Origin of the sequence: Chromobacterium vaccinii, assembly GCF_000971335.1 — a bacterium.
Taxonomy (GTDB): domain Bacteria; phylum Pseudomonadota; class Gammaproteobacteria; order Burkholderiales; family Chromobacteriaceae; genus Chromobacterium; species Chromobacterium vaccinii.
The window spans coordinates 1-55,718 of the sequence record NZ_JZJL01000010.1 but is presented as its reverse complement, the minus strand read 5'-3'; the positions used below and the strand labels follow the sequence as shown (position 1 = coordinate 55,718).

Below are 55,718 nucleotides of genomic sequence, written 5' to 3'. Positions count from 1 at the left end.
GTCGCGGTGGCGGAAAGGCTGGCCGAGCGGCTGGCCGGCGGCGCGTCGTTGCTCGAGGCAGGCTGCGGCGACGGCCGGCTGGCGCTGCTGCTGGCCTTGCGCCGGCCGGACCTGAACATGCGCGCGCTGGAAAACGCCGTGGGCAGCTGGTTGCTGGCGCGCTGGCGCTGGCGGCGGGCGGGAAGTCCTAACCGGCTGGCGTTCGCCTGCCGCAATTTTTGGAGCGAGGATTGGGGGGGGTATGACGCGATTTACGTGTTCTTGTCGCCGGAGCCCATGCCTAGGGTTTGGAGCAAGTTCGTTGCCGAGGGCCGGGCCGGCAGCCTGCTCATCAGCAACACCTTTTCCGTGCCCGGCATCGAGCCGGACGAATGCATTCCTCTCGACGGCCCTTTGCAAAAAGAACTATTGATCTGGCGCCATCCAAATGGACCTCGATAACTGGACCAAGACCATCGCGGAACGGCGGTGGCCGATTCTGCCCGACACGCTGTTGGAGCTGCGCGACGCCTGCGCCCGCCACAGCGACCTGATCAACTTCACCGACCTGGCCAATCTTTGCCTGTCCGATCCTTTCCTGCTGCTGGATCTGTTCCGGGTGGTGGGCAATTCGCGCGCGCTGCAGCGCAACGAGAGCATCCCCGCGGTGGAGCAGACGCTGCTGCTGATGGGGTTGGAGGCGGTGGTGGTGCGTTTCAACCGCATCGAGCCGCTGGACGCCGCCGAGGGCAAGCTGGACGCCGATGTTTACGAAGCGGTTGGCGACTGGATGGCGCGCAGCCGGGTGGCGGCCTTGATCGTCAAGGAATGGCTGTCCATCATGGGCGACCTGAAAGTGGAGGACTGCTTCGTCTCCGCGCTGCTGTACAACCTGCCGGCCTGCATCTACATGATCCAGCGCAACCGCTTGCCGGACAAGCCGCTGCTGCAGGAGATGTCCGAGGCGTTCAATGCCGATTACGGCAAGATCCTGCAATCCTTCGTGAAGCACATGCCGCTGCCGAGCGGATTCAACACGCTGCTGGGGACCGGCGTGCCCAACAAGCGGCGCCAGTTGCTGAAGCTGGCCATCGCCACGGCGAACTCGCTGGATCATGGCATCGAGCGCAGCACCTGGCTGGTGGGCGTGGACACCGCGGCCAAGATGATCAATTGCATGCCGGAGATGGCCTACAACGCGGTGGTGCACGCCGCGCTCAAGGTGGCGAAGCGCCCGCATGTGGTCGGCTATACCTTCCCGGCGCGCGCGCTGCTGCTGCTGACTGACAACGGCAAGAAGCCGGAAATGAAGAAGGCCCAGGCGCTGTCCGACGCTGACCAGCTTGAGAATGCGATTCGGGAGTCGATACGCTTCCTGGCCAACGATCTCAAGTTCGAACGCGTGCTGTATTACCATTACGAGCATGATCTGCACGCGCTGAAGCTGCGCTACCAGGTAGGCGTGGAGGCGGACAACCCGCTGCGCAAGCTCCAAGTGGAGCTGGAGCCGGGCAGCTTCTTCGGCGTGTTCACCGGCAAGCCGCAAAGCTTCCACGCGCCGTCCGATGTGCGCCAGCAGCTGAGCCGGCGTTATGAGGACGAATTCTTCCAGCATATCGGCGACGGCGAATTCGCGCTGATGACCTTGTTCGGCGGGCACCGGCTCGGCGGCGTGTTCTATGTCGACAACGCGCGCACCGGCCGCGCGATAGACGACGCCACCTACCATCGCTTCAAGGATCTGATCAGCCGCCTGGCCCAGCATTGATGCAAGAAGGCGCGGGGGCGGGTAAACTCTGCCCCTCCGCTTAGCGCCGCATCGGCAGAATCGACATGCATCACATCTCCAAGACCATCACGTCTCCCCACAACGACGAAGTCAAGGCGCTGGCCAGATTGGTCCAGCACAGCCGCGACCGCCGCAAGGAAGGCGTGATGGTATTGGAGGGCATCCACCTGGCCGAATCCTGCCTGCAGGCGGGCGGCATCTTGTCGCGGGTCTATCTGAACGAGGCGATGGCCGGCAAGCCGGAAGTGCAGAGGCTGCTGGCTGGCTTGCCCGCCGGGTGCGCGGTGATCGCGATGCCTGAAGCGGTGATGGCCAAGGTGACCGCGCTATCCAGCGCCGGCGAGCTGCTGGCGCTGAGCCCGCGTCAGCGGCCCGCGCCGCCGCCGGCGGCCGTCGCGCGGGTGCTGCTGGAAGACATCCAGGACCCGGGCAATCTGGGGACCATCCTGCGCACGGCCGCCGCGGCCGGAGTGTACGACGTTTTCCTGTCCAAGGGCTGCGTGGACGTATTCTCTCCCAAGGTGCTGCGCGCCGGCATGGGCGCGCATTTCGCGCTGCGCATACACGAGCACGCCGATCTCGCCGACGAGCTGCGCCGCTTCGGCGGACGCCGGCTGGTCACGCATCTGGAGGGCTCCAGCTCCTTGTACGGTCATGACCTGACCGGACCGGTGGCCTTCGTGTTCGGCAACGAGGGAGCGGGCGTCAGCGACGCGCTGCTGGCGCTGGCGGACGCGCGCATCCGCATCCCGATGCCCGGCCACGCGGAGTCGCTGAACGTGGCGATGGCGGCGACGGTCTGCCTGTTCGAGCGGGTGAGGCAGCAGGAAAAGCCGGCCTGACGCGGCATCGGCCGCGTTCCGCTTGCTCTCATGTCTGGCCCGCAGGCCGGCTCAGTCCAGCGGGATGAACACCTCGCCGCGCATCAGCGGACGCGCGGTGCGGGTCAGCACCACCTCGTCCACTTTCCAGCCCAGCGAATCCAGGCCCAGCACGGCTTCCAATGTCAGCCGGCCGCTGGGGTGGCTGAAGGTCAGCGGCATGCCGCGCACCGGTCCGCCGGCCAGCTCGGCCGGCAACGTGCCCTCGGTGGCGCAGGCGCAGGCGAGCGCGATGGCGTCGGTGCCGGGATAGGCGGGGTGCAGCTTGCCCATCGACAGCGCGCGGGCGTGCAGCGCGCAGTCCGGATCGCCGTCTTGCGACAGGAAGCTGATCTTGGGCGTGGCCGGATATTCGCGTCCGGCGGCGAAGATGTCATCGGCCAAGCCGATGGCCACCGTGGCGGCGGCGCGCGCCATCTCCAGCCGGCGCATGATGGCGGGATCGATCTCGGCGGCGGTTTCGCGCCCCTTCAGGCCGAAGTCGCGGGCGCGGACGAATAGGGTGGGATTGCCGGCGTCTATCAGAGTGGCGTCCACCTGGCTGCCGTCGGGCAGCTTCAATTTGTCCATCAGCAGGCCGGTGGGGAACATCTCGCTGCAGTCGCCGGCCGGATCCAGATAGCGCAGCCGGATGGGCGCGCCGGGGAAGGCGACGCCGTCGATGAGGAAGTCGCCCTGCCAGACGGCCTGGCCTTCGAATATTTCCAGTTCGGCCAGGATGCGCTTGCCGACATTGGCCTGCCAGATAGCGATGGTGGCGACGCCGTCTTCCGGCCGGGCCAGCTTTTCCATCACCGCGAACAGCGGCACGGCTGCGGCCAGATTGCCGCAATTGCCGGACCAGTCTATTCGCGCCTCGTCGGTGAATACATGGCCGAACAGCGCGTCCACGTCGCAATCGTCGCGGCGGGAAGGGCTGACGATCACCACCTTGCTGGAGCGGGTGGTGCCGTTGCCAAGGCCGTCGGTTTGCCGGCCGTAAGGATCGGGACTGCCGATCGCGCGCAACAGCAAGCTTTGCCATTGCTCGGTGTCGTCGGGCAGCGCGTCGGCCCGGATGAACAGGCCCTTGCTGGTGCCGCCGCGCATCAGCGTGGCGGGCAGGCGATAGTCAGTGTCCATCAGTCCTCCTTCCAATCCTCCTTGCACTTGGCGATGACTGCGATGCGCGCGGCGTCTATCGTGGCCGGGATGGCGGCCTTGTCGGCGCAGCCGGCCGCTATGGCGCCGGCATCAATTTGCAGCGTAGCAGCCAGTTGCGCGCGCAGATAGTCCTTTTGCGGGTAGGGCGCGTTTTCGAAGTTCAGCCGGCCGCGGGCATCGGCCAGGCAGGCGTCCAGCATCAGCAGGAAACGTTCTGGCCGGCGCAGCGCGTCGCAGTCCTTGAGCATGCGCAACACGGTTTCCGGCCTCAGCTCCTGCGCCCGGTGGACCTTGGTGTGATGCACCACGGTGATATGGGCGAGGTCGCGGCAATCGTTGGGCACGCGCAACCGGCGGCACAGCTCCGACAGCGGCGCGATGCCGCCTTCCTCGTGGCCGATGTGGCGCGGCAGCACGTCGGCCGGCGTCAGCGCCTTGCCCAGATCGTGGCCCAGCGCGGCGAAGCGCACCGCCAGCGGCTGGCCGGCCGCCGCGGCGTAGTCCAGCACCCGCATCACGTGGTCGCCGCAGTCTATCTCGGGGTGATAGTCGGCGCGCTGCGGCACGCCGAACAGCGCGTCCACCTCGGGCAGGATGCGCGCGAGCGCGCCGCATTCGCGCAGGGTCAGGAACATCCGCGACGGCTTGTCCTCCATCAATCCCTTGGCCAGCTCCTGCCATACCCGTTCGGCCACCAGCGCATCCGCCTCGCCGTCGTCCACCATCTGCCGCATCAGCGCCATGGTTTCCGGTGCGACCGCGAAGTCGAAGCGGGCGGCGAAGCGCGCCAGCCGCAGGATACGCACCGGATCCTCGGCGAACGCCGGGCTGACGTGGCGCAGCAGGCGCGCCTTCAGGTCCGCCTGGCCGCCGTACGGGTCGGTCAGGCTGCCGTCGGCCGCCTCGGCGATGGCATTGATGGTCAGGTCGCGCCGGGCCAGGTCTTCTTCCAGCGTCACATCGGGCGAGGTGTGGAAAGTGAAGCCGTGATAGCCCCTGGCCACCTTGCGTTCGGTGCGGGCCAGCGCGTATTCCTCATGGGTTTCCGGGTGCAGGAATACCGGGAAGTCCTTGCCCACCGGGCGATAGCCCTGCGCCAGCATGTCGTCCGGGGTGGCGCCCACCACCACCCAGTCCCGGTCCTTGACCGGGAGGTTCAGCAGGCGGTCGCGCACGGCGCCGCCGACGATGTAGATTTCCATCTCAGCGCGCCGCCTTCGCGCGGTAGCGGGACGCGGCGGCATTGCGGCCGCGGCCGGCCAGCCAGTCCGGCGCCAGCGCGGACAGCGCGGCGGGCTCGAAGCCCAGCAGGCTGGATGGGAAAGGCTGGTCGCTGACATTGTCCCATCGCAGCGAGCGCACGTTGTCGCGGCTCATCAGCGTCGGCCCCGGCAGCCATTCCATCAGCGCGGCCTGCAGCATGGCCAGGCTGTCTGGCAGGCCGAATACCGGGCGGGGGTGGCCGCTGGCGCGGCCGGCCAGGCGCGCCAGATCGGCCAGGGTATAGGTTTCCGGTCCAGTCAAATCCAGCTTTTTGCCCACGGTTTCCTTGCGCGCCAGGCACTCGCATATCGCGCGGGCGACGTCTTCCACCCAAACCGGAGTCATCCGGCAGCCGGTGCCGGCCAGCGGCAGAACGGGCAGCAGCCTTTGCAGGCTGGCGAACATGTTAAGGAAGGCGTCGTCGCGGCCGAACACGACTGAGGGACGCAATATGGTCCAGTCCAGCCCGCTGGATTCCACCGCCAGTTCGCCCAGCGCCTTGGTCTGCTGGTAGTCGCTGGGCGCGTCCTGGGCGGCGCCCAATGCGCTGACGTGCACCAGCCGGCGCACATTCTGCAGCCGGCAGGCGGCGACGATCTTCTCCGGCAATTGAGCGTGGGCCTTCTCGAACTGGGCTCGGCTGCCATGCAGGATGCCGACCATGTTGATCACGGCGTCGTGGCCGGCGATCAGCTTGGCCAGCTGGGCCGGGTCGTGGACGTCGGCGGAGACCAGCTCGGCCGACGGCAGCACGCGGAAATCGGGCGGCGCGGTCCGGCGGCTGGCGATGGTGAGCCGATGGTCCCGGCTGGCCAGCTGGGCGGCCAGGTGGCGGCCGATGAAGCCGCTGCCGCCTATCAGGCAAATCTTTTGTGCGGTCATGTCGTTTTCCTTAACGCGCCGGCACCATCCCCATGCGGTTTCTCAGGGAGATGTTGGCGTGGCCAAAGGTGCTGGAGTAGTAGGCGGCGTTGGCCATCACTTTCTGCACGTAATCGCGCGTTTCGCTGAAGGGGATGGTTTCGGCGTAGATGGTGCCGTCCAGCGCGCGGTCGGCCTGCCAGTTGCGGGCGCGGCCGGGGCCGGCGTTGTAGGCGGCGGTGGCCATCACCTGGTTGCCGGATAGGTTGTCCAGCACGTAGCGCAGATACCAGGTGCCGAGCTGGACGTTGGTGTCGATGTCGTTGACCGCGAAGTGGGTGAGGCCGATCTTCTTGGCCGCCCATTTGGCGGTGGCGGGCATCAGCTGCATCAGGCCGGAGGCGCCGACGCCGGAGCGGGCCATGGTGATGAAGCGGCTTTCCTGGCGGATCAGGCCGTAAACCCAGGCATCGTCGATGTCGAGCTGGCGCGCGTATTTCTGCGTGACTTCGCGGTAGGGCGTCAGGTAGCGCAGCGAGAAATCGTGTTCTTCCTTGGTGCGCTCGGCGCTGTAGATCGCCATGTCGTAGAAATTTTCCTTGCGCGCGATTTCGGCGGCGGCCAGCAGCTCCATGTCGTTGCGGCCGCGCATCGCCCAACGCCATTCGCGCTGCGCGTCGGTGCGGAACTCCGGCTTGGTGTAGATTTCGGCGACGTTGAGCAGCGCCAGCGAGCGGCGAACGGCCGGGTCGGCCTTCATCCGGGCGACGTCGTCGCTGCTCGGGCCGGTTTTGCTGGCGGAAGCGGACAGGCTGTTGCCCAGCTCTTCCAGCGACAGCAGCGCGTAATAGTTGTGGCCGACGCTGGCCTGGCTGAACAGCGGAGCGGCTTCGGCCGGCTTCCCCTGCTGCTTCAGCGAGCGGGCCAGCCAGTAGCGCCAGGCCGGCTTGCCGGCCACTTCCTGAGGCATGCGGCGGATGACGCCGTCCAGCTGGCTCCATTGCTCCAGCCGCAGCGCCGAGCGCGCCCACCATTCCCATTGGTCCGTGGTCAACTGGCGCGGGTCGGCTTTTTCAAACCATTGCAGCGCCTGGCCGGCCTGCTGCTTGCGGGCGGACAGCAGCGCCAGCTGGCCCCAGCCGAAGCCGGCGCGGTCGGGCGTCAGCTGGCTTTCCACGCGGGACAGCATCGCCGCCGCGCCGTTCAGATCGGTCTTGCCCTTGCGCACCGCGTCGTAGAGGATGGCTTCCTGGCCGCCCGGAGTGTCCGGGCTGGCGAGAGATGGCTTGTTGAGCGCGGCGTTGTCCAGCGGCAACTGGGTGTCGCTGGCCAGCTGGCGCGCCTGGGTGAGATAGTTGCCGGCCAGCAGCAGGCGGGCGCGGCGCCACAGCCAGTCCTGGCTTAGCGCGCCGCGGGCATAGGCCATGTCTATCAGCCGGTTGCAGCCGTCCGGTGCCGGCTTGCCTTCCAGGAACCGGTCCAGATTGCCCGGCTTTTGCCCCTGGCGCATTTGCAGCAGCTCGCCGTAGCAGCTCGATTCCTCATCGCGGCCTTCAGGCGGCAGCTTTTTCCATTCATTGGCGAAGGCGGTCCAGTCTTCGCGCAGGCCCAGCTTCTTCACCCACTCATTGCGTATCCGTTCCGGCATCAGGCCTTCCGGCGTCCGGGACAGGAAGCGTTGCACCTGGGCGTCGTCGTTGCGTTCCAGCGCCTTCCAGGTTTGCCAGTATTCCGGATAGTCCTTCAACGGGTAATTGTCGGGCAGCTTGTCGCCCAGGCTGGCCAGCTTGGCCAGGTCGTTGGCGCGGAAGGCGTCGCGGGCGGCGAGCAGGGTGTCGTCGGGGCCGGCCAGCGCAGGCAGGGCGGCGCCCAGGGCCAGGGTCAGGCCCGCCAGGCGGATGGGGGTGGTCAAAGCTTTCATTTGCGTTCCGTCTGTTGGGGTCTCCGCGCCGACTGGCGGCGCGGCGGCGGCGGGGCGTCCCGCGCGCTCAATGCTTATTTCAATATGACAGGCCGCGGCGCTGAGCGCTCGCTTTCATGGCCCGCGTCTCAGGCCGCCGGGGCGGCCTGGTAGAACTCGATCGGCAATCCATCCGGATCGGCGCAGAAGAAAAAGCGCGCGCCGGTGTATTCGTCCACCCTGATGCCTTCCACGCTCACGCCTTGGTCTTGCAGATGGCCGCGCATCGCTTCCGCGTCGTCGCAGGCCAACGCCAGATGGCGTAGGCCGCAGGCTTCCGGCCGGCTGGGACGGGGCGGCGGGGAGGGGAAGCTGAACAGTTCGATCTGGCCGCCGCCCGGCAGCGCCAGGTCCAATTTCCAGGACTGTCTTTCCTCGCGCCAGTTCTCGGCGATGACTTTAAAACCGAGCGCGCGGCAGTAGAAGTCGCGCGAGCGCGCGTAGTCGGAAGCGATGATGGCGACGTGGTGCAGGCCGGTGATATGCATGGCTGTTGAGGCTGGGGGTTGCCGGATGCCGCCATTTTAGCGTCGCCGCGGGCGGGCTGCCCAGCGATGGGGATGGGCATTGAAAAAGACAATCAAAAGTCTTGCGACAATCAATTAGACGAATTTTGCCGTGGCTATCAAAATGCACGCATCGATAGCTAACAACCGCAGTCAACCCTCAAGGAGATAGCCATGCTGCAAAATCGTGAAGGCCAACGCGTACCGAACGTCACTTTCCGCATCCGTGAAAACAACGAGTGGAAGAATGTCACCACCGCCGAACTGTTCGACGGCAAGACCATCGCCCTGTTCTCGCTGCCGGGCGCGTTCACCCCGACCTGCTCTTCCACCCACCTGCCGCGCTTCAACGAACTGGCGCCGTCCTTCTTCGCCAACGGCGTGGACGCCATCCTGTGCGTGTCGGTCAACGACACCTTCGTGATGAACGAATGGGCCAAGGACCAGGAAGCGCAGAACATCGTGATGATTCCGGACGGCAACGGCGACTTCACCGAAGGCATGGGCATGCTGGTGGACAAGCAGGACCTGGGCTTCGGCAAGCGCAGCTGGCGCTACTCGATGCTGGTGAAAGACGGCGTGGTGGACAAGATGTTCGTCGAGCCGCAAGAGCCGGGCGATCCGTTCAAGGTGTCCGACGCCGACACCATGCTGAACTACATCAATCCGACCGCCAAGAAGCCTGACCAGGTGGTGGTGTTCACCAAGGTGGGTTGCCCGCACTGCGCCCGCGCCAAGGCCGTGCTGGCCGAAAACGGCTACGACTTCGTCGAAGTGCCGCTGGACAACAAGATCCGCGGCAAGGCGCTGGGCGCCGTGTCCGGCGCGATGACCGCTCCGCAGGTGTTCATCAATGGCCAGCTGATCGGCTCCGCCGACGAAGTGGAAAAGCGCTTCGCCAAATAAGACGTTCGACTCCGGCGGCTTCGGGCCCTGACGCCGCCGGATTTCTTGGGCCGGTACTCCTGCCGGCCGTTTTTTCCAGTAGGGATGCGGGACGGCATGTTCAATATGCGCAGCGTGCCGCGCCGCATCCCCGCCAGATAGAGGATAAGAACCATGAAAACCATCCACATCGACGTAGCCGTCATCGGCGCCGGCACCGCCGGCCTCGCCGCGTACCGCGCCGCCAAGGCCGGCGGCGCTTCCGCCCTGATAATCGAGGGCGGCCCTTACGGCACCACCTGCGCCCGCGTCGGCTGCATGCCGTCCAAATTGCTGATCGCCGCCGCTGAGGCCGCCCACTACGCGAGCCATACCGATATGTTCGGCGTGCACGTCGATGGCGAAATCCGCATCGATGGCCGCGAGGTGATGGCCCGCGTCAAGAGCGAGCGCGACCGCTTCGTCGGTTTCGTGGTGAGCAGCGTGGATGGCATCCCGGCTGAGGATAAACTGCCCGGTTATGCCCGCTTCGTCGACAACACCACGCTTCAAGTGGATGACCACACCATCGTTCAAGCCAAGCGGGTCGTGATCGCCACCGGCTCGTCGCCGACCCTCCCTGCGCCGTTCAAGGCTTTCGGCGACCGGCTGATCGTCAACGACGATGTATTCGACTGGGACACGCTGCCGCAAAGCGTGGCGGTGTTCGGCCCCGGCGTGATCGGTCTGGAACTGGGCCAGGCGCTGGCGCGCTTGGGGGTGAGAGTGAAGGTGTTCGGCGCCCGCGGCGGCGTGGGGCCGCTGAGCGATCCGGCGGTGCGCGATTATGCCCGCCAAGCATTGGCCGAACAGTTCTATCTGGACCCGGACGCCAAGGTGCTGGAAATGGCCAGCGACGATGACGCCGCGCGCATCCGCTATGTCAATCTGGATGGCGAAGAGGTGGAGGAGCGTTTCGATTACGTGCTGGCCGCCACCGGCCGCACGCCCAATGTCCGCGGCCTGGGGCTGGAAAACACCAGTCTGAAGCTGGATGCCGGCGGCGTGCCGCTGTTCGACGCCAAGACGCTGCAGTGCGGAGACTCCCCGGTATTCATCGCCGGCGACACCAACAACATCCTGCCGTTGCTGCATGAGGCGGCCGACGAGGGCAAGACCGCCGGCGTCAACGCCGCCGCCTACCCGGTGGTTAGCGCCGGCCTGCGCCGCTCCACCATCGCGGTGGTGTTCTCCGATCCGCAGATCATGATGGTGGGCAGCCGCTTCGCCGATCTGCAGATGGGCAGCTTCGTCACCGGCGAGGTGAGCTTCGAAGACCAGGGCCGCAGCCGGGTGATGGGCGTCAACAAGGGGCTGCTGCACGTGTACGCAGACAAGGCGACCGGCCGCTTCCTGGGCGCGGAGATGATAGGGCCGCGCGCCGAGAATCTGGCCCACCTGCTGGCGTGGAGCCATCAGCAGGGTCTGACAGTCGGGCAGATGCTGGACATGCCGTTCTACCACCCGGTGATAGAGGAAGGCCTGCGCACCGCGCTGCGCGACGCGGCGGCCAGGCTGGCCTGATGTTCGATGCAATAAAAAAAACGGGGCTTTGGCCCCGTTTTTTTATTCTCCCTTCAGCAGCGCGCGCGCCCAGCTGAAGCGCTCGCGCCAGATCACCGGCGCGCGCCAGGCCAGATGGGCGGTGGCCAGGATGTTGAGCGCGGCCACGGCCAGCAGCAGCATCGAGATGCTGTCGTACCACTTCAGCATCAGCGCGCTGCCGATGGCGGCGGCCACCATGTAGAAGCCGTTGATGATGTTGTTGGCTGCTACGGCCTGCGAGCGGAAGGCGTCCGGGCTGCCGGTCTGCAGCCAGGTGTACAGCGGCACGGTGAAGAAGCCGCCGAAGAAGCCCAGCAGTGTCACGTCGACGATGGCGCGCCAGCTGCCGGCCTTGGCCAGGAACGCCGGCAGCGCGGCCAGCGGGCCGTGGTAGGACGGCATCGCGCCCAGCGCCAGATCGCCGCCGAACACCGTCATGCCGGCGCTGCCGAGCAGCACGATGCCCAGCTGCAGCTTGCCGAGCGACAGCTTTGCGCAGGCGATGGAGCCGGCGCCGATGCCGATGGAGAACAGCGCCAGCAGCAGGGTGTAGACGTCGGCGTCGCCGCCCAGGTGCAGCCGGGTGAAGGTGGGCAGCTGGGTGGTGTAGACCGCGCCCATCAGCCAGAACCAGGAAATGCCGAGTATCGAGCAGCGCACGTCGTGGATGCGCCAGGCCTCGCGGATCAGCCGCACTGAGTCGCCGAGGAAATTCCACGACAGCTTCAGGTGCGGCGCGCCGGGCGCGACCGAAGGCATGGTGGCGCTGCTGAAGTAGCCGAGGATGGCGACCAAGAGCAGCGCGCCGACGATCAGTAGCGCGCCGCTGTGGGTGAGCAGGCTGCCGCTGAGCTGGCCCAGCAGGATGGCGAGGAAGGTGCCCATCTCGATCAGGCCGGTGCCGCCCACCAGCTCATGCTCTTTCAGGTATTGCGGCAGCACCGAGTATTTCAGCGGGCCGAAGAAGGCCGAGTGCACGCCCATCAGGAACAGCGCGGACAGCAGAATGGCGGCGGACTTCAGCAGGAAGCCGGCGCCGGCCACCAGCATGATGGCGATCTCGGCCAGCTTGATCATGCGCGCGATGCGGGCCTTGTCGTAGCGCTCGGTCAGCTTGCCGGCGCTGGCGGAAAACAGGAAGAAGGGCAGGATGAAGATGCCGGCGGCCAGATTGACCAGCTGCTGCGGCGGGATGCCCAGCATTTCCAGGCCATGGAAGCTGATCAGCACCACGATGGCGGTTTTCAGCATATTGTCGTTGAAGGCCCCCAGGAACTGGGTGCCGAACAAGGGCAGGAAGCGCCGGGTGGCGAAGAAGGAGAAGTCAGCTTTCACGATGGCCGGTTATGGAAAAGGCGGGAACCGCATGCTAACGGATTCCCGCCTCGCTGTCAGTCGCGGCTCAGCTTAGAACAGCGACAGCCACAGGCCGCTGGCGGTGGCGGTCATGAAGCCGGTGAGGATGGACGCCGCCAGCGCGCGCATGCCGATATGGGCCAGCTCCTGCTGGCGTTCCGGCGCCAGCGCGCCGATGCCGGCCACGCAGATGCCCACCGACGACAGGTTGGAGAAGCTGGCCAGCGCGAAGGTGGAGATCATCACCGTTTGCGCGGACAGCGTGCCGGCGGCCTTCATCTTGGCCAGATCCATGTAGGCGATGAACTCGTTGAGGACGATCTTCTGGCCCAGCAGGCTGCCGACGCCCAGCGTCTCGTTCCAGCCGATGCCCATCAGGAAGGCGAACACGCGGAACACCTGGCCCACCAGGTATTGCAGCGTCAGGCCGTCGAACATGCCGTGGGTGGACGCCTGGATGGCGGCGTTGACGCCCAAGAGTTCGCCCAGGCCGTCCTTCATCAGGAAGTTGGCCAGCGCGATCAGCGCCACGATGGCCAGCAGGATGGTGGCGACGGCGGCGGCCATCTTCATGCCGTCCAGCGCGCCGGTCACCACCGCGCTGACGAAATTGCCCTCGCTCTTTTCCTTGGACGACTGCAGCTTGGTGCTGGACAGCGCCTCGGGCGTGGTTTCCGGGAACATGATCTTGCAGAACACCACCGCGCCGGCCGCGTTCATGCAGGAGGCGGTCAGCAGATAGGTGGCGAAGCGCGCCTGCTCCGCGGTGTCCGATCCGCCGAGGAAGGCGACGTAGGCCGCCAGCACGCCGCCGGACAGCGTGGACATGCCGGCGATCATGATGCAGGCCAGCTCGGAGCGGGTCATGTGGCGGATGTAGGGGCGGACCAGCAGCGGGGCCTCGGTCTGGCCCAGGAAGATGTTGGCGGCGGCCACCACGCTTTCCGGGCCGGAAATGCCCATGCTGCGCTTCATCGCCCAGGCCAGGCCGGCCACCACGCGCTGCAGGATGCCGAAATGGTAGAGCAGGGCGCTGAAGGCGGAGAAGAAGATGATCACCGGCAGCACGGTGAAGGCGAACAGGAAGCCCAGTTTGCCGCTGGGTTTGGCCAGGTCGCCGAAAATGAAGCCCGCGCCGTCCCCTGCGAAGCTCAGCACCTTGGCGAAGCCGGCGCCGAAGGCGGAGAAGCCGTGATGGACGGCGGGCACGTAGTTGATCAGCAGGAACAGGCCGTTCTGGATGGCGAGGCCGATCAGCACGGTGCGCCAGTTGACGGCGCGGCGGTTGGTGGAGAACAGGTAGGCGGCGGCGACGAGAAGCAGCATGCCGGCCAGTGCTTGGATGGTATTCACGGAGGCCCTTGGACTAGCGATGGGCGGCGTGTCGGCGTCTGTCCAGTCCGGGATGCCTTCCGCCGCGCCAAATCATGATTGGCTAATGCTTGAAGGCGCGGCATTTTACAGCAAAAGGCCATCTCCCTGAAAGGGAAATGGCCCGGACTTGCGCATTTTACCCGGATGGCGTGCCGGGCTTGGCGCGTCAATGCTGCGGCTTGTCGTCTTCGTGGGTGGCGTCGTCATCCATCAGGATGCGATGGGCGGGGCCTTGCATGTCGTCGAATTGGCCGGAGCGGGTGGCCCACCAGAAAATGGCGCCGATCACGAAGACCAGCACCAGGCTGAGCGGGATGAGCAGGTAGAGGCTTTCCATCAGGGATTCCGTTTGACGAGACGCAGCGCGTTGCCGACCACCAACAGCGAGCTCAGTGCCATGCCCAGGCTGGCCAGCCAGGGCGTGACGTGGCCCAGCATCGCCAGCGGCAGCGCGACGACATTATAACCGGCCGCCCAGATCAGGTTCTGCCGGATCACCGCCAGCGCGCGCCGGCTGACAAGCAGAGAGTCGGCGATCAGGCTCAGCCGGTCTCCCATCAGCACCATGTCGCCGCTGGCGCGGGCGACATCGGTGCCGCCGCCCATCGCGATCGAAACGTCGGCGCGCGCCAGCACCGGCGCGTCATTGACGCCGTCGCCCACCATCAGCACCCGCCGGCCCCTGGCCTGCAGCGCGGCGACGTAGGCGAGCTTGTCTTCCGGCGTCGCGCGCGAGCGCCATTGCGGGATGCCGAGCCTGGCGGCCAAGCCGGCCACCGGGCCCTCGCCGTCGCCGCTGAGCAGGTGGACGGCCAGGCCGCGGCGGGACAACTCGGCCACCAGCGCCGCGGCGTCGTCGCGGCAGGCGTCGCCGATGGCGAAGCGGGCTTGCATGCCGTCGGCGTCGGCCAGCAGCACCTGGGTGCAATCCGGCTGCCAGCCGGCGTCTTCGTCCACCTCATGGCCCAGCCAGGCGGCGATGAACGGCGCCGAGCCCAGCCGCCACTCGCGGCCATCGACGACGCCGGCCACGCCGCCGCCGGGATGGTTGATCACGCTGTCCGCCTGCGGCCTGTCCGCCGGCGCGGCCGCCAGGATGGCCTGGGCCAGTGGATGCTCCGATCCCTGCTCCAGCGCGGCGGCGACCGCTAGCGCGCGAGGCGCATTCAGCGGGCCTCGCGTTTCCAGCAGCCGCATCTGGCCGTGGGTGAGGGTTCCTGTCTTGTCGAACACCGCGTCGTCGGCCTTGGCCAGCGTTTCCAGCGCGTGGCCGCGGGTGGTCAGCACGCCCAGGGAGGCCAGCCGGCCGCTGGCGGCGGTGAGCGCGGCCGGGGTGGCCAGCGACAGCGCGCAGGGGCAGGAGATCACCAGCACCGCCACCATGATCCACAGCGCGCGGTCCGGGTCTATGAAATGCCAGGCTAGATAGCTGCCGGCGGCGGCCAGCAGCAGCAGCGCGACGAACCAGCTGGCGAAGCGGTCGGCAAGCACCGCCAGCCTGGGTTTCTCCGCCAGCGCCTGGTCCAGCAGCCGCACGATGCCGGCCAGCCGAGTGGATTGGCCCGCCTGTTCCACGCGCAGCACCAGCGGGCTGGCGGCGTTGACGCTGCCGGCGATCACCAAGTCGCCCGGCGCTTTGGCGATGGGGCGGCTTTCGCCGGTGAGCAGCGATTCATTGCTGGCGCTGCGGCCGTCCAGCACCACGCCGTCCGCCGGAATGGTTTCGCCGGGCTTGACCAGGATCACGTCGCCGGGGTTCAGGCCCGCCACCGTCGCCTCGCGGCTGTCCCGGCTTTGCGGCCAGCCATCCAGCCGGTGGGCAAAGGCCGGCACCAGCTTGACCAGGCTTTCGCTGGCGGCGCCGGCCTTGCGGCGGGCGATGCTTTCCAGATAGCGGCCGCCCAAGAGCAGGAACACGAACATCGACACCGAGTCGAAGTAGATGCCGTGCTCCACCTTGTGGATCAGCGCCCAGAAGCTGGCGGCGAAGGCGGTGAGGATGCCGATGCTGACCGGCGTGTCCATGCCGACGCGGCCGGTTTTCAGATCGCGCCAGGTGTTGCGGTAGAAGGGCAGGGCCGAGTACAGCAGCACCGGCAGCGTCAGGATGAAGCTGGACCAGTGCAGCAGCCACAGGAAATCGGGCGCGATGTCGCCGTCCGGCGCCAGATAGACCGGCACCGCGTACATCATCACCTGCATCATCGACAGGCCGGCCACCCACAGCCGGGTCAGCGCCTGCTTGCGCTCCTTCTGCTGCAGCTTTTCCTGGCGGTCGGCGTCGTAGGGATGGGCGCGGTAGCCTATCGCCGCCACCGCCTCCAGGATGGCGGACAGCTGCACGCGGCCATTGTCCCAGCGCACGCGGGCGCGCTGGGTGCTGTAATTGATGTCCACCCCCAGCACGCCGGGCAGGCGGCGGATGTGCTGCTCGTTCAGCCAGATGCAGGCGGCGCAGGTGATGCCTTCCAGCATCAGCGAGGCCTCGCGGACATTCGCATCCTCGACGCGGACGAAGCCGCGCTGCAGCTCCTCGCTGTCGTACAGCTTGATCTGCTCCAGCAGCGCCTGCGGCAGCGCTTCGGCGCGGGCCGCGCCCTCGGTGCGGTGCTTGTAGTAGTCGGACAGGCCGGATTCGATGATGGTGGCCGCCACCGCCTGGCAGCCGGCGCAGCAGGCGGGTTCTTCGCGCTGGCGGTAGAGGATGGGGAAGCTGGCGCCGGCGGGCACCGGCAAACCGCAATGGAAACAGTTCTCGCTCATGACGTAGGATTGTAATCAAAGCCGGCGCGCAATGCTTGATCCAGCGCATGGCAGTGTTTTTCAATGCGGATTATTTCCGCGCGGAGCTTGTGGCTGGGACATCCGTCCGCATTTGTCGGATATCAATCAAGGGGGAAGGCCGAATGGACAAGATGTTGGCCATCGTGCAGCAGGCGCCGGGCGGCGTCGAGACGATGGAAATGGGGGAGCGGGACAAGCCGCGCGCCGCGCCTGGAAAATTGCTGGTGCGGGTGATGGCGGCCGGCGTCAACCGCGCCGACCTGATGCAGCGCGAGGGCCGCTACCCGCCGCCGCCAGGCGCCAGCCCGCTGATGGGGCTGGAGGTGGCCGGCGTGGTGGAGGAGACGGCCGGCGATTCCGCCTTCCAGCCGGGCGATGCGGTGTTCGGCCTGGTGGAGGGAGGCGGCTACGCCGAATACGCGCTGCTGGACGAATCGCTGGCCATCGCCAAGCCGGACCAGTTGTCCTGGGCGGAGGCGGCCAGCCTGCCGGAAGCCTGGATGACGGCGTGGTTCAATCTGGTGGCGAAGGCCGGGCTCAAGGCCGGCGAGCGGGCGCTGATCCATGCCGGCGCCAGCGGCGTCGGCGTCGCGGCGATCCAGTTGGCGCGTTTCCTGGGCGCGGAAGCCTTCGCCAGCGCCGGCAGCGCCGAGAAGTTGGCTTTCTGCCGCGAGCTGGGCGCGAGCCAGGTGTTCAATTACCACGAGACGCCGGCTTTCGGCGAGCGGGTCAAGGCGTGGGGGGGCGCCGACGTGGTGCTGGACCCGGTGGGCGCGAGTCACCTGGCGGAGAACCTGCAGGCGCTGAACCCCGACGGCAGGCTGGTGAACATCGGCCTGATGGGCGGCGTGAAGGCCGAACTGGATTTCGGTCGGCTGCTGATGAAGCGCATCAGCCTGATCGGCTCCACGCTGCGTCCGCAGCCTATTGCGGTGAAGGCGGAGCTGGCCGCCGCGCTGCGCGACCTGATCCTGCCGGCCTTGCTGGAGGGGAGGGCGCGCGCGGTGGTGGACAGCAGCTATCCCTGGACTCAGGTGCAAGACGCGCACGCTTACGTCGCCGACAACCGCAATCTGGGCAAGGTGGTGCTGACGCTGTTTCCGGTGATGGCCGGCGACAACGGCTAGCTGTCATCTCCCCGCAAGCCCGGCGTGGCGTTATGGTTTGATGTCGAGGGCCTGGTTGAAGAAGTCCAGCAGTTCGGCGTTCATCTTCCGGTGGAAAGCCGCGCGGTCGAAGCCGGGCGCGTCCCGGCAGATTTCCGGCGCTTCCTTCGCCGCGGCCTCGACGCATGGAGCCAGGAAGGCGAAATGGCCGGCTTTCGGCACCACGCGGTAATTTCGCACTGTGGGCAACCATCCCCGCAACCGGGCTTCGGCCGCGGGCTCCACGCCGTCGCCGCCTCTTTCGGAAATCCACAGGAATAGCGGAATGCGGATTCTCCGAAGGCTGGCCGCGTCAGGGAAGGCGTTCAGCGGATCGACCGCGGCCGCGGCATTGATACGTTCGTCATGCGCCCAGTCGCGGGCAATGCCCGCTTCGGTTTCGATCTGCCGGCACAGCGGCCGATCCTTGGGGCAACGCAGCCCTGAGCGCGCGAAGTCCGGCGTGCCGCCCGCCGCGACCAGAGCGGTGAAGCCGCCGCGCGAGAAACCGAACACGCCGATCCGCGATGGGTCGATGCGCGACGCCTCTGGCGCTTCGTCCAGCATATAGTCTATGACCCGCCGGATCTCGACCGGGCGCTGCTCGAACGCGCGCATCTCCCACGGGTATTTCATGCTCGCGCCGCTGTCGCCGGTGTGGTTCAGCGACACCACCAGGAATCCGTGGTCCGCCAGCGCTTCAGCGGTGTCGTGATGGCCGTAAAGACTGCCGGTGAAGCCATGCGAGATCACGATCAGCGGCAGCTTCTCCCCCTCGACCGGACAATTCCGGCTGGCGTTCACCAGGAAGGCCTGCACCCGTTTGGCCACGGCTGGGCGGGCGCAAGGCGACCAGACCGCCGCGTTCAGGACCGGGATGCTGTCGGTGGCGGGAATGTCGATCAGCCTCAGTCCCGCTGCCTGTGATTGCGGCAGCAGCGCGGCGAGCATGCCGACCAGACCGCATCGCAAGGTAGTCGCCCATCTCATGATCTTATCTCGTCGCATTGGAAGAGCTTATCTTTGCTTCAGTTTGGCATGAAGACAAGCCGTGTCGAGATGAATGGCGGAGGCTGCTCGGCCTTTTTCCCGGCCGTTTTCGCCCTGTCTCGCCCAGGCTCCCGAGACTGTGAACAGGGCTATGAGAACGCGAAACCAGCCGTGGTGAATAGATGTTCGCATGCGTCAACCGCTGCGGAATCAAAGGCGGTGCCGCTGCCCCGTTTGATTTCGGCCAGCGCCGCGTCAATCCCCAGGGCGGCGCGGTATGGCCGGTGCGATGCGATGGCTTCGACGACATCGGCCACCGCGACGATGCGCGCCTGGAGCAGGATTTGGTCGCCGACGAGCCCTTGCGGATATCCGCTGCCGTCCAGCCGCTCATGATGCTGCCAGACGATGGGCGCGATCGGCCAGGGGAAGGTGATGTCTTTCAGAATGTCATAACCCGCTTGCGAGTGTCCTTTGACCAACTGAAACTCGATGTTCGACAGCTTGGACGGTTTAACCAGGATTTCCGCCGGAATGCTGATTTTCCCCAGATCGTGAATGCTTGCCGCAAGATCAATGCTATGGATCGTGTCCTCCGACAGTTTGAGTTGCCGAGCGATGGCAACGGCCAGTTGCGCGACGCGGCGCTGGTGGCCGGCGGTGTAGCTATCGCGCAACTCCACGGTGTTGGCGATGGCCTTGATGGAATCTTCCAGGCTTTTGCGCAATGCCGCATCGGCGCGCAAGTTTTCCAAGGCGATACGATCGCGGTCGGTTCGCGTACGCACGGCTTCGATGCCATAGCCAAGCTCATCGGCAAGCTCTCCCAGCATCACTACCTCGTCATGGCCGAATGCGTCCGGCTCCCCGGCGTAGATTGTCAACACAAGCGGCGATGCCGATGCATTCTTGATGGGCAGCGCGATGCTGGCTTGAAAGCCGCAGCGTTGCGCGGCCTCCCGCCACGGCGCGAGCGTGGAGTTGGTCAGGAGGTTTTGATTGATTTGCACGGTGCCGGTGCGAATGGCAGCGCCAGTCGGGCCGCGTCCAAGCGCCGTGTCCGCCAAGCTGAATCGAACGCTGGCCAGATAGTGGCTGTCATCGCCAAATTCCTTCACTGCGCGAATAGTCCGATCCTGATCTTGTTCTGCAATGCCGATCCACGCCATGCGATAACCGCCTTTCTCTACGATGAGGCGGCACACGGAATCGAGCAGCGCCGACTCGGTCAAGGCATGCACCAAGGCAGCCTTGCAAGCGCTGAGCGTGCGCAAGGCCCGATTGGCATGCTCCAATAATTCCTGTATCCGCTTGCGCACAGTGATGTCGCGAAAATACCAGACGCGTCCGTAATATTTGGCGTTTTCGCCAACCACCGGCGCCGAGTAGCGTTCGATCGTGCGGCCGTCTTTCATGCGAATCTCTTCGTGGCTCGTTTCCTCTTTGTGGGCATAGAGATGGCGCACCCGCGCCAGGAATGCTTCCGGCTCCGCATATTGCTGCATGGCAAACTGCAGCATCGGTTCATCGCGCCCCGCTGCGGCCAATGCTTCCGGCACTTGCATGACTTCGATGAAACGCCGGTTATGACTGACGATCTTGCCGTTGTCATCCACCAGCAGAATGCCGTCCAGCGATGCCTCTTGCTGGGTTGAGAGCACACTGTTCTTGTATTCCACATCCGCTTGTATTTTCTTGCGTTCGGTAATGTCCCGCGCGTTGACGATGACGCCGAGGAGGGCGGGATCGTCAACGCGGTTGTTCGCAATGGCATCCAGAACCTGAAAGTGTCCCGTCTTGTGGCGGAATCGCAATTCCACTCGCTGCAAAACGGGGGGGGAGCTGGGGTCCGTGGCCAAGATGGCTGTCGCGGCGGGCAGATCGTCCGGGTGGATGAAGTCTATGAAGCGCCGGCCCAACGCCTCGTCTGGGCGGTAGCCGGTCATCATCTCGCTCGAAGGGCTCAGGTAAGTGATGCAGCCGAGCTGATCGACCACGCATACCAAATCAGAAGCGTTTTCGATCAGCCCGCGAAATCGGCGCTCGTTGTTTTCAAGCGCCAGCTGCAGCCGCCTGCGCTCGGTGATATCGCGGATATTGCATTGGATGGATTCCAGGTCGCCCGTCATATAAACATTGCTGATGAATTCCACCTCAATGCTTCTGCCATCCTTTGTTTCCAGAGGAAGGTTGTCATAACGGATGTATTTCTTGTTCTTCAGAGTCAGAAAGGCGTCCTGGTTGGCGACAATGTGCTCCAGCGCGCCGATTTCCCACAACGCCTTGCCGATCAACTCATCCTGGGCATAGCCTAGCAACTCCAGCAGAAACGGGTTCGCTTCCAGAATCAAACCGGTTTTCGCATCCAGAATAAGGATGCCGTCCTTGGCGGCTTCAAATAGCCGCCGGTATTTTAGTTCCGCCGCCTTGCGGCTGCGGGCGCTGCGCTCATCCGCCAGCGCGCGGCGCACCGCCGGGGCCAGCCTGACCAATCCTCCCTTCAGCACATAGTCTTTGGCGCCGGCCTTCAGCAACTCGACCGCTTTTTCTTCTCCCAGGGCGCCGGTTACCATCACCACCGGCATCTCGGGGTGGGTTTCGCGTACGAGTTGCAATGCCGCGCCGCCGTCGTATGAAGGCTGCTGCTTGCAATCGGCCAGGATGATGTTGGGGTTGAATGTCTCCAGCGACAGCTGGAACGCGTCCTTGGTGTCGACGCGCTGCGTGATGAATTTCAGTCCAGCCTCATGCAGCGCGTCCACCATCAGTTCGGCGTCGGTAGGGGTGTCTTCCAGAATCAGGATGCGCAGCGCGTCATTGGGGTTCGAGATGTCCATCATGGCTGCCGGTTCCCGATCGGCGGTTGATTGACAACCAGCCAGTAGAGGCCCAATTGCGCGACGGCTTGTGAAGGCGGGTCAACGTGGATGGATTTGCCGATATTGCTATCCGCCCCGAGCTTGCAGCTTTCCACGATGTCGCGGTCTTCTTTTGACGATGTCAGCGCCGCAACCGGAATCATCTTGGCGCGCTCGTCGGCCTTGATTCTGCGCAGCGCTTCCATGCCATTGGTCTTGGGCATCCTAAGGTCCAAAAAGATGCGTCGATAGCCTGCGCGAGTCTGCTCGGGCTCGGTGAAATAATCGGCGAAGTCCGTCCCAACGATTTCAGCTCGGGACCGGCCGGCAACCCCTATCATCGCTGCATTCACGTCGGTGATCTTGACTTGCGCGCTGATGGCAACCAAGGGGTTCAGGCTTGCTTCGAGCAGGCTGCGCGCGTAGGACGCGCTCTCGGCGTCCGGCGCGGCAGATTGCGGCGCGATGGTCCGATGGCTCTTGTGGCGGGCAGGGCTGATGACGGTGGATGCAGGCTTCATGGCAGTGACCCCCGCAGTGATGCCGTGCAAACAAAAGTGGAATGGCGGATCGCGCCGCAGCCAAGCGAAAATCCAGCGGGTTCGCGAGCGCCCTGTGCATTGGATTTTAAAGCGCGTATATATTCAATCTAGCATGGCGATTGAAGAACGTTTGCAAGATTCACACCATGAAAAATGCCGCTCGCTTGTTCAGGCGAGCGGCATTGCCGGCTGGTGAAGCTTGGCCTGTCGCGGGACGCTCCAGGCCGTGATGGCTGGATCAGCCCACCCAGCGGCGGGCCGAGGCGAACATGCGGTACCAGCCGCCATTCTCGCCCCATTCCGCCGGATGCCAGCTGTTCTGCACGGCGCGGAACACGCGCTCAGGGTGCGGCATCATGATGGTGAAGCGGCCGTCGGCCGTGGTGACGCCGGTGATGCCCGCAGGCGAGCCGTTGGGGTTCAGCGGATAGGTCTCGGTGGCGCGGCCGTCGAAGTCGATGTAGCGCAGCGCGGCCAGAGCCTGGTCTTGCGCGCCCGGCGCGAACACCGCGCGGCCTTCGCCGTGGCTGACCACCACCGGCAGGCGGCTGCCCACCATGTCGGACAGGAAGATGGACGGCGACGCGGTGACTTCCACCATCGCGAAGCGCGCCTCGAACTGTTCCGATGCGTTGCGGTGGAACTTCGGCCAGTGCTCGGCGCCCGGGATGATGGACGACAGGTTGGACATCATCTGGCAGCCGTTGCACACGCCCAGCGCGAAGGTGTCGCCGCGGCCGAAGAAAGCTTCGAACTGTTCGCGGGCGCGCGGGTTGAACAGGATGCTCTTGGCCCAGCCTTCGCCGGCGCCCAGCACGTCGCCGTAGCTGAAGCCGCCGCAGGCCGCCAGGCCCTTGAAGTCGGCCAGCTGCACGCGGCCGGCGATGATGTCGCTCATGTGCACGTCCACCGCGTCGAAGCCGGCGCGGTCGAACGCCGCGGCCATTTCCAGCTGGCCGTTGACGCCCTGCTCGCGCAGGATGGCCATGCGCGGGCGCTTGCCGGTGCCGATGTAGGGCGCGGCCGGGTCGCCGTGCACGTCGAAGGACAGCTGGGTGAACAGGCCGCGGGGCTTGGCGTGGCTGCGCAGCAGCTGTTCGCTGTCGGCGCAGGCCGGGTTGTCGCGCAGGCGCTGCATGCGGGCGCTGGTTTCGGACCAGGCGCAGAACAGCTCGCTGCGGCTTTCGCTGAACAGATCCTTGCCCTTGTGCTTGATCACCAGGCGGTCGTGGCCGTTGGTGCGGCCGATGACGAACAGCTCGCGGCCGATGCCGGCCTTCATGAAACGGGAGATCACTTCCGGCGTGTCGGCCTTTTTCACCTGCAGCACCGCGCCCAGTTCCTCGTTGAACAGCACGCGCATGATGCGGCCGTGGGTGGCGGCCTCCATTGTCGGCTGCACATAGTCGTCGATGATGCGCTGGGTGTTCTGGCGCTCGATCACCAGTTCCTGCAGGTCGATGCTGGCGCCGACGTGGCCGGCGAACATCATTTCCGCCAGCGCGGCGAACAGGCCGCCGTCGGAGCGGTCGTGGTAGGCCAGCAGCTTGTCGTCGCGCAACAGCGATTGCACCACGCCGAAGAAGGCGGCCAGCTGCAGCGGGCTTTCCACGTCCGGCGCGCGGCCCTTCATGTCTTTCCACACCTGGCCGTAGATCGAGCCGCCCAGGCGGCAGCGGCCGTAGCCGAGGTCGATCAGGATCAGGTCGCTGTCCTTGATGTCCTTCAGGTCCGGGGTGACGGTCTTGCGCACGTCGTCCACCGGCGAGAAGGCGGAAATCACCACCGACAGCGGCGCGGTGACGGCTTTCTGCTCGCCGTCTTCCTGCCATACCGTCTTCATCGACAGCGAATCCTTGCCCACCGGAATGCTGACGCCCAGGCTCTGGCTCAGCTCGGAGACGGCCTGCACGGTGCGGTACAGGTTGGCGTCTTCGCCGGGGTGGCCGGCCGGGGCCATCCAGTTGGCGGACAGTTTGACGTTGCCCAGATGGCCGACGAAGGCGGCGGCGATATTGGTCAGCGCCTCGCCGATGGCCATGCGGCCGGAGGCCGGGCCGTCGAACAGCGCGGCCGGCGTGCGTTCGCCCATCGCCATCGCTTCGCCGCGATAGGTGTTGAAGCCCATGGTGGTGACAGCCACGTCGGCCACCGGAACCTGCCAGCGGCCCACCATCTGGTCGCGCGCGGTCATGCCGCCGACGGTGCGGTCGCCGATGGTGATCAGGAAGGATTTGTCGGCCACGGTCGGGTGGCGCAGCACGCGGTAGGCGGTTTCGCGCAGCGGGTACTTGGACGCGTCGAAGGTCTGCGGCGAGAGCTCGATGGTCTTCGCGTCGCGGGTCATCCGCGGCGGCTTGCCCAGCAGCACTTCCAGCGGCATGTCCACAGGATTGTTGCCGAAGTGGTCGTCGCGCACCTGCAGGTGGCCGTCGTCGGTGGCCACGCCCAGCACCGCGAACGGGCAGCGCTCGCGTTCGCACAGCGCGGTGAAGCGGTCCAGGTCCTCCGGCAGGATGGCCATCACGTAGCGCTCCTGCGCCTCGTTGGACCAGATCTGCATCGGGGTCATGCCCTTTTCTTCCAGGTTCACCTTGCGCAGATGGAAGATGGCGCCGCGGCCGGCGTCGTTGACCAGCTCGGGGAAGGCGTTGGACAGGCCGCCGGCGCCCACGTCATGGATGGAGACGATGGGGTTGGCTTCGCCCTGCTGCCAGCAGCGGTCGATCACCTCCTGGCAGCGGCGCTCGATTTCCGGGTTGCCGCGCTGCACCGAATCGAAGTCCAGGTTTTCGCTGTTGGCGCCGGTGTCCATCGACGAGGCCGCGCCGCCGCCCAGGCCGATCAGCAGGCCGGGACCGCCCAGCTGGATCAGCAGCGCGCCTTCCGGGATTTCATTCTTGTGGATCTGCTGCTGCTGGATGCTGCCCAGGCCGCCTGCCAGCATGATGGGCTTGTGATAGCCGCGCATCTCGCCGTTGAATTCTTCCTCGAAGGCGCGGAAATAACCGGTGAGGTTAGGGCGGCCGAATTCGTTGTTGAACGCCGCGCCGCCGATCGGGCCTTCCAGCATGATCTGCAGCGCCGAGGCGATGCGGCCCGGCTTGCCGTACTCGGGCTGGTCGTCGCGGTAGGCCTCCCACGGCTGCTTGAAGCCGGGGATGTTCAGGTTGGAGACGGTAAAGCCGGTGAGGCCGGCCTTGGGGCGGGAGCCGCGGCCGGTGGCGCCTTCGTCGCGGATTTCGCCGCCGTTGCCGGTGGACGCGCCGGCGAAGGGCGAGATCGCCGTCGGGTGGTTGTGCGTTTCCACCTTCATCAGGATGTCGGTGGGTTCGCTGGTGTACGCGTACTGGTGGCTGCCCGGCTGCGGGTAGAAGCGCTCGATGAAGGCGCCCTCGATCACCGAGGCGTTGTCCTTGTACGCCACCAGCGTGCCCTGCGGGTGGGCGTCGTGGGTATCGCGGATCATGCGGAACAGCGATTTGCCTTGCTCGACGCCGTCGATGATGAACTGGGCGTTGAAGATCTTGTGGCGGCAGTGTTCGGAGTTGGCCTGGGCGAACATCATCAGCTCGACGTCGCTGGGATTGCGCTTCAGCTTGATGAAGTTCTCGACCAGGTATTCCACTTCGTCGTCGGACAGCGCGAGACCCAACTGGACGTTGGCGGCCTCCAGCGCGGCGCGGCCGCCGGCGAGGATGTCCACGCTGGCCATCGGCTGCGGGTCGATGTGGGTGAACAGCTTTTCCGCGTCGTCCAGCGAGGACAGCACGGTTTCCGTCATCCTATCGTGCAAGAGGCCCGCCAGGGTATGGCGAGCCTCTTCACTTAAAGATTTAGCGGCGGACTTGATTCGGAAAGCGGTGCCGCGTTCGATCCGCCGGATATTCGGCAATCCGCAATGCCGGGCGATGTCGGTTGCCTTTGACGCCCATGGCGACAGGGTGCCGATTCGCGGCGTGACCAGGAACAGTTCGCCTTCCGGCTCAGTGTTCAGCGGCGCTTCGCCGTAGCTGAGCAACTGGCCCAGCACGCCGATTTCCTCCAGCGAAAGTTCGCCGTCGCTTTCCGCAAAATGCCAGTGCTCGGCCGTCAGGACGATATCCTTCAGCCCGGCATCGGCCGCTGCCGCCTGCAGTTTTTCGAGACGAAACGGTGACAGGGCAACGCCACCGCGCAGCTTGGTAATGTAAGACATTAGACACCCGCGACAAGTACCAGGAAAGGGCGTCATAATACAGCAAAACATCGCTGCATTTAAGGCGTCAGCGGAAGATACCGCCGCCGCGCGGCATTTTTTGCTTTTTACTCTAATGTCATTGGTTTTATTCGGGAGCATTGCGCAATGAAAAAGGTCGAAGCCATCATCAAGCCGTTCAAGCTGGACGAGGTGCGCGAGGCCTTGTCGGAGATCGGCGTCAACGGCCTGACCGTGTCCGAGGTCAAGGGTTTCGGCCGCCAGAAAGGCCACACCGAGCTGTACCGCGGCGCCGAGTACGTGGTGGACTTCCTGCCCAAGGTGAAGATCGAGGTGGTGCTGCCGGACGATCTGGTGGAGCGGGCGATCGAGACCATCGTCGAAACCGCGCGCACCGGCAAGATCGGCGACGGCAAGATCTTCGTGGTGCCGGTGGAGCAGGTGGTGCGCATCCGCACCGGCGAAACCAACGAGCAGGCGATCTGATCCAGTTCGGATCGCATGAAAAAGGCGGCCTTGCGGGGCCGCCTTTTTTGCGCGCTCAGCGCGCCAGGATCAGGCGCAGGCCCAGCCCGATGAAGACGGCGCCGGCTATGCGGTCCAGCCACTGGCTGGCCTTGCGGCTCTTGGCCAGCCATTGGCCGACGTGGCCGGAGAAGTAGCCGAGCGCGCCGAAGACCAGCGCGCCCTGCAGCGTGAACAGCCCGCCGAGGATGGCGGTCTGCAGGCCGACCGGCCCTTGCGCCGGATTGACGAACTGCGGCAGGAAGGCGAGGAAGAACAGCACCACCTTGGGATTGATCGCGTTGGCGATCAGGCCGCGGCGGAAGGTGGCGGCCAGCGAGCCCTGAGGGCCGCTGGCCTGGGCATCGGCGTCGAAGCTGGCGCCGGAGCTGCGGATCGCGCCCCAGCCCAGATAGACCAGATAGGCGCCGCCGGCGATCTTGAGGGCGGAGAAGGCGAGCGGCGAGGCGGCGATCAGCGCGCTGACGCCCAGCGCCGCCAGCAAGGTGTGGTTCAGGCAGCCCAGCGCGCAGCCCAGGCCGAAGGCCATGCCCTGGCGGCGGCCGCGGGAAATGCCCTGGCTCAGCACCATCAGGTTGTCGGGGCCGGGGGTGACGGTGATCAGCATGGCGGCGGCGAGAAAAGCGGCCAGTTGCGGCAGGGTGACGAGCATGGCGGATTTCCGGGATTTGTTTGACTGTCGTCGATAAAACCATTTCCGGAGGGCCTTGGCAATGGCATGACGGGTGACAAGCGGCAACGCCGCTACTAGAATGCGGCAGGTTATTAGCGAGGATCGTTTTATGCCGTCTTTTGATGTCGTTTCCGAAGTAAACAAGGTGGAAGTGCGCAACGCACTGGACCAGTCCAACAAGGAAGTGTCCACCCGTTACGATTTCAAGGGCAGCGACGCCCGCATCGAATTCAACGACAAGGAAGTGACGCTGTTCGCCGATACCGAATTCCAGCTGGACCAGGTCAATGAAATCATGGTGGCCAAGCTGGCCAAGCGCAGCGTCGACGTGCGCAGCCTGGACTACGGCAAGCTGGAGAAAGTGTCCGGCAACAAGGTGAAGAAGGTGCTGAAGATCAAGGAAGGCCTGGACAGCGATTTGGCGAAGAAGATCGTCAAGCTGCTGAAGGATTCCAAGATGAAGGTGCAGGCCAGCATCCAGGGCGAGGCGGTGCGCGTGTCCGGCGCCAAGCGCGACGTGCTGCAGGACGCCATCGCGCTGCTGAAGCAGGACATCGCTGCCGACCTGGAAAACGGCGCGCCGCTGCAGTTCAACAACTTCCGCGACTGATTCCCGCCGCGAGGCGCGCAGTCACGCAAAAAGGAGACCCTCGGGTCTCCTTTTTCATTCCCGGCGGCTGAGCAGTTTCTCAGCGCTGGCCGGCGCGCCAGGCGTGCAGCCCGCTCCACACCTCGGCGGCCCGCGCTTCCACGCCCGCCGGCGCGGCCGGCAGCGGCAGCCGGCATTCGCCGACGGCCAGGCCCTGGCTGCGCAGCATCGCCTTCACCGACATCGAGTACACCGAATCGTCGGTATTCGAGTAGGCGTAGGACGGCAGCAGCGCGGCGTTGATCTCGCGGGCGCGGCGCACGTCGCCCTGCTCGAAGGCGGCGATCATCGCGGCGAACTCCGGGCCGGTCCAGTGGGTGGAGGTGCCCACCACGCCGACCGCGCCGACGGCCAGCAGGGGCAGGGTCAGCGCGTCGTCGCCGGAATACAGCTCGAAATGGTCGCCGGCCTCGGCCACCAGCAGCGCGGCGGCGGCGGGGTCGCCGGTGGCGTCCTTGAAGGCGACGATATTGTCCACCTCGCGGAACAGCCGCAGCAGCACGTCGCGGGCGATGCGGCGGCCGGTGCGGCCGGGCACGTCGTACAGCATCACCGGCAGCCGGGTGGCGGCGGCCAGCGCGCGGAAGTGCGCCTCGATGCCGGCCTGGGGCGGGCGGTTGTAGTACGGCGACACCAGGAATACGCCAGCGGCGCCGGCCGCTTCCGCCTTGGCCGTCATGTCCAGCGCGTGGCGGGTGTCGTTGCTGCCGGTGCCTGCCAGCACCGGGATGGTCACCGCCTCGCTGACCGCGCGGATCAGGTCGAAGCGTTCGGCGTCGGAGAGCGTAGGCGCCTCGCCAGTGGTGGCGGCCAGCACCAGGCCGTCGCTGCCGCTGGCTGCCATATGGCGCGCCAGCGTACAGGCCATGTCTAGGTTCAGCCGGCCATCGCCGTCGAACGGCGTCACCATCGCGGTCAGCACCTTGCCCCAGTGTTTTGCCATGTCAGCCCCTTTTTTATTTTTGCGTGAAGACAGGCCGGGATGATACTCCTCGGCCCCGGGCGGGGAAACCCGAGCGGGTTACCAGAGCTTGGGGTCCAGCTCCTTGATGCGTTGTTCGGTGCGTTCGATCTTGCAGTCGAGGAAGACGGCGTTGCGGATGCTGCCGTCGATGTAGATCTGGTACTTGGTGTTGCAGTCGGCATCGCGGAAGGCGATCCATTTGCGCTGGGCCTGAATCAGCAGCGCGGACGGCTTGTCCTTGGCGCCGCTCTGGGCTTCGTCGGCGCGCAGCTTTTTCAGCAGCTCGCGGTAGCGCTCATTGAGCGCCTTGTCGCGGGCGTCGAACTGCTTTTGCTTGCAGTCGTTGATTTCCAGCGTGCTGTTGGCGTTCTGGCAGGTATCGTCTTCGGCCAGCGCGGCATGGCTGGCGAACAGCGCCAGCAGGGCGAGGAGGCAGGGCTTCATCGCGGAATTCCTTGTGTGGTGAAGGTTTGCGATTATAGCCCCGGCCGGCGGGCGCATCGCGTCCGCCGGTCCCTCGGTTCAGGCGCGCAGCCAGCCTGGCAGCAGCCGCTCCGCGGGAAGGGTGCCCAGCGCCGCGCCGCCTACGATCATGGCGATGGCCAGCGCGGCGGAGCCGTTGAGCGCGGCCTGGCCGGAAGCCACCAGCATCAACGTGGACAGCAGCGGAGTGGCGTTGCCCAGCGCGCCGGTCTGGCGCGGATCGCCCAACTGCATCGCGCGGTTCCAGCACAGGAAGGCCGCGCCCATCGGCAGCAGGCCCAGCACGGCGATCATCAGCCATTGGATGGCCGACGGATGGGCGGCGGGCTCGGTGGCGAAATGCAGGCCCAGCGCCAGCAGGCCGGAGGCGAGGCAGTAACCGCCGACCGCGTTGTCCGACGTGGCGGGCAGGCGGCGGGTGAGCAGGCTGTAAGTGGCCCACACCACGGCCGCGCCCAGGGCCATCAGATAGCCGGGCAGCGCGGACATCGACAGCGACAGCTTGCCGCCGGTGACGATCAGCGCTGCGCCGGCGAAGCCGATCAGGCTGCCCAGGATGTGGTTGGCGCCCAGGCGGGTGCCGGGCACCAGCAGCGGCGACAGCAGCACCATCAGCAGCGGCCAGACGTAGCTGAGCACGGTGGCGTCCATCACCGGCGCCAGCCGGTAGGCGTTGAATAGGAAAAAGTAGAAGCCGAAGATGCCGTAAACCCCGTTGGCGAAGTTCTTGGGCGGCACCTTCCAGTCGGCCATGCGGCGCACGGTCAGCAGGCTGCCCAGGATCAGGCCGACGCCGGCGACGAAGAAGGGCGGCAAGGCGTGGGTGAGGGCGCTGAGTGTGGCGACGGACGCCCACATGGCGATCGCGGCGAGCGCGTACAGCATCGCTTGATTCATCGATGTCTCTCGTATTTATTTTATGTGGAGATATTTTAAGTGGAACGGTGAAGTGTAAACCAGTTGTTACATCAAAAGGCATCGTTTTCGCCATCCGTGACAGCGCGCAGGCATGGCCGCAGGGGCAACAAGGCGTTTGATCCAGATCACGGGTCCATGTTTTGGACTGATCGGGCAGTTGTCCGCGCCGCTGGTTTACGGCCTAGTGTTAAAGATGCGTTTCGTTTCCATCCTGGAGCCGGCAGCGGGCGGGCTCCGCCACGACAGGAGGCAAGCCATGAGCAGCATGAAGGCAGCGGTATTCGTCGCGCCCGGCAAGATAGAGCTTAGAGAGAAGCCGATTCCAGCGGTCGGTCCCGGCGACGCGCTGGTGCGGATCACCACCACCACCATTTGCGGCACCGACGTGCACATTCTCAAGGGCGAGTATCCGGTGGCGTCCGGCCTGACCATAGGCCATGAGCCGGTGGGCGTGATCGAGAAACTGGGCGCGGGCGTCAAGGGCTATCGGGAGGGGCAGCGGGTGATCGCCGGCGCGATCTGCCCCAGCTTCACCTCCTACGGTTGCCAGGACGGCCACCCGGCGCAGGACGGCGGTTGCGAGTGCCATGGCTACAAGCCCATGGGCGGCTGGCGCTTCGGCAACACCATAGACGGCACCCAGGCCGAGTACGTGCTGGTGCCGGACGCCCAGGCCAATCTGGCGCCGATTCCGGACGGGCTCAGCGACGAGCAGGTGCTGATGTGTCCCGACATCATGTCCACCGGTTTTTCCGGCGCCGAGGCGGCCAACATCAAGATCGGCGACGTGGTGGCGGTGTTCGCCCAGGGGCCGATAGGCTTGTGCGCGGTGGCGGGCGCGCGCCTGCGCGGCGCGTCGTGCATCATCGCGGTGGACGGGATAGACGACAGGCTGGCGATTTCGCGGCGGCTGGGCGCGGATGTCACGCTCAACTTCAGGCAAGTGGATGTGATCGCGGAAATCATGAAGCTGACCGGCGGGCGCGGCGTTGACTCCGCCATCGAAGCCTTGGGCACCCAAGGCACCTTCGAATCCGCGCTGCGGATATTGAAGCCGGGCGGCACGCTGTCCAGCCTGGGCGTGTATTCCACCGATCTGAAAATCCCGCTGGACGCGTTTAACGCCGGTCTGGGCGACAAGAGGATCGTGTCTTCGCTGTGTCCGGGCGGCAAGGAGCGGATGCGGCGGCTGATGAATGTGCTGGAGAGCGACCGGCTGGACCTGTCGCCGCTGGTCACCCATCGCTACAAGCTGGACCAGATCGTCGAGGCCTACGACCTATTCGCGCACCAGCGCGACGGCGTGCTGAAGGTGGCGATCCAGCCGTTCTAGCCCTTCAGCCTGGCAGGCCGGATCAGTTAGCCTGGTCCGGCTCCAGCAGCTCCACGCCGTCGCTTTCCGACAGCGTCAGATAAACCGTGGATTGCAAGGCTTCCACCGCATGCGGGACATGGGCGTCGATGAACAGGTGGTCGCCCTTGTTCAGCACGTGTTCCCCCACCTTGAGCCGGCCGGCGGTGACGAAAACCTGTTCCGTGCCCGGGTGCTGGTGCAGCGGCAGCTTCGCGCCCTTGGCCAGCTTCAGCAATGCCGAACCGCCCCCGTCCGGATTGCGGCGCAGCCAGGTGAAGTCCACCCCGGGATAGGGCGTGGGGCTCCAGTGCCAATCGGTGGAGGAGGTCAGTATCGGGGCGGGGGTGCTCATGGCTGCGGGTTCCGTTTGGTGTTCGACCGGGCCTGCGCGGATGGCGATGATTTTGGGATGTTCGTCGATGTCGCGCCGGCTGATTGTCATTATCCCACGAAATCCTGCAAGAAACTGCCGGCAATATCGCCACCTGGATGTGAAAACGGGGATGCTGCGCGCATCCCCGCCGTATTTCCTGCCGGCGGCCGACGATTGCTGCTAGAGCGCGTCTCCCGGCACCCGCACCCAGCCTTCCATCAGCACGCGGGCGCTGCGACTCATGATGACCTTGGTCACCACCCATTCGCCGCGCTCCTCGCGGGCTTGCGCGCCCACCCGCAGCGTGCCGGACGGGTGGCCGAAGCGCACCGCCTGGCGTTTGCCGCCGCCGGCGGCCAGGTTGACCAGCGTGCCGGGAATGGCGGCGGCGGTGCCGATCGCCACCGCCGCCGTGCCCATCATCGCATGGTGCAGTTTGCCCATCGACATCGCCCGCGCCAGCACGTCGATGTCCGACACTTTCACTGGCTTGCCGCTGGAGGCGGTGTAGTCGGCCGGAGGCGCGACGAAGGCGATCTTGGGCGTGTGCTGCCGGGTGGCGATCTCGTCCAGGCTCTTGATCAGCCCCATCCTCAGCGCGCCGTGGGCGCGGATGGTTTCGAAGCGGGCCAGCGCCGCCGGGTCGGAGTTGATGTCATCCTGCAATTCCGTGCCGATGTAGCCGATGTCGGCGGCGTTGACGAAGATGGTGGGGATGCCGGCGTTGATCAGCGTGGCCGGGAAGCTGCCTACGCCGGGCACCTCCAGCGTGTCCACCAGCTTGCCGGTGGGGAACATCGCGCCGCCATCGCCGTCGCCTTCGTCGGCCGGGTCCAGGAATTCCAGCTGCACTTCGGCGGCGGGGAAGGTGACCCCGTCCAGCTCGAAATCGCCGGTTTCCTGCGGCTGGCCGTGAGTGACGGGCACGTGGGCGATGATGGTCTTGCCGATATTGGCCTGCCAGATGCGCACGGTGCAGACGCCGTTGTCCGGAACACGCGCCGGGTCGATCAGGCCGCCGGCGATGGCGAACGGGCCGACGGCGGCGGACAGGTTGCCGCAGTTGCCGGTCCAGTCGACGAAAGCCTTGTCGATGGCGACCTGGCCGAACAGGTAGTCGACGTCATGATCCGGCCGCGCGGACTTGGACACGATGACGGTCTTGCTGGTACTGGACGTCGCGCCGCCCATGCCGTCTGTCTGCTTGCCGTAAGGGTCCGGGCTGCCGATCACGCGCAGCAGCAGCGTGTCGCGCGCGGGGCCGGGCTGGCGGGCGGTTTCCGGCAGGTCCTGCAGCCGGAAGAACACGCCTTTGCTGGTGCCGCCGCGCATATAGGTGGCGGGGATTCGGATCTGGGCCGGGTGAGCCATGCTGTCCATCCTGTTTCTTTGTTGAACAGCCGGCGGTGGCCGGCTGCAATGGTTGATCAGGCTTGCGCCGCCGCCAGGAAGTCCTGAGCGAAGCGCTGCAATACGCCGCCGGCTTCGTAGATCGACACTTCCTCGGCGGTATCCAGCCTACAGGTCACCGGCGCCTGGATGGTTTCGCCGCCGCGGCGGTGGATGACCAGAGTCAGCTCGGCGCGGGGCTGGCGCTTGCCGATCACGTCGTAGGTTTCGGTGCCGTCGAGCGCCAGCGTTTTGCGATTGGTGCCGGGCTTGAACTCCAGCGGCAGCACGCCCATGCCGATCAGGTTGGTGCGGTGGATGCGCTCGAAGCCTTCGGCGACGATGGCTTCGACGCCGGCGAGGCGCACGCCCTTGGCCGCCCAGTCGCGCGAGCTGCCCTGGCCGTAGTCGGCGCCGGCGACGATGATCAGCGGCTGCTTGCGGTCCATATAGGTTTCAATGGCCTCCCACATCCGCATCACCTTGCCCTCCGGCTCCACGCGGGCCAGCGAGCCCTGGCGGACCGACCCGTCGCTGTTCAGCACCATCTCGTTGAACAGCTTGGGATTGGCGAAGGTGGCGCGCTGCGCGGTCAGGTGGTCGCCGCGGTGGGTGGCGTAGGAATTGAAGTCCTCCTCCGGCAGGCCCATCTTGGCCAGGTATTCGCCGGCGGCGGAATCCAGCAAGATGGCGTTGGACGGCGACAGGTGGTCGGTGGTGATATTGTCCGGCAGCAGCGCCAGCGGGCGCATGCCCTTGAGCGTGCGCTCGCCGGCCAGCGCGCCCTCCCAGTACGGCGGGCGGCGGATATAGGTGGACTGCGGCCGCCAGGCGTACAGCGGGCTCACTTTCTCGCCGCTGCTTTGGCGGATGGCGAACATCGGCTCGTACACGCGACGGAAATGCTCGGGCTTCACCGCTTGTTTCAGCACCGCGTCTATCTCCTCGTCGGACGGCCAGATGTCCTGCAGGCGGATTTCCTTGCCGTCGGCCACGCCCAGCACGTCTTTCTCGATATCGAAGCGCATGGTGCCGGCGATGGCATAGGCGATCACCAGCGGCGGCGAGGCGAGGAAGGCCTGCTTGGCGTAGGGGTGGATGCGGCCGTCGAAGTTGCGGTTGCCGGATAGCACCGCGGTCGCGTACAGGTCGCGGTCCACGATCTCTTGCTGGATTTTCGGGTCCAGCGCGCCGGACATGCCGTTGCAGGTGGTGCAGGCGAAGGCGACGATGCCGAAGCCCAGCCGTTCCAGTTCGGACAGCAGGCCGGCTTCCTTCAGATACAGCTCCACAGCCTTGGAGCCGGGAGCCAGCGAAGATTTCACCCACGGCTTGCGAACCAGGCCCAGCTTGTTGGCGTTGCGCGCCAGCAGGCCGGCGGCGATCACGTTGCGCGGGTTGCTGGTGTTGGTGCAGCTGGTGATGGCGGCGATGATGACCGCGCCGTCCGGCAACAGGCCCTGCGCTTCCTGCGCGCGGGCCTCGGCGAGATTGGCGGCGATGCCGCGCTCGGCAAGCAGAGACACCGGCAGCCGCTTGTGCGGGTTGGACGGGCCGGCCAGGTTGCGGGTGACGGTGGCCAGGTCGAACTTCAACACCCGCTCGTATTCGGCGGTCTTCAGGCTGTCCGCCCACAGACCGGCGGTCTTGGCGTAGGTTTCCACCAGCTTGACCTGCTCGTCGCTGCGGCCGGTCAGCTTCAAATAAGCGATGGTCTGCGCGTCGATGAAGAACAGCGCGGCGGTGGCGCCGTACTCGGGAGCCATGTTCGAGATGGTGGCGCGGTCGCCCAGCGTCAGCGCCGCGGCGCCTTCGCCATAGAATTCCAGATAGGCGCCGACGACCTTTTGCTGGCGCAGGAACTCGGTCAGCGCCAGCACCACGTCGGTGGCGGTGATGCCGGCGGCGGGTTTGCCTCTCAGCTCGACGCCGACGATTTCAGGCAGCCGCATCCACGAGGCGCGGCCCAGCATCACGTTCTCCGCCTCCAGGCCGCCGACGCCGACGGCGATCACGCCCAGCGCGTCCACGTGCGGCGTGTGGCTGTCGGTGCCGACGCAGGTGTCGGGGTAGGCGACGCCGTTGTCGGCGTGGATCACCGGGCTCATCCGCTCCAGATTGATCTGGTGCATGATGCCGTTGCCGGCCGGGATCACGTCCACATTGTCGAAGGCGGTTTTGGTCCACTCGATGAAATGGAAGCGGTCCTCGTTGCGCCTGTCCTCGATCGCGCGGTTCTTGGCGAAGGCCTGCGGATCGAAGCCGCCGCATTCCACAGCCAGCGAGTGGTCGACGATCAGCTGCACCGGCACCACCGGATTGACCTGGGCCGGGTCGCCGCCCTGGTCGGCGATGGCGTCGCGCAGGCCGGCCAGATCCACCAGCGCGGTCTGGCCCAGAATGTCGTGGCACACCACTCGCGCCGGGAACCAGGGGAAGTCGCGCTCGCGCTTGCGGTGGACGATTTGTTCCAGGCATTCGGTCAAAACGGCCGGCTCGCAGCGGCGGACCAGGTTTTCGGCGTGGATGCGGGCGGTGTAGGACAGCTTGTCCCAGGCACCGGGCTGGATGGCGTTGACGGCGGCGCGGGCGTCGAAGTAATCGAGTCCGGATCCGGTCAGGGCGGTGCGGTATTGGCGGTTCATGTCTGTCTTTCGCTCAGTCGCGGCCGCTGTCGGGCAGCCGTTGCAGAAAGTCGCTGTAATGCAGGGTGAAGCCTTGCTCGTCGACGATGATGTCGGCGGCGAAGCCCGGGGATTCGTAGCGGTAGCAGGGCATGCCGTCATGGTCCGGCAGGCGGGTGTAACGCTGCGGGCAGATGGCCGGCGTCAATGACGGCAGGCGCACGAACAGCATCGACAGCTCGACGCTGTCGCCGATGCCCAGTTTCAGCCGGCGGATGGGGAAGGCGTTGGTCAGGCCGCAGGATTGCAGGTCCAGATCCTGGCAGCCATCCCAGGCGGGCTGCGCCTGGCCGTTGACCAGCCAGCGGCCGCTTTCGGTGTGTTGCAGCGTCAGTTGCCTGGGTTCGGGCGCGGAAACATCGATGTGGGCATGGCTGAGCCTGCCGTGGTGGTCCAGCTGCATCCGGTAGCGCAGGCTGGCGCCGGTGTCGGCATGCAGCAGGCTGCCGCTGGCGGACAAGGAGAGGCCGGAGCCGGTTTCGATTTCCGCCTGCTCCAGCCCCGGGCAGTCCAGGCGCTGCCAGAACAACATTTGCTTCATTTACTGCTCCAGTATGGCCGACGCGGCCGGTCGGCCGCGTCGCTCGCTGCTTGCCTCAGCGTTTTTCCAGCGGGATGTAGGCCTGGTCTTCCGGGCCGATGTAGTTGGCTGAAGGGCGGATGATCTTGCCGTCCTGGCGTTGCTCGATCACGTGCGCGCTCCAGCCGCTGGTGCGCGAGATCACGAACAGCGGGGTGAACATCGCGGTCGGCACGCCCATCGCGTGGTAGCTGACGGCGGAGAACCAGTCGAGGTTGGGGAACATTCTCTTGACGTCCCACATCACGGTTTCCAGGCGTTCGGCGATGTCGAACATCTTTATGTCCCTGTTGCTCTTGGACAGTTCGCGCGCGACTTCCTTGATCACCTTGTTGCGCGGGTCGGAGATGGTGTACACCGGGTGGCCGAAGCCGATCACCACTTCCTTGCGCTCCACGCGGGCGCGGATGTCGGCTTCGGCCTCGTCCGGGCTTTCGTAGCGCTGCTGGATCTCGAACGCCACTTCGTTGGCGCCGCCGTGCTTCGGGCCGCGCAGCGCGCCGATGGCGCCGGTGATGGCGCTGTGCATGTCGGAGCCGGTGCCGGCGATGACGCGGGCGGCGAAGGTGGAGGCGTTGAATTCGTGCTCGGCGTACAGGTTCAAAGAGGTGTGCATCGCGCGCACCCATTCGGCCGACGGCTTGACGCCGTGCAGTAGGTGCAGGAAGTGGCCGCCTATGCTGTCGTCGTCGGTTTCGACGTCGATGCGCTTGCCGTTGTGGCTGTAGTGGTACCAGTAAAGCAGGATGGAGCCGAACGAGGCCATCAGGCGGTCGGCGATGTCGCGCGCGCCGGCCAGGTTGTGGTCGTCCTTCTCCGGCAGCGCGCAACCCAGGGCGGAGGCGCCGCTGCGCATCACGTCCATCGGGTGGGCGCCGGCCGGCAGCGCTTCCAGCACCGCCTTCACCGAGGCCGGCAGGCCGCGCAGCGATTTCAGTTTCTTCTTGTAGCCGGCGAGTTCCGCCTGGTTCGGCAGTTTGCCGTGCACCAGCAGGTAGGCCACTTCTTCGAACTCCGCCTTGTCGGCCAGATCCAGGATGTCGTAGCCGCGGTAGTGCAGGTCGTTGCCGCTGCGGCCGACGGTGCACAGCGCGGTGTTGCCGGCGGCGACGCCGGATAGTGCGACGGATTTCTTCGGTTTGCCGGTCAGAACCACTTCAGTCATGCAATTTCTCCTTTGTCAGACTTGGGGCGATGCCGCAGCCCTTGAATTGTTATTGCTTGCCGGCGGCGAACAGTTGGTCCAGTTTCTTTTCGTATTCGTGGTAACCCAGGTGGTCGTACAGATCCATCCGGGTCTGCATCTTGCCGACCACGGCTTGCTGGGTGCCGTCGCGGCGGATGGCGCCGTACACTTCCAGCGCGGCCTGGCTCATGGCGCGGAAGGCGGAGAGCGGATACAGCATCAAGGCGACGCCGTTGGCGGCCAGTTCTTCGGCGGTGTAGAGCGGCGTGGCGCCGAACTCGGTGATGTTGGCCAGCACCGGCACCTTCACCGCGTCGGCGAAGCGCTTGTACATGGCCAGATCGGTCATCGCTTCCGGGAAGATCATGTCCGCGCCGGCTTCGACGCAGGCGACGGCGCGTTCGATGGCGGCGTCCAGGCCCTCCACCGCCAGCGCGTCGGTGCGCGCCATGATGACGAAGCTGTCGTCGCGGCGGGCGTCGGTGGCCGCCTTGACGCGGTCTATCATTTCATCCTGCGGGACGATGGCCTTGTTCGGGCGGTGGCCGCAACGCTTCTGCTGCACCTGATCCTCGATGTGGACGGCGGCGACGCCGGCCTTCTCCAGGCTGCGCACGGCGCGGGCGATGTTGAAAGCGCCGCCCCAGCCGGTGTCGATATCCACCAGCAGCGGCAGATCGGTGATGTCGGTGATGCGGCGGGCGTCGATCAGCACGTCTTCCAGCGTGGTGATGCCGAGATCGGGAATGCCGCAGGACGAAGCGGCGACGCCGCCGCCGGACAAGTACAAGGCCTTGAAACCTGAGTGTTCGGCCAAACGTGCAGCGTAGGCGTTGATCGCCCCCACCACTTGCAATGGTTTTTCGGCGGCCACGGCCTGGCGGAAACGCTGCCCGGGAGTGCTCATGAAATGCTCCTGACGGTGGGTGTAATTAGTTGCCTGTCATTCAAGCAAGTGCTTGGTTGGAGTGTAAAGGCTCTAGAAAATGCTGGCAATAGTTGATAATCGGATGTTCAAGTTTCGCGCCGGGAGTGATATGTTTCGCAACGTCCTCGCCAGTGGGAACTCGGGCTTTAAACCGTGGTCTAGATCACAGTCCACGTAACGACCACATAGAACAGTGGGCAAACCAGGGAGCATAACAACGACTATGAGTGATCGGGACATCGATCAACAGTTGGTGGAACGTGCCCAGCGAGGTGAAAAAAGAGCTTTCGATCTGCTTGTTGCAAAGTATCAGCGACGTCTCGCCAGGTTGTTGTCGCGTTTCATACGCGACGGTTCTGACATCGAGGATGTGACGCAGGAAGCGTTTATCAAAGCGTATCGCGCTTTGCCATCATTTCGAGGTGAGAGCGCGTTTTACACATGGCTGTACAGGATCGGCATCAATACGGCCAAGAATTTCCTCAGCGCCAACGGGCGTCGCCCGGTGGTCAACAGCGAGATAGAGGACGAGGATGGCGAGAGTTTCGACATGGCGTCGCAAATTCCCGACATGAATACGCCCGAAACCGAGCTGATGAACAAGGAGATTCTGGCTACGGTCAATGCCGCCGTGGAGGCCTTGCCGGAGGAGTTGCGCACTGCCATCTCGCTTAGGGAGATGGAAGGGCTGTCCTACGACGAGATCGCCAGGGTGATGGATTGTCCGATAGGTACCGTGCGTTCGCGGATTTTCCGCGCTCGCGAGGCGATTGCTGCTGAGCTCAGGCCTCTGCTGGATACGGCCAAGAACAGAAGGTGGTAAGTATGAAAGAAACGATATCCGCACTGATGGACGGTGAACTGGACGGGCCCGATGCCGACAAGGCAATCGCCGCCATCGCCGGAGACAAGGATCTGGATGATGCCTGGGAAGGGTACCATCTGATCGGCGACGCCATGCGCGCCAATCGCCTGTCCTCGCTTAATGTGAGGAGCAAGGTGGCGGCTCGCTTGGCGGAAGAGCCGACGGTCCTGGCGCCGCGGCGCTGGACGCGTCCGCGCAAGGCGCGCACCGCGAGCGCGGTGGCGTTGGCCGCGAGCGTCAGCTTCGCAGCCGTCGTGGGTTGGCAGCAGCTGTCCCACCGCAACGCTCCGCCGTCGGCGATTGCCGATCGCGGCGTGCCGGTGCAGATCGCCAAGCCCGCCGCGGCGATGGATCAGGACGATCCCTATGTGCTGGCGCACCAGGAGGTGACCGCCGACCAGAGTGTGATGCGCGTGTCCTACGGAAACGGAGCTCGCCACTGATGCATGTCGTTCCTCTGATTGGTGTTTTGATGCTCGGGGCCGCGTGCGCGGTCCATGCGGAGGATGACATGCAGCTGCTGCGCAATGTCGGCAACGCCGGCAGGCAGCAGCCGCTGGATGGCACCTATCTGCATCAGATGAATGGCACGCTGGAAACTTTCCGCATCGTCCGTCAGGGACAGGGCGACAATGTGCGCGAAAAGCGCACCTCGCTGGACGGGCCGACGCGGGAGGTGGTTCGCAAGGGAAGGGGGCTCACCTGCTTCGCGCCCGACAAGCGCGCCTTGATGGCGTGCAAGATCAGCGCGATGCGGCTGTTCCCCGCCTTGCTGCCCGATGATCTGGACGATATCACCCGTTCCTACGTCCTCAAGCGCACCGGCTATGATCGCGTGGCCAAGAGAGACTGCCAGTGGCTGGATCTGCAGCCTCGGGACGCGCAGCGCTACACGATGCGGATGTGCATAGAACCCGCCACCTATCTTCCCTTGAAAGTGATGACCCTGTCGCCGCGCGGCGATGCGGTCGAGCAGTTCACCTTCACCGATGTGGAGCTGGGCGGGGCCAAGGATAAGCGGGCGTACGTCTCCAAGCTGTCGCAGCGTTTCCAGTTGCGTTCCAGCGCATCTGGGGGCAGCGAGGAAGCGGCTGCGCCGCAGGGCGAGCTGACCGGATTGCCGCAGGGCTTCCGGGTGCTGCGTTCGGTCCAGCGCGTGCTGCCCGGACAGGGCGGCAAGCCGGTCCGGCACATGGTGCTGAGCGACGGTCTGGTGATGCTGTCGGTGTTCGTGGAGCCGCCTCCGCCGGAGCACGCGCGCCTGGAGAGGGTGGGCAATCTGCACGGGGCGATCAACATGGCCACCAGCTACCAAAGCGACATGCAGCTGACCGCGGTGGGCGATATGCCGCAAACCGCGATGATGGCTCTGCTCAAGGGTTTGCATGTCAACGGCAAGGGGGAGTGAGCTCGTGCCGGGCAGGCTTTCCGGCCGATGAAGGTTTGACTGGCCATTTCCCATCGAAAGCATGCGGAAGTGGCCAGTTTTGCGTGATGCGTCCGCAAGGCGCGTCGCAAGGGAGCGTGAGGGGCGCGGCAAGGCGCCGCTTCCCGATCCGATGGTTGCACAGCCGGCGTCCGCCGGCCCATTCAGTCCACAACATTCCAAAGATGGAGCGCACATGTCGGTCAAAAAACTGATTGTTTCCGCAATGCTGTCGGCATCGATTCTGACCGCGGCGGTTCCTGTCGCCATGGCGGCGGAACTGCCGGACTTCGCCCAGATCGTCGAGGCCGAGGGCAAGGCGGTGGTCAATATCAGCACCACTTCCACGGTCAAGGAGACGGTTTCCGGCCTGCCGGAGGGCATGGAGGGGGATCCGTTCTTCGAGTTCTTCCGCCGCTTCGCGCCGCCGCAGCAGCGCGAGCATCAGGAGAGCTCGCTGGGTTCGGGTTTCATCATCTCGAAGGATGGCTACGTGCTGACCAATGCCCACGTGGTGGCCCGCGCGGACAAGATCACGGTCAAGCTGAACGACAAGCGGGAATTCCAGGCGCGGGTGATCGGTTCAGACGCCCGTTCCGATGTGGCCTTGCTCAAGATCGACGCCCAGAACCTGCCGGTGGTGCGGATGGGCGATCCGAAGAACCTGAAGGTTGGGCAGTGGGTGCTGGCCATCGGCTCGCCGTTCGGTTTTGAAAACACCGCCACCTCCGGCATCGTTTCCGGCAAGAACCGCATGCTGCCGGACGAGAGCGCCGTGCAGTTCATCCAGACCGACGCGGCGGTGAATCCCGGCAATTCCGGCGGCCCGCTGTTCAACCTGAATGGCGAGGTGGTCGGCGTCAACTCGCAGATCTACAGCCGTTCCGGCGGCTTCATGGGCATTTCCTTCGCCATTCCCATCGACACCGCGATGAATGTGGCCGACCAGCTGAAGACCAAGGGCAAGGTGACCCGCAGCCGCATCGGCGTGGTGGTGCAGGAGCTGAGCAAGGAGCTGGCCGCGTCCTTCGGCCTGGCCAAACCCAGCGGCGTGTTGATCAACGCGCTCGATCCCAAGGGGCCGGCGCAGAAGGCAGGCTTGAAGGCTGGCGACATCGTGCTGCGCATCAACGGCCAGACGATAGAGAACCGCGGCGACATGCAGCGCCTGATCAGCGACCTGCCGCCGGGCAAGGCCATTTCGCTGGATGTCTGGCGCAGCCGCGCGCAGACCAGCGTACGCGTGGTGCCTGACGAACTGGTGGAGGAGGATGCCCGCGTCGCCAAGCGCGAGTACCGCAAGCCGGGCGCGGAGGGCGAGCAAAGCCTGGCCCAGATCGGCCTGCGCCTGCAGGAGCTGAATCCGGTCCAGCTGCAGCGCGCCGGCATCGACTACGGCCTGCTGGTGCGCGGCGCCAACGGCGCGGCGATGCGCGCCGGCATCCAGCAGGGCGATCTCATCGTCGGCATCGGCAGCGATCCGCTGAAGAGCTTCGCCCAGTTGAAGGGCGCGCTGAACCAGGCCAAGAAGGGCAGCGCGGTCGCCTTGCAGGTGATGCGCCAGGGCGTGACGATGTTCGTGCCGCTGACCGTGGACGAAGCCAAGTGAAGCTGACGCTCTATTTTCGCGAATACTGCAGCTTGTGCCATCAGATGTTGGCCGAGCTCGGCCCCTGGCGAGAGCGCCACGGCTTCGAGCTCGAGGTGGTGGATGTCGATGCCGATCCGGCTCTGGAGGCCCGCTTCAACGAGTTGGTGCCGGTGTTGATGGACGGCGAGACCGAAATCTGCCATTGGCATCTGGACGGCGCGAGATTGGCTGCACATTTGGGCGAAATCGGCTAAAATCCGCGCCAGTGTGAGTAAAACCGGGGGCGCGCTGGTCGCGCCCCCGCTTGCTGATCGGCTTCCGGCCGCCGTCGGATCCGCAGGGATCCCCCGGAAGGGCTATCCGTCAGCAGCCCCGGGCACGCTAGCGTGCCCTTATCTTTTGCTGGAAACCGATGAAGAACATCCGAAATTTTTCGATCATTGCCCATATCGACCACGGTAAATCGACCCTGGCCGACCGCTTCATTCAGTTCTGCGGTGGTTTGGAATTGCGCGAGATGAGCGCCCAGGTGCTTGACTCCATGGACATCGAGAAGGAGCGCGGCATCACCATCAAGGCGCAGACCGCCGCCTTGACCTACAAGGCCCGCGATGGCCAGGTGTACAACCTCAACCTGATCGACACCCCGGGGCACGTGGACTTCAGCTATGAAGTGTCGCGCTCGCTGTCCGCCTGCGAGGGCGCGCTGCTGGTGGTGGACGCGTCGCAGGGCGTGGAAGCCCAGACCGTTGCCAACTGCTACACCGCCATCGAGCTGGGCGTGGAAGTGGTGCCGGTGTTGAACAAGATCGACCTGCCGGCCGCCGATCCCGAGCGCATCTCGCAGGAGATCGAGGACATCATAGGCATCGAGGCCGTCGAAGCGGTGCGCGCTTCGGCCAAGTCCGGCATCGGCATCGAAGACATCCTGGAGGAAGTGGTCAGCAAGATCCCGGCGCCGAAGGGCGACCCGGATGGCCCGCTGAAGGCTCTGATCGTCGACTCCTGGTTCGACAACTACGTCGGCGTGGTGATGCTGGTGCGCGTGATCGACGGCTCGCTGAAGCCCAAGGACAAGATCAAGTTCATGGCCACAGGCGCCGAGCACCTGTGCGAACAGGTGGGCGTGTTCACGCCCAAGTCGGTTCAGCGTCAAAGCCTGAACGCGGGCGAGGTGGGCTTCGTCATCGCCGGCATCAAGGAATTGAAATCGGCCAAGGTGGGCGACACCATCACCCTGGTGTCGAAGCCGGCCGCCGAGGCGCTGCCTGGCTTCAAGGACGTGCAGTCGCAGGTGTTCGCCGGCCTGTACCCGGTGGAAAGCCACGATTACGAAGCGCTGCGCGACGCGCTGGAAAAGCTGCAGCTGAACGACGCCTCGCTGAAGTACGAGCCGGAAGTGTCGCAGGCGCTGGGCTTCGGCTTCCGCTGCGGCTTCCTCGGCCTCCTGCATCTGGAGATCGTCCAGGAGCGGCTGGAGCGCGAGTTCGACATGGACCTGATCACCACCGCCCCCACGGTGAACTACGAAGTGGTGATGAAAGACGGTACGGTGGAGGTGGTGTCGAACCCGTCGCGGATGCCGGATGCCGGCAAGTATGAAGACCTGCGCGAACCCATCATCACCTCCACCATCCTGGTGCCGCAGGACTATGTGGGCGCGGTGATGACGCTGTGCAACCAGAAGCGCGGCGTGCAGCGCAACATGCAATACATGGGCCGCCAGGTGATGCTCACCTACGATCTGCCGATGAATGAAGTGGTGATGGACTTCTTCGACAAGCTGAAGTCCACCAGCCGCGGCTACGCCTCGCTGGACTACGAGTTCAAGGAATTCCAGAGCGCCGACCTGGTCAAGCTGGATGTGCTGGTCAACGGCGAGAAGGTCGACGCGCTGAGCCTGATCGTCCACCGCGCCTCCAGCGTGTACCGCGGCCGCGAACTGGTGTCGAAGATGCGCGAGCTGATTCCGCGCCAGATGTTCGACATCGCGGTGCAGGCGGCCATCGGCGGCCACATCATCGCCCGCGAAACGGTGAAGGCGCTGCGCAAGAACGTGCTGGCCAAGTGCTACGGCGGCGACATCACCCGTAAGAAAAAGCTGCTGGAAAAACAGAAGGCCGGCAAGAAGCGGATGAAGCAGGTTGGCAACGTGGAAATCCCGCAAGAGGCTTTCCTGGCGATTCTTCAAGTAGGGGACAAATAAGTGGGCGCAAACTTGTTCTGGGTGTTCTCGGCCGCGGTCGTGGTCGGCGTGTTGCTGATTTTGCTTGGCGGCAAGAAGCAGGAAGGCGCCAAGGATTGGCCGCAATCGGTGCAGTGGGGCTATCTGGCCCTGGTGATCGGCGGCTTCGGCCTGCTGTCAGACTACATGAGCTTCACCGCGGTAATGCTGGTGTTCGTCGTGATCACCGGCGCGGTGTGGGCGCTGGACAAGTGGATGCTGGCCAGGAAGCGCGCCGCCAGCGGCGCGCAGCCCGGCCATTTCGTCGATTATTCGCGCGGCTTCTTCCCGGTGATCCTGGTGGTGTTCGTGCTGCGCTCCTTCCTGGTGGAGCCGTTCCAGATTCCGTCCAGCTCGATGCGGCCGGGCCTGGTGGTCGGCGATTTCATCCTGGTGAACAAGTTTACCTACGGCGTCCGCGTGCCGGTGCTGAACAACGTGCTGGTGCCGGTCAACAAGGTCAATCACGGCGACGTGGTGGTGTTCAACTATCCGCCCAACCCCAAGGTGAATTACATCAAGCGCGTGATCGGCCTGCCGGGCGACACAGTCGAGTACCGCAACAAGCGCCTGACCGTCAACGGCAAGCAGGTGACCGATGTCGCCGACGGCACTTACGACTACATCGAGCAAGGCCTGGCCCAGATCACCGCGCAGCGTTTCCGGGAAAACCAGGGCGGCAAGTCCTACCATGTATTGAACAACGTCGAAGCGCCGGTGGTGGCGCTGAGCCAGGTGCAGGACTTTCCCTACCGCGACAATTGCCGCTACGATGACGACGGTTTCGTCTGCAAGGTGCCGCAGGGCAATTACTTCATGATGGGCGACAACCGCGACAACAGCTCCGACGGCCGCTATTGGGGCTTCGTCGACGACAAGCTGATGGTGGGCAAGGCCTTCATGATCTGGATGAATTTCACCCAGTTGTCGCGCATCGGCACCCGGATTCAGTAAAAACAATCAGGCCACGAGCGGCCATGACCTGGAGAAACGCATGAAGAAGCAGCAAGGCTTGTCGGTAATTGCGATTTTGTTGGTCCTGGCCCTCGTCGGCGCCGGATTGATGCTGGTGTTCAAGATCGTGCCGGTCTACACCGAGTACGGCGATGTCAAGAACGCGCTGACGGCCCTGTCCGCCGAGACCAATGTCGGCGAGCAGACGCTGCGGCAGGAGTTCGACGGCAAGGCCAACGTCTCCGGAGTCACTTCCGTCAAGGGAGAGAATCTGATGGTGGTGGCCGGAGCCGGCAGCAATTATCTGCGCGCGAAGTATCAGCGCGAGGTGCCGCTGTTCGGCAATGTCAGTCTGCTTTTCCATTTCGATACCCAGGCGGGTCAACCGCCTGCGCAATAACCATACCGTGACCCAGATAGACAATCGATTCCGGCGCCTGTCCCAGGCGCTGGATTACGCATTTCAAAAACCGGAATTGCTGCGCCAGGCGCTGACGCACCGCAGCTTCAGCAGCACGAACAACGAGCGCTTCGAATTCGTCGGCGACAGCATCCTCAATTACACCGTGGCCCGCATGCTGTATGACCAGTTTCCGCAGCTGACCGAGGGCGAGCTGTCCCGTCTGCGCGCCAACCTGGTCAACCAGAACACGCTGGCGGAAATCGCCCAGGAACTGGCGCTGGGCGACTACCTGTACCTGGGCGAGGGCGAGCTCAAGAGCGGCGGATTCAACCGTCCGTCCATCCTGGCCGACGCGCTGGAAGCCACTTTCGCCGCCGTCAGCTTCGACGCCGATTTCGCCGCGGCCGAGCAGGTGGTGCGCCGCTTGTACAGCCAGCGCGTCGCCAACATCGACACCACGCGCCAGGCCAAGGACGCCAAGACCCGCTTGCAGGAAGCGCTGCAGGCGCGCAAGCTGGCGCTGCCCAAGTACCGCATCCTGTCGCAGAGCGGCGAGGCCCACGAACAATGGTTCAAGGTGGAGTGCGATCTGGGCGAGCTGGCCCTGATCTCCACCGGCGACGGCGGCAGCCGCCGCGCCGCCGAACAGCAGGCCGCCGAAGCGGCGTTGGTCCTGCTGGAACAGAAACTCGCCGCAGGCAAGAAAAAATCATGACCGATACTCCCCAATTCCACTGCGGCTTCGTCGCCATCGTCGGCCGTCCCAACGTGGGCAAGTCCACGTTGATGAATCACCTGATCGGCCAGAAGATCAGCATCACCTCGAAGAAATCGCAGACCACGCGCCATCGCGTCACCGGCATCCATACCGAGGACACGGCGCAGTTCGTGTTCGTCGACACGCCGGGCTTCCAGACCTATCACAAGGGCGCACTGAACGAGGCCTTGAACAAGAGCGTGAAGGACTCGCTCGGCAGCGTAGACTGCGTGCTGTTCCTGCTGGAGGCGATGCGTTTCACTTCCGCCGACAAGGAAGTGATGGCGCTGCTGCCCAAGAAGACCCCGGTCATCCTGGTGGTGAACAAGCTGGACAAGGCCAAGGATAAACTGACCCTGCAGGCCTTCATCGACGAAGTGACCGCCGAGTTCGAGTTCGCCGGCGTCGAAGTGGTCAGCGCCAAGCACGGCCAGCGCCTGGCCGAGCTGTTGGATCAGGTGCGCCCGCACCTGCCGGAATCGATGCCCCTGTATCCGGAGGACATGGTCACCGATAAAAACGAGCGCTTCCTGGCCGCCGAGATCGTCCGCGAAAAGCTGTTCCGCTATCTGGGCGAAGAGCTGCCGTACGAAATGAACGTGGAAGTGGAAATGTTCGAGATGGACGGCGCGCTGCGCCGCATCCACATCGCGGTGCTGGTGGACAAGGAACACCAGAAGCCCATCGTGATCGGCAAGGCCGGCGAGAAGCTGAAGAAGATCTCCACCGAGGCCCGCCTCGATATGGAAAAGCTGTTTGACGGCAAGGTGTTCCTGCAGGTCTGGGTGAAAGTAAAATCCGGCTGGGCCGACGACGTCCGCTTCCTGCGCGAGTTCGGTTTGAACTGATGACGGTATTGGACAGGCCCCCGGCGCAGGCTTGCTGGGCGGCGAACCTTTCCGGCGACGGCGCGGCGGCAGAGCTGTCGCGCTGCGCGCTGAGGCTGGCGGAAAGCCAGCCGGGCTGTCTGGGCGTGACCACGGAGGACCGGGTCACGTATTGGGACAGCGTGGAGGCCATCGCCGCCTGGCGCGCCCGGGTGGAGCTGCTGGCCCGCCAGCGGCTGGGGCGCGGCGCCGAGACCGTTTCCATCCAGGTGAGCCGGCGGGGCGTGACGGCATGAGCCAGCCGGGCAGGGTGGACAAGCAGCCGGGTTATATCCTGCATACCCAGCCGTATCGCGAGACCAGCCTGCTGCTGGAAGTGTTGACCCGCGACCATGGCCGTTTCAGCCTGGTGGCGCGCAGCGCGCGCCGGCCCCGGTCCGATCTGCGCGGGGTGCTGCTGCCGTTCCAGCCGCTGACCTTGTCGTGGTTCGGCAAGAGCGAGTTGCGCACGCTGCACGCGGCGGACTGGGACGGCGGGGTGCGGCAGCTGACCGGGCTGCCGCTGGTCTGCGGCTTTTATTTGAACGAATTGATGATGAAGCTCACGGCGCGGGACGATCCCGAGCCGCGGGCTTTTGCCGTTTATGACCGGGCGGTGCGGGAGCTGGCCGGCGCCGCGTCGCTGTCGACGGCCTTGCGCCGCTACGAGCTGCGGCTGGCCCAGGTGCTGGGCTATGCGCCGGCGCTCGGCCGCGACAGCCGCGGCGAGGCGATTGCCGCTGATCGCCATTATCTGTGCCGCGACGCGGCGATGCCGGAGCCGGATGAGCATCCGGAACTGGCGCCGGTCGGCCGCGCCGTCAGGTTGCCGGGCGAGGCCTTGCTGGCGATAGACGCCGACGACTACGCCCAGCCGGATACCCGCGGCCACGCGCGCCAGCTCAGCCGGGTATGGCTGTCCGCGCTGCTGGGCGACGAGCCGCTGGCGTCGCGCCAACTATTGCAGGCCATCCAGTCCCTTTCGGACTGATGGCGGGAAGACAAGGGGGATGAAAATGATTTTGTTGGGCGTAAACATCGATCACGTCGCCACGCTGCGCCAGGCGCGCGGCACTCGCTACCCGAGCCCGGTGGAGGCTGCGCTGGTGGCCGAATCCAGCGGCGCGGACCTGATCACGCTGCATCTGCGCGAAGACCGCCGCCACATCCAGGACGCGGACGTGAAAGCCATGCGTCCGGTGCTGAAGACCCGGATGAACCTGGAAATGGCGATGACGCCGGAAATGCTGGCGCACGCGCTGGAGGTGGCGCCGGAAGACGTGTGCCTGGTGCCGGAAAAGCGCGAGGAAGTCACCACCGAGGGCGGCCTGGACGTGCGCGGCCACTACGCCGACGTCAGGCATTACACCGGCAAGCTGGCCGAGGCCGGCATCCGCGTGTCCATCTTCATCGATCCCGACCGCGAGCAGATCCAGAAGGCCTACGACGCCGGCGCGCGCGTGATCGAACTGCACACCGGCGCCTACGCCGACGCGCCGCACGCCAGGGAGCGCGAGGCCGAGCTGGTCCGCATCCGCGCCGCCGCCGAATTCGGCGCCAGCCTCGGCATGGTGGTCAACGCCGGCCACGGCCTCAACTACCATAATGTGAAGCCCATCGCGACCATCCCGCAGATCGCCGAGCTGAACATCGGCCACGCCATCGTCGCCCATGCGCTGTTCGTCGGCTTCCCGCAGGCGGTGCGCGAGATGAAGGCGCTGATGGAAAGCGCGCGCGTCCGCTGATGCCCACCGTCGTCACCCACGCGCTGGCCGGCGCCACCTTGGTTGCCCTGGCCAGCCGCAAGCCAGTCTCCACGCCCGGCATGTTGCCGTGGCTGGCGCTGTGCGGCGCGGCCGCGATGCTGCCGGATCTGGACGTGGTCACCTTCAAGCTGGGCATCCCTTACGCCAGCCCATGGGGGCACCGCGGCTTTTCGCATTCGCTGGCGGCAGCGGCGGTTTGCGCCGGCCTGCTGGCCTGGCTGTGCCGCCCGTTTTGGCTGCGGGTGGGCCTGAGCGCCGCGTCGGCGGCGTTGTTGCTGTTTCTGTCGGTGGCTTCGCACGCCGCGCTGGACATGATCTGCGACGCCAGCTTCGGCCCGGCGCTGTTCATGCCCTGGTCCGATCATCGCTACCTCAGCGGCTGGAAGCCGATAGAAGGCGCTCCGATCGGCCTGAAACGCTGGTTCGGCCCCAAGGGCGAGCGAGTGGTCCAGACCGAATTCGTCTATGTCTGGCTGCCCTGCATGGCGCTGTGGGCGGGGCGATGGCTATCGTTGCGCCATGCCGGCGAGGCGCGCGCATGATTTACGGCATCGGCACCGATCTGGTGGAAATCGCCCGGATGGAGGCCTGGTGCCGGCGTTGGGGCGACAAGGCGGGACGGCGGCTGCTGACCGCGGCCGAGCAGGCCGAGTTTGCCGCCCATGCCGAGCCGGCGCGCTTTCTGGCCAAGCGCTTCGCCGCCAAGGAGGCCTTCGCCAAGGCGCTAGGCACCGGCGTGGTGGCGCCGGCCTTGCTGACCGCGATAGGCGTGGCCCACGACTCGCTCGGCAAGCCCTTGTTGGCGCTGTCCGACGAATTGGCCGCCTTCGTCGCCGCGCGCGGCGTTGCGCGCATGCATTTGTCCATCAGCGACGAGCGCGGCCACGCTCTGGCCTTCGTCGTGCTTGAATCGTAAGGCGGGAGATCGCCTCTCGCGCGACAGGCGCGGGAACGGTCGGCGCTCCGCGCTTGTCTTTGCAATACCCGGGGCGGCTATGCGCGCCCCGCAATGGTCGAGGATGAAACCATGACCCAAACGACTTTGAATCTTCCGCGCGGCCCGGTGATGGTGGACATCGCCGGCTGCGCGCTGACCGAGCAGGAACGCGCCCGGCTGTCCCATCCGCTGGTGGGCGGCATCATTCTGTTCCGCCGCAATTTCCAGAACATCCAGCAGCTGCGCGCGTTGACCGCCGAGATCCGAGCCTTGCGCTCGCCGCATCTGTTGATCGCCGTCGATCACGAGGGCGGGCGCGTGCAGCGCTTCCTGGACGGCTTCACCCGCCTGCCGCCGATGAGCGTGCTGGGCGAGGCCTGGGATCAGGATCAGGACGAGGCGCGCAAGCTGGCTGAAACGGTGGGGTATGTGCTGGCCGCCGAATTGTCGGCCTGCGGCATCGATCTATCCTTCACCCCGGTGCTGGATCTGGACTGGGAGCGTTGCGCCGTGATCGGCAACCGCTCCTTCCACCGGGATCCGGAGGCGGTGGCCGAGCTGGCCGAAGCCTTGCAGCAGGGCCTGGGCCGCGGCGGCATGATGAGCTGCGGCAAGCATTACCCCGGCCATGGCTATGTGGAGGGCGACAGCCACCACTTGATGCCGCAGGACGACCGCAGCCTGGCCGAGATCGAACGCGACGACCTGGTGCCGTTCGCCCGCCTGGCCGAGGCTGGCATGGGCGCGGTGATGCCGGCGCACGTGCTGTATCCTTCAGTGGACAGCCAGCCGGCCGGTTTCTCCAAGGTTTGGCTGACCGACATCCTGCGCGGCAAGATCGGCTTCGACGGCGTGATCTTCTCCGACGCGCTGGACATGGCCGGCGCGGCCGGCGCCGGGACTTATGTGCAGCGCGCCGACGCGGCGCTGGCGGCCGGCTGCGACATGGTGCTGGTCTGCAATCAGCCGGAAGAGGCCGACACGATGCTGGCGGCGCTGCTTCCGCCGCCGCAGCCCAAGCTGGCCGAACGCCTGGAGCGCATGGCGGGCAAGAGCCGCGCCGAGGATTGGCAGCGGCTGATCGCCACGCCTGACTTCGCCGCCGCCCAGGCCGTGGTGAAGCAATTGGCGATGTCCAAGGACGCGCTGGCCGGCCCGCAGGTAGGCGAGGCGCACTGAGATGCTGCCCGCCAGCTTGCGGGAACTCGACGCCATCCGCGACCAGTGCCGGGCGATGGTCAACGGCAGGGCGGCGCTGTCCGCCGGCGCGTCGGCCTTGCCGGCTCCCGGCATCGATGTCGCCGCCGATGTGGCCATCCTGCTGCAGCTGATCCCGGCGATCAATCAGCGCTTCGGCGTGGCGCCGGAGCAGATCGCCGGTTACGACGCGGCGCGCAAGCAGATGCTGTATCAGCTGATCCGCCGCGCCGGCGGCGCGCTGTTGGGGCTGGAAGTCACCCGCACGCTGCTGGCTTCGGTGGCCAGGCGGGCCGCCGGCCGCTGGGCTGGAAAGCAGGCGCTGAAACTGGTGCCGGTGCTGGGCTGGGCGGCCAACGCGGCGATAGGATTCGCCGCGATGCGCTATGTCGGCAACAGCCATATCGACGATTGCTACGCTGTCTGCCGGCGCATGCTGGAGCAGGGCGGGAAGGAGTAGAGCCATGCAAGCCGGCGCATTGATCATCGGCGACGAACTGCTGTCCGGCAAACGCCAGGACAAGCATCTGCAGACCTTGATCCGCATCCTGGCCGCGCGCGGCATGAAGCTGGCTTGGGCGGAATATCTGGGCGACGATCCCGCCCGCATCGAAGCGGCCTTGCGCCGCGCCTTCGCCGGCGGCGACCTGGTGTTCAGCTTCGGAGGCATCGGCGCCACGCCGGACGACCATACCCGGGCCTGCGCCGCCCGCGCGCTGGGCGCGCCGCTGGAGCTGCATCCGGAGGCCAAGGCGCTGATCGAGGGGCGTTTCGGCGCCGACGCCTACCCGCACCGCATCCTGATGGGCCATTTTCCGCAAGGCGCCGCCATCATTCCCAATCCGGTCAACCAGATCGCCGGCTTCTCCTGCGGCAGCGTCCATTTCCTGCCCGGTTTCCCCAGCATGGCCTGGCCGATGGCGGAGTGGGTGCTGGACACCCATTGCCGCCATCTGTTCAACGATCAGCCGGATGTCGAGCGATCCTGCATTGCGATCAAAGCCCGGGAGGGAGACCTGATCGGTCTGATGCAGGACTTCACCGTCCGCTATCCGGCCCTGAGGCTGTCCTGCCTGCCCAATTTCGGCAGCGAGGAGATTCCTGAAATGCACATCGAATTCGGCTTCGCCGGCCAGCCAGCGTTGGTGGAGATCGCCATCGACGAATGGGTGAAGGCGTTGCAGGCGCTGGGCTATGAAGTGAGGGCCAAAAATCCGCAAGCGGAGAACTAACGCCCAAAAATTCATTTCTAATTTTAACGCCGATATAATGGCCGCCCTGGCCGAAAACAGCCCGCGGGAACTGGAAACAGTTCACGCGGCTTGTTGTTTGGGCTGACAGGATCGATATCCGGCGCGATTTGCAGGCTTTATTGCGAACCTTTTTGAGAGCGGCCGGGTCCGATCCGAACATCCATCGTTCTTTAAAGAGAAAATACATGAGAGCCATCCTCTATCGCGCCGCGCGTCCGGAAGACGTGCCGGCTTGCGTCGTCATCCGCGGCCAGACCCGGGAAAACGCCATTTCTGAAACCAGGCTGAACGAGCTGGGCATCACTCGTGAGAACTGGGCGCAAAGCGTGCGCGCGGGCGAATTTGCCAGTTTTTGCTAGTAGAAGCTGTAATAAACATGAAGGAACATGGATTTAACCATGTTCCTATCACATTAGAAGTCAGCGACGTGCTGAACGGTCTTACGGATCGCCGTGACAAATCCAGCGCGGAAGACAACTTGGCCGGTCTCAGTGAGTACGCGGCCGGCTTGGTCTATGCTCCAACCCCAGTGTTCCAGGGTTGCCGGGCTGATTGCCGCCTCCAGCGCCGTGACCTCTTGCAAGGACAGGAACAGACCATCTGCATGTGCGTGCGGCACGTGCTCGCCGCTGTCCAAGCCAAGTTCCAATACGGCTGTCTTGTTGGCCAGGTGGCGGGCGGCGAGCAGCTGAGCCCGTAGTGATTCCATCTCGGCCAACAGCAGCTTGACCCGTACCTTGAGCACGGGGTCGTTCACGCCCTCCAGCAGTGCCTCGGCCTCTGATGGTGCCGGTTCCCGCTTTTTGCGATCCTGACCATTCACCGAGGCGGCATAGGTCTTAATCAGGGCGCGGTAGTCCTCACCAGGCTTGTTGCGGATCGCAGCGGCAGAGGGGCCGCCACGCTCGGCGGACAAGCGACCAATGGTGGCGACCGAGAAATCCGAACTCCCCCGCTGCGTCTGCTCCACGCAGATCGTCAAGATCAATCTGAGAGACTGAGCCTTCCGAGGCGAGGCTAATTGGCAGAGCTGTTCGATAAGCTCGTTAGGGGTATTGCTCATCACTCAGCCTCCGCCGAAACGAATCTTGGCGTTTCGCCATTTTCATGTTGGACAATTAAGCTTGCCAACTTGATTGGTGTGCCAAGCCTACCGGTGAGCAGAGAATCCACGTCATCAGCCAGACCGGCCGCAGCGAGCATCCGTGTACCATCAACTAAACGATTCGACTCTACCACCCCAAGTCGTGCATAAAGGAAGTTGACCAACTCATTCCCCACGGCTATCGCTTCACCTTCAGTTAATGCCGCAAAAACGGGGCGGCGATCATTGCGTGCGAGCATTGCGTCGAGAAGCCACCCGCGGCGTAGACTTGCTACCGGAATGTTGGCGGCCGGATAAACTGTCGCGTGCTGGCAGATCGTATTGTAGAGGTCGAATGGCGTGCACTGACCAAGTGCGCTCGTGATTTCGCCCAGATCTTCGGAAGCCAATAGGCGAATGCCACCTGAAGTTGTCCCGGTCGGCCGCTGTACAGCCAGCAAGGCCTTGGAACGCTCTACCATGGCGAAAGTGGCATGCCAATTGTGGGCCACCTCATCAAGTCGATTCATCGCTTGCTCTCTGCGTTGGTAGAGAGCATCGAGACGCCGATATTCAGATGAATCATTGGCCTCACGGGAGAATAGATTGTCTTCAATCTCGCTGATATCAGCCTGCATCTTCCGTAGCCGTTCACTACAGTCGAGAACATCCATCCCGATAGAATTGAAGTGTGCAACCAGCCCTGCCAAGAATGCCGGGCCCGTAAGGAAATATCTGCAGCGCACACAGTTACGAGGGCCACCCGGAGTTGGTTGAAAATCATTCCTGCCATTCTCGCCTGTTAGCTTTGGTCCTCCTGTATGACACATCGCACCTCCCACTGGGCATATGCCAAGGTCGCCGATAATCCACCCTCCAGCCGAGTGCTCTTGGAGCGCTCGCAAACCAACCCGGTCATTGAAAGCAACTACGGACTCGGCTGCGGCAACATTGCAATCCTGAAGGAAACGGAGGTAATTCTCCTGCTCACGTTCCATCATTCTGGCCTGGGCTTCAGCCATCTGCTGAGAGATATAGGCAGGTCCCTGTTTGAGGTAGTATAGAGTCATCAATATCGAAGCGTGACCGGCCACGCACTTGCTCAAAATCGAGAGTGGCAATCCACCCTCTACCGATAGCGCGGTAAGGATCGATACGCGTAGCGAATGCAGATCGAAGACGGGAGCCAGCGGCAATCCGGTTGGCCCACGTTTTTCGATGAACAGAATTGGCTGACCGTTTGGAAGGGTTTCACCCCGCAGGGCGACCCGACGTTCCAGTTCGTCAAGCAAACGATACCAGTAGTTCTGCATCCGGCTAATATCGACTGGGTATTCAGGCCGACTTCGGCTGGCATCTCGGAACAGAAAGCAGCTTTCCCCTCTGGCCGCAAGCTGTGCTTTGGTGTGGCTGCGAATCACACTTGACATGTGTAGATCGGACCATTTTGTTGCAACTCTTAATGGGTTGTATTTTACCTGCCAGTCTCGTAAGGACGCATAAAGGGCAATAACTTCATCATGCTGCCAAGGAATCTCATAGCCCTTGTCTGTCAGGTCTTTGAATCTGTCCGAAGTCTTGTTAGTGTTTA

At 65.0% G+C, this 55,718-nt stretch carries 54 protein-coding genes (1 of these 54 running past the window's edge); 29 read left to right on the top strand and 25 right to left on the bottom strand.

What is annotated here, in order from left to right:
• The 3 genes from VL52_RS07060 to VL52_RS07050 form a co-directional block, all read left to right on the top strand.
• Nucleotides 1–441 carry the 3' portion of a hypothetical protein gene (locus tag VL52_RS07060; protein WP_046156375.1) on the top strand. Its footprint begins 300 nt before the window's first position, so the window shows 441 of its 741 coding nt (coding positions 301–741); its start codon lies off the left edge, out of view; it ends in the stop codon at nt 439–441.
• Nucleotides 428–1,747, top strand: a complete 1,320-nt coding sequence (locus tag VL52_RS07055) for an HDOD domain-containing protein (protein WP_046156374.1) — start codon at nt 428–430, stop codon at nt 1,745–1,747. The genes VL52_RS07060 and VL52_RS07055 overlap by 14 nt, the downstream gene beginning before the upstream one ends.
• Nucleotides 1,748–1,812: 65 nt before the next feature.
• A complete protein-coding gene (locus VL52_RS07050; RefSeq protein WP_046156373.1) occupies nt 1,813–2,610 on the top strand; it encodes a TrmH family RNA methyltransferase in 798 nt (265 codons plus the stop codon).
• A 51-nt stretch (nt 2,611–2,661) separates the two neighbouring features.
• Here the strand turns inward: VL52_RS07050 and VL52_RS07045 are convergent, their stop codons facing one another.
• From VL52_RS07045 to gloA2, 5 genes are all read right to left on the bottom strand, one after another.
• Nucleotides 2,662–3,771 (bottom strand): 2-methylaconitate cis-trans isomerase PrpF family protein, encoded by a 1,110-nt coding sequence (locus VL52_RS07045; protein WP_046156372.1) that lies wholly within the window; start codon nt 3,769–3,771, stop codon nt 2,662–2,664.
• Nucleotides 3,771–4,994, bottom strand: a complete 1,224-nt coding sequence (locus tag VL52_RS07040) for a multifunctional CCA addition/repair protein (protein WP_046156371.1) — start codon at nt 4,992–4,994, stop codon at nt 3,771–3,773. The genes VL52_RS07045 and VL52_RS07040 overlap by 1 nt, the downstream gene beginning before the upstream one ends.
• A gap of 1 nt (nt 4,995) precedes the next feature.
• The gene (locus tag VL52_RS07035; protein ID WP_046156370.1) at nt 4,996–5,937 is read right to left on the bottom strand and encodes a complex I NDUFA9 subunit family protein; all 942 of its coding nucleotides are present in this window, start codon (nt 5,935–5,937) and stop codon (nt 4,996–4,998) included.
• 10 nt (nt 5,938–5,947) lie between these two features.
• On the bottom strand, nt 5,948–7,837 hold the full coding sequence (locus VL52_RS07030) for a lytic transglycosylase domain-containing protein (RefSeq protein WP_046156369.1): 1,890 nt from the start codon (nt 7,835–7,837) through the stop codon (nt 5,948–5,950).
• A gap of 128 nt (nt 7,838–7,965) precedes the next feature.
• Nucleotides 7,966–8,364 (bottom strand): SMU1112c/YaeR family gloxylase I-like metalloprotein, encoded by a 399-nt coding sequence (gloA2, locus tag VL52_RS07025; protein ID WP_046156368.1) that lies wholly within the window; start codon nt 8,362–8,364, stop codon nt 7,966–7,968.
• Between the two features lie 192 nt (nt 8,365–8,556).
• On the opposite strand from gloA2, the gene VL52_RS07020 reads away from it, so the two are divergent.
• Both VL52_RS07020 and VL52_RS07015 read left to right on the top strand, forming a co-directional pair.
• Nucleotides 8,557–9,288, top strand: a complete 732-nt coding sequence (locus tag VL52_RS07020; RefSeq protein WP_046156367.1) for a redoxin family protein — start codon at nt 8,557–8,559, stop codon at nt 9,286–9,288.
• A 153-nt stretch (nt 9,289–9,441) separates the two neighbouring features.
• Nucleotides 9,442–10,830 (top strand): dihydrolipoyl dehydrogenase, encoded by a 1,389-nt coding sequence (locus VL52_RS07015; protein ID WP_046156366.1) that lies wholly within the window; start codon nt 9,442–9,444, stop codon nt 10,828–10,830.
• A gap of 42 nt (nt 10,831–10,872) precedes the next feature.
• Here VL52_RS07015 and VL52_RS07010 read toward each other — a convergent pair whose 3' ends face one another.
• The 4 genes from VL52_RS07010 to VL52_RS06995 all read right to left on the bottom strand — a co-directional run bounded on the left by VL52_RS07010 (nt 10,873) and on the right by VL52_RS06995 (nt 16,344).
• Nucleotides 10,873–12,186: an MFS transporter gene (locus VL52_RS07010; RefSeq protein WP_046156365.1), complete on the bottom strand. Its 1,314-nt coding sequence runs from the start codon at nt 12,184–12,186 to the stop codon at nt 10,873–10,875.
• A 72-nt stretch (nt 12,187–12,258) separates the two neighbouring features.
• Complete coding sequence (locus tag VL52_RS07005) at nt 12,259–13,560, bottom strand: NupC/NupG family nucleoside CNT transporter (RefSeq protein WP_046156364.1); 1,302 nt, start codon at nt 13,558–13,560, stop codon at nt 12,259–12,261.
• A 187-nt stretch (nt 13,561–13,747) separates the two neighbouring features.
• Entirely contained in the window at nt 13,748–13,918 is a 171-nt protein-coding gene (gene ccoS / locus VL52_RS07000; protein WP_046156363.1) for a cbb3-type cytochrome oxidase assembly protein CcoS, read from the bottom strand.
• Nucleotides 13,918–16,344 carry a heavy metal translocating P-type ATPase gene (locus VL52_RS06995; protein ID WP_046156362.1) on the bottom strand — a complete coding sequence of 809 codons (2,427 nt, stop codon included), beginning with the start codon at nt 16,342–16,344 and terminating at the stop codon, nt 13,918–13,920. The genes ccoS and VL52_RS06995 overlap by 1 nt, the downstream gene beginning before the upstream one ends.
• A 143-nt stretch (nt 16,345–16,487) precedes the next feature.
• On the opposite strand from VL52_RS06995, the gene VL52_RS06990 reads away from it, so the two are divergent.
• Nucleotides 16,488–17,492, top strand: coding sequence for an NAD(P)H-quinone oxidoreductase (locus VL52_RS06990; RefSeq protein ID WP_046156361.1), 1,005 nt, complete (start codon nt 16,488–16,490; stop codon nt 17,490–17,492).
• A gap of 30 nt (nt 17,493–17,522) precedes the next feature.
• Here the strand turns inward: VL52_RS06990 and VL52_RS06985 are convergent, their stop codons facing one another.
• From VL52_RS06985 to VL52_RS23175, 3 genes are all read right to left on the bottom strand, one after another.
• On the bottom strand, nt 17,523–18,461 hold the full coding sequence (locus VL52_RS06985; RefSeq protein ID WP_046156360.1) for an alpha/beta hydrolase family protein: 939 nt from the start codon (nt 18,459–18,461) through the stop codon (nt 17,523–17,525).
• Between the two features lie 188 nt (nt 18,462–18,649).
• Nucleotides 18,650–21,340 (bottom strand): PAS domain S-box protein, encoded by a 2,691-nt coding sequence (locus tag VL52_RS23180; protein WP_052729196.1) that lies wholly within the window; start codon nt 21,338–21,340, stop codon nt 18,650–18,652.
• Nucleotides 21,337–21,879 (bottom strand): response regulator, encoded by a 543-nt coding sequence (locus VL52_RS23175; RefSeq protein WP_052729195.1) that lies wholly within the window; start codon nt 21,877–21,879, stop codon nt 21,337–21,339. Before VL52_RS23175 ends, VL52_RS23180 begins: the two co-directional genes overlap by 4 nt.
• Here VL52_RS23175 and VL52_RS24445 point away from each other — a divergent pair.
• Nucleotides 21,878–22,096, top strand: a complete 219-nt coding sequence (locus VL52_RS24445) for a hypothetical protein (protein WP_144410179.1) — start codon at nt 21,878–21,880, stop codon at nt 22,094–22,096. The two genes, VL52_RS23175 and VL52_RS24445, sit on opposite strands and share 2 nt — an antisense overlap.
• Nucleotides 22,097–22,138: 42 nt before the next feature.
• Here the strand turns inward: VL52_RS24445 and purL are convergent, their stop codons facing one another.
• Nucleotides 22,139–26,098: a phosphoribosylformylglycinamidine synthase gene (purL, locus tag VL52_RS06970; RefSeq protein WP_046156359.1), complete on the bottom strand. Its 3,960-nt coding sequence runs from the start codon at nt 26,096–26,098 to the stop codon at nt 22,139–22,141.
• Nucleotides 26,099–26,245: 147 nt separating this feature from the next.
• Here purL and VL52_RS06965 point away from each other — a divergent pair, with 147 nt between their 5' ends.
• On the top strand, nt 26,246–26,584 hold the full coding sequence (locus VL52_RS06965; protein WP_046156358.1) for a P-II family nitrogen regulator: 339 nt from the start codon (nt 26,246–26,248) through the stop codon (nt 26,582–26,584).
• 55 nt (nt 26,585–26,639) lie between these two features.
• Here VL52_RS06965 and VL52_RS06960 read toward each other — a convergent pair whose 3' ends face one another.
• Nucleotides 26,640–27,275: a LysE family translocator gene (locus VL52_RS06960; RefSeq protein WP_046156357.1), complete on the bottom strand. Its 636-nt coding sequence runs from the start codon at nt 27,273–27,275 to the stop codon at nt 26,640–26,642.
• A gap of 130 nt (nt 27,276–27,405) precedes the next feature.
• Between VL52_RS06960 and VL52_RS06955 the strand changes: the two genes are divergently transcribed.
• Nucleotides 27,406–27,906 (top strand): YajQ family cyclic di-GMP-binding protein, encoded by a 501-nt coding sequence (locus VL52_RS06955; protein ID WP_021478047.1) that lies wholly within the window; start codon nt 27,406–27,408, stop codon nt 27,904–27,906.
• A 79-nt stretch (nt 27,907–27,985) separates the two neighbouring features.
• Here VL52_RS06955 and dapA read toward each other — a convergent pair whose 3' ends face one another.
• The 3 genes from dapA to VL52_RS06940 form a co-directional block, all read right to left on the bottom strand.
• Nucleotides 27,986–28,888, bottom strand: coding sequence for a 4-hydroxy-tetrahydrodipicolinate synthase (dapA, locus tag VL52_RS06950; RefSeq protein ID WP_046156356.1), 903 nt, complete (start codon nt 28,886–28,888; stop codon nt 27,986–27,988).
• Between the two features lie 78 nt (nt 28,889–28,966).
• On the bottom strand, nt 28,967–29,353 hold the full coding sequence (locus tag VL52_RS06945) for a lysozyme inhibitor LprI family protein (protein ID WP_052729194.1): 387 nt from the start codon (nt 29,351–29,353) through the stop codon (nt 28,967–28,969).
• 78 nt (nt 29,354–29,431) lie between these two features.
• On the bottom strand, nt 29,432–30,289 hold the full coding sequence (locus VL52_RS06940) for a DMT family transporter (RefSeq protein WP_046156355.1): 858 nt from the start codon (nt 30,287–30,289) through the stop codon (nt 29,432–29,434).
• A gap of 277 nt (nt 30,290–30,566) precedes the next feature.
• Between VL52_RS06940 and VL52_RS06935 the strand changes: the two genes are divergently transcribed.
• Nucleotides 30,567–31,643, top strand: coding sequence for an NAD(P)-dependent alcohol dehydrogenase (locus VL52_RS06935; RefSeq protein ID WP_046156354.1), 1,077 nt, complete (start codon nt 30,567–30,569; stop codon nt 31,641–31,643).
• A gap of 22 nt (nt 31,644–31,665) precedes the next feature.
• Here VL52_RS06935 and VL52_RS23170 read toward each other — a convergent pair whose 3' ends face one another.
• From VL52_RS23170 to prpB, 6 genes are all read right to left on the bottom strand, one after another.
• Nucleotides 31,666–32,016, bottom strand: coding sequence for a cupin domain-containing protein (locus VL52_RS23170; protein ID WP_160298922.1), 351 nt, complete (start codon nt 32,014–32,016; stop codon nt 31,666–31,668).
• Nucleotides 32,017–32,217: 201 nt separating this feature from the next.
• On the bottom strand, nt 32,218–33,408 hold the full coding sequence (gene prpF, locus VL52_RS06925) for a 2-methylaconitate cis-trans isomerase PrpF (protein WP_046156425.1): 1,191 nt from the start codon (nt 33,406–33,408) through the stop codon (nt 32,218–32,220).
• Between the two features lie 56 nt (nt 33,409–33,464).
• Nucleotides 33,465–36,071: a Fe/S-dependent 2-methylisocitrate dehydratase AcnD gene (gene acnD, locus VL52_RS06920; RefSeq protein ID WP_046156353.1), complete on the bottom strand. Its 2,607-nt coding sequence runs from the start codon at nt 36,069–36,071 to the stop codon at nt 33,465–33,467.
• 13 nt (nt 36,072–36,084) lie between these two features.
• Nucleotides 36,085–36,651 (bottom strand): putative glycolipid-binding domain-containing protein, encoded by a 567-nt coding sequence (locus VL52_RS23165; protein ID WP_052729192.1) that lies wholly within the window; start codon nt 36,649–36,651, stop codon nt 36,085–36,087.
• 55 nt (nt 36,652–36,706) lie between these two features.
• Nucleotides 36,707–37,855, bottom strand: a complete 1,149-nt coding sequence (gene prpC / locus VL52_RS06910) for a bifunctional 2-methylcitrate synthase/citrate synthase (protein ID WP_046156352.1) — start codon at nt 37,853–37,855, stop codon at nt 36,707–36,709.
• A gap of 49 nt (nt 37,856–37,904) precedes the next feature.
• Nucleotides 37,905–38,783 carry a methylisocitrate lyase gene (prpB, locus tag VL52_RS06905; protein WP_046156351.1) on the bottom strand — a complete coding sequence of 293 codons (879 nt, stop codon included), beginning with the start codon at nt 38,781–38,783 and terminating at the stop codon, nt 37,905–37,907.
• 244 nt (nt 38,784–39,027) lie between these two features.
• On the opposite strand from prpB, the gene rpoE reads away from it, so the two are divergent.
• The 19 genes from rpoE to VL52_RS24440 all read left to right on the top strand — a co-directional run bounded on the left by rpoE (nt 39,028) and on the right by VL52_RS24440 (nt 53,402).
• A complete protein-coding gene (gene rpoE, locus VL52_RS06900; RefSeq protein WP_021478036.1) occupies nt 39,028–39,627 on the top strand; it encodes an RNA polymerase sigma factor RpoE in 600 nt (199 codons plus the stop codon).
• A gap of 2 nt (nt 39,628–39,629) precedes the next feature.
• Complete coding sequence (locus tag VL52_RS06895; RefSeq protein WP_046156350.1) at nt 39,630–40,112, top strand: sigma-E factor negative regulatory protein; 483 nt, start codon at nt 39,630–39,632, stop codon at nt 40,110–40,112.
• 68 nt (nt 40,113–40,180) lie between these two features.
• Nucleotides 40,181–41,077, top strand: coding sequence for a MucB/RseB C-terminal domain-containing protein (locus tag VL52_RS06890; protein WP_052729191.1), 897 nt, complete (start codon nt 40,181–40,183; stop codon nt 41,075–41,077).
• Between the two features lie 214 nt (nt 41,078–41,291).
• Nucleotides 41,292–42,704, top strand: coding sequence for a DegQ family serine endoprotease (locus tag VL52_RS06885; protein WP_046156348.1), 1,413 nt, complete (start codon nt 41,292–41,294; stop codon nt 42,702–42,704).
• Complete coding sequence (locus tag VL52_RS06880; protein WP_021478032.1) at nt 42,701–42,940, top strand: glutaredoxin family protein; 240 nt, start codon at nt 42,701–42,703, stop codon at nt 42,938–42,940. Before VL52_RS06885 ends, VL52_RS06880 begins: the two co-directional genes overlap by 4 nt.
• Nucleotides 42,941–43,098: 158 nt before the next feature.
• On the top strand, nt 43,099–44,892 hold the full coding sequence (gene lepA / locus VL52_RS06875; RefSeq protein ID WP_046156347.1) for a translation elongation factor 4: 1,794 nt from the start codon (nt 43,099–43,101) through the stop codon (nt 44,890–44,892).
• Nucleotides 44,893–45,864: a signal peptidase I gene (gene lepB, locus VL52_RS06870; protein WP_046156346.1), complete on the top strand. Its 972-nt coding sequence runs from the start codon at nt 44,893–44,895 to the stop codon at nt 45,862–45,864.
• A 40-nt stretch (nt 45,865–45,904) separates the two neighbouring features.
• Entirely contained in the window at nt 45,905–46,264 is a 360-nt protein-coding gene (locus VL52_RS06865; RefSeq protein ID WP_046156345.1) for a DUF4845 domain-containing protein, read from the top strand.
• A gap of 7 nt (nt 46,265–46,271) precedes the next feature.
• Nucleotides 46,272–46,982 (top strand): ribonuclease III, encoded by a 711-nt coding sequence (gene rnc, locus VL52_RS06860; protein WP_186009472.1) that lies wholly within the window; start codon nt 46,272–46,274, stop codon nt 46,980–46,982.
• Nucleotides 46,979–47,872 carry a GTPase Era gene (gene era / locus VL52_RS06855; protein WP_021478027.1) on the top strand — a complete coding sequence of 298 codons (894 nt, stop codon included), beginning with the start codon at nt 46,979–46,981 and terminating at the stop codon, nt 47,870–47,872. Before rnc ends, era begins: the two co-directional genes overlap by 4 nt.
• A complete protein-coding gene (locus VL52_RS06850; RefSeq protein WP_052729190.1) occupies nt 47,872–48,147 on the top strand; it encodes an antibiotic biosynthesis monooxygenase family protein in 276 nt (91 codons plus the stop codon). Before era ends, VL52_RS06850 begins: the two co-directional genes overlap by 1 nt.
• The gene (recO, locus tag VL52_RS06845; protein WP_046156343.1) at nt 48,144–48,881 is read left to right on the top strand and encodes a DNA repair protein RecO; all 738 of its coding nucleotides are present in this window, start codon (nt 48,144–48,146) and stop codon (nt 48,879–48,881) included. Before VL52_RS06850 ends, recO begins: the two co-directional genes overlap by 4 nt.
• Before the next feature lie 25 nt (nt 48,882–48,906).
• Nucleotides 48,907–49,635, top strand: coding sequence for a pyridoxine 5'-phosphate synthase (gene pdxJ / locus VL52_RS06840; protein ID WP_046156342.1), 729 nt, complete (start codon nt 48,907–48,909; stop codon nt 49,633–49,635).
• Nucleotides 49,635–50,198: a metal-dependent hydrolase gene (locus VL52_RS06835; protein WP_046156341.1), complete on the top strand. Its 564-nt coding sequence runs from the start codon at nt 49,635–49,637 to the stop codon at nt 50,196–50,198. The genes pdxJ and VL52_RS06835 overlap by 1 nt, the downstream gene beginning before the upstream one ends.
• Nucleotides 50,195–50,572, top strand: a complete 378-nt coding sequence (acpS, locus tag VL52_RS06830; protein WP_046156340.1) for a holo-ACP synthase — start codon at nt 50,195–50,197, stop codon at nt 50,570–50,572. The genes VL52_RS06835 and acpS overlap by 4 nt, the downstream gene beginning before the upstream one ends.
• A 111-nt stretch (nt 50,573–50,683) precedes the next feature.
• Complete coding sequence (gene nagZ, locus VL52_RS06825) at nt 50,684–51,772, top strand: beta-N-acetylhexosaminidase (RefSeq protein ID WP_046156422.1); 1,089 nt, start codon at nt 50,684–50,686, stop codon at nt 51,770–51,772.
• Between the two features lies 1 nt (nt 51,773).
• Nucleotides 51,774–52,250, top strand: coding sequence for a hypothetical protein (locus tag VL52_RS06820; RefSeq protein ID WP_046156339.1), 477 nt, complete (start codon nt 51,774–51,776; stop codon nt 52,248–52,250).
• Nucleotides 52,251–52,254: 4 nt separating this feature from the next.
• Nucleotides 52,255–53,022, top strand: coding sequence for a competence/damage-inducible protein A (locus VL52_RS06815; protein ID WP_046156338.1), 768 nt, complete (start codon nt 52,255–52,257; stop codon nt 53,020–53,022).
• 206 nt (nt 53,023–53,228) lie between these two features.
• On the top strand, nt 53,229–53,402 hold the full coding sequence (locus VL52_RS24440; RefSeq protein ID WP_200895969.1) for a hypothetical protein: 174 nt from the start codon (nt 53,229–53,231) through the stop codon (nt 53,400–53,402).
• A 53-nt stretch (nt 53,403–53,455) separates the two neighbouring features.
• Here VL52_RS24440 and gmtX read toward each other — a convergent pair whose 3' ends face one another.
• Together gmtX and VL52_RS23815 are read right to left on the bottom strand one after the other, a co-directional pair.
• Nucleotides 53,456–54,106 carry a gamma-mobile-trio protein GmtX gene (gene gmtX / locus VL52_RS06805; RefSeq protein WP_046156337.1) on the bottom strand — a complete coding sequence of 217 codons (651 nt, stop codon included), beginning with the start codon at nt 54,104–54,106 and terminating at the stop codon, nt 53,456–53,458.
• A partial coding sequence (locus VL52_RS23815; RefSeq protein ID WP_200895968.1) for a VPA1269 family protein occupies nt 54,106–55,718 on the bottom strand: 1,613 nt, incomplete at its 5' end. The genes VL52_RS23815 and gmtX, both read right to left, overlap by 1 nt.

Excerpts from the sequence above, each read along its gene's own strand:
- acnD (WP_046156353.1), bottom strand. The coding sequence starts at position 36,071 with ATGAACCGCCAATACCGCACCGCCCTGACCGGATCCGGACTCGATTAC.
- VL52_RS06965 (WP_046156358.1), top strand. The coding sequence starts at position 26,246 with ATGAAAAAGGTCGAAGCCATCATCAAGCCGTTCAAGCTGGACGAGGTG.
- dapA (WP_046156356.1), bottom strand. The coding sequence starts at position 28,888 with ATGGCAAAACACTGGGGCAAGGTGCTGACCGCGATGGTGACGCCGTTC.
- VL52_RS07035 (WP_046156370.1), bottom strand. The coding sequence starts at position 5,937 with ATGACCGCACAAAAGATTTGCCTGATAGGCGGCAGCGGCTTCATCGGC.
- VL52_RS06985 (WP_046156360.1), bottom strand. The coding sequence starts at position 18,461 with ATGCTCGCCGCGCTGCTGCCGCAATCACAGGCAGCGGGACTGAGGCTG.
- ccoS (WP_046156363.1), bottom strand. The coding sequence starts at position 13,918 with ATGGAAAGCCTCTACCTGCTCATCCCGCTCAGCCTGGTGCTGGTCTTC.
- VL52_RS07055 (WP_046156374.1), top strand. The coding sequence starts at position 428 with ATGGACCTCGATAACTGGACCAAGACCATCGCGGAACGGCGGTGGCCG.
- purL (WP_046156359.1), bottom strand. The coding sequence starts at position 26,098 with ATGTCTTACATTACCAAGCTGCGCGGTGGCGTTGCCCTGTCACCGTTT.
- VL52_RS06885 (WP_046156348.1), top strand. The coding sequence starts at position 41,292 with ATGTCGGTCAAAAAACTGATTGTTTCCGCAATGCTGTCGGCATCGATT.
- VL52_RS06835 (WP_046156341.1), top strand. The coding sequence starts at position 49,635 with ATGCCCACCGTCGTCACCCACGCGCTGGCCGGCGCCACCTTGGTTGCC.
- rpoE (WP_021478036.1), top strand. The coding sequence starts at position 39,028 with ATGAGTGATCGGGACATCGATCAACAGTTGGTGGAACGTGCCCAGCGA.
- prpC (WP_046156352.1), bottom strand. The coding sequence starts at position 37,855 with ATGACTGAAGTGGTTCTGACCGGCAAACCGAAGAAATCCGTCGCACTA.
- VL52_RS07050 (WP_046156373.1), top strand. The coding sequence starts at position 1,813 with ATGCATCACATCTCCAAGACCATCACGTCTCCCCACAACGACGAAGTC.
- VL52_RS23170 (WP_160298922.1), bottom strand. The coding sequence starts at position 32,016 with ATGAGCACCCCCGCCCCGATACTGACCTCCTCCACCGATTGGCACTGG.
- VL52_RS07015 (WP_046156366.1), top strand. The coding sequence starts at position 9,442 with ATGAAAACCATCCACATCGACGTAGCCGTCATCGGCGCCGGCACCGCC.
- gmtX (WP_046156337.1), bottom strand. The coding sequence starts at position 54,106 with ATGAGCAATACCCCTAACGAGCTTATCGAACAGCTCTGCCAATTAGCC.
- VL52_RS06940 (WP_046156355.1), bottom strand. The coding sequence starts at position 30,289 with ATGAATCAAGCGATGCTGTACGCGCTCGCCGCGATCGCCATGTGGGCG.
- VL52_RS06865 (WP_046156345.1), top strand. The coding sequence starts at position 45,905 with ATGAAGAAGCAGCAAGGCTTGTCGGTAATTGCGATTTTGTTGGTCCTG.
- VL52_RS06955 (WP_021478047.1), top strand. The coding sequence starts at position 27,406 with ATGCCGTCTTTTGATGTCGTTTCCGAAGTAAACAAGGTGGAAGTGCGC.
- prpF (WP_046156425.1), bottom strand. The coding sequence starts at position 33,408 with ATGGCTCACCCGGCCCAGATCCGAATCCCCGCCACCTATATGCGCGGC.
- VL52_RS06990 (WP_046156361.1), top strand. The coding sequence starts at position 16,488 with ATGGACAAGATGTTGGCCATCGTGCAGCAGGCGCCGGGCGGCGTCGAG.
- recO (WP_046156343.1), top strand. The coding sequence starts at position 48,144 with ATGAGCCAGCCGGGCAGGGTGGACAAGCAGCCGGGTTATATCCTGCAT.
- VL52_RS24445 (WP_144410179.1), top strand. The coding sequence starts at position 21,878 with ATGGCAGTGACCCCCGCAGTGATGCCGTGCAAACAAAAGTGGAATGGC.
- VL52_RS06995 (WP_046156362.1), bottom strand. The coding sequence starts at position 16,344 with ATGAGCGAGAACTGTTTCCATTGCGGTTTGCCGGTGCCCGCCGGCGCC.
- lepA (WP_046156347.1), top strand. The coding sequence starts at position 43,099 with ATGAAGAACATCCGAAATTTTTCGATCATTGCCCATATCGACCACGGT.
- VL52_RS06960 (WP_046156357.1), bottom strand. The coding sequence starts at position 27,275 with ATGCTCGTCACCCTGCCGCAACTGGCCGCTTTTCTCGCCGCCGCCATG.
- VL52_RS06895 (WP_046156350.1), top strand. The coding sequence starts at position 39,630 with ATGAAAGAAACGATATCCGCACTGATGGACGGTGAACTGGACGGGCCC.
- VL52_RS06945 (WP_052729194.1), bottom strand. The coding sequence starts at position 29,353 with ATGAAGCCCTGCCTCCTCGCCCTGCTGGCGCTGTTCGCCAGCCATGCC.
- VL52_RS07045 (WP_046156372.1), bottom strand. The coding sequence starts at position 3,771 with ATGGACACTGACTATCGCCTGCCCGCCACGCTGATGCGCGGCGGCACC.
- VL52_RS06890 (WP_052729191.1), top strand. The coding sequence starts at position 40,181 with ATGCAGCTGCTGCGCAATGTCGGCAACGCCGGCAGGCAGCAGCCGCTG.
- era (WP_021478027.1), top strand. The coding sequence starts at position 46,979 with ATGACCGATACTCCCCAATTCCACTGCGGCTTCGTCGCCATCGTCGGC.
- nagZ (WP_046156422.1), top strand. The coding sequence starts at position 50,684 with ATGACCCAAACGACTTTGAATCTTCCGCGCGGCCCGGTGATGGTGGAC.
- VL52_RS07040 (WP_046156371.1), bottom strand. The coding sequence starts at position 4,994 with ATGGAAATCTACATCGTCGGCGGCGCCGTGCGCGACCGCCTGCTGAAC.
- prpB (WP_046156351.1), bottom strand. The coding sequence starts at position 38,783 with ATGAGCACTCCCGGGCAGCGTTTCCGCCAGGCCGTGGCCGCCGAAAAA.
- VL52_RS23165 (WP_052729192.1), bottom strand. The coding sequence starts at position 36,651 with ATGAAGCAAATGTTGTTCTGGCAGCGCCTGGACTGCCCGGGGCTGGAG.
- gloA2 (WP_046156368.1), bottom strand. The coding sequence starts at position 8,364 with ATGCATATCACCGGCCTGCACCACGTCGCCATCATCGCTTCCGACTAC.
- VL52_RS23175 (WP_052729195.1), bottom strand. The coding sequence starts at position 21,879 with ATGAAGCCTGCATCCACCGTCATCAGCCCTGCCCGCCACAAGAGCCAT.
- VL52_RS06815 (WP_046156338.1), top strand. The coding sequence starts at position 52,255 with ATGCAAGCCGGCGCATTGATCATCGGCGACGAACTGCTGTCCGGCAAA.
- acpS (WP_046156340.1), top strand. The coding sequence starts at position 50,195 with ATGATTTACGGCATCGGCACCGATCTGGTGGAAATCGCCCGGATGGAG.
- VL52_RS06850 (WP_052729190.1), top strand. The coding sequence starts at position 47,872 with ATGACGGTATTGGACAGGCCCCCGGCGCAGGCTTGCTGGGCGGCGAAC.
- VL52_RS24440 (WP_200895969.1), top strand. The coding sequence starts at position 53,229 with ATGAGAGCCATCCTCTATCGCGCCGCGCGTCCGGAAGACGTGCCGGCT.
- VL52_RS06935 (WP_046156354.1), top strand. The coding sequence starts at position 30,567 with ATGAGCAGCATGAAGGCAGCGGTATTCGTCGCGCCCGGCAAGATAGAG.
- pdxJ (WP_046156342.1), top strand. The coding sequence starts at position 48,907 with ATGATTTTGTTGGGCGTAAACATCGATCACGTCGCCACGCTGCGCCAG.
- VL52_RS07030 (WP_046156369.1), bottom strand. The coding sequence starts at position 7,837 with ATGAAAGCTTTGACCACCCCCATCCGCCTGGCGGGCCTGACCCTGGCC.
- VL52_RS23180 (WP_052729196.1), bottom strand. The coding sequence starts at position 21,340 with ATGATGGACATCTCGAACCCCAATGACGCGCTGCGCATCCTGATTCTG.
- VL52_RS07020 (WP_046156367.1), top strand. The coding sequence starts at position 8,557 with ATGCTGCAAAATCGTGAAGGCCAACGCGTACCGAACGTCACTTTCCGC.
- VL52_RS06820 (WP_046156339.1), top strand. The coding sequence starts at position 51,774 with ATGCTGCCCGCCAGCTTGCGGGAACTCGACGCCATCCGCGACCAGTGC.